This window comes from Parabacteroides sp. PM6-13, assembly GCF_029892605.1.
Taxonomy (GTDB): Bacteria; Bacteroidota; Bacteroidia; order Bacteroidales; family Tannerellaceae; genus QVMG01.
On sequence record NZ_JARXWF010000021.1, the window covers coordinates 1 to 40,580 of the forward strand.

The 40,580-nt window shown below is 45.5% G+C and carries 33 protein-coding genes and 1 pseudogene; 12 read left to right on the forward strand and 22 right to left on the reverse strand.

Going from position 1 to position 40,580, the window contains the following annotated elements:
* Positions 1 to 601: 601 nt before the first annotated feature.
* The 10 genes and pseudogenes from M2134_RS14890 to M2134_RS14935 form a co-directional block, all read right to left on the reverse strand.
* Complete coding sequence (locus M2134_RS14890; RefSeq protein WP_280752378.1) at positions 602 to 1,087, reverse strand: hypothetical protein; 486 nt, start codon at positions 1,085 to 1,087, stop codon at positions 602 to 604.
* Between the two features lie 13 nt (positions 1,088 to 1,100).
* A complete protein-coding gene (locus M2134_RS14895) occupies positions 1,101 to 1,847 on the reverse strand; it encodes a hypothetical protein (RefSeq protein ID WP_280752410.1) in 747 nt (248 codons plus the stop codon).
* Between the two features lie 18 nt (positions 1,848 to 1,865).
* Positions 1,866 to 2,105: pseudogene (locus tag M2134_RS14900) on the reverse strand (RHS repeat-associated core domain-containing protein); the annotation flags it as partial.
* Between the two features lie 124 nt (positions 2,106 to 2,229).
* On the reverse strand, positions 2,230 to 2,592 hold the full coding sequence (gene imm40, locus M2134_RS14905; RefSeq protein ID WP_280752379.1) for an Imm40 family immunity protein: 363 nt from the start codon (positions 2,590 to 2,592) through the stop codon (positions 2,230 to 2,232).
* A gap of 12 nt (positions 2,593 to 2,604) precedes the next feature.
* Complete coding sequence (locus tag M2134_RS14910) at positions 2,605 to 4,053, reverse strand: RHS repeat-associated core domain-containing protein (RefSeq protein ID WP_280752380.1); 1,449 nt, start codon at positions 4,051 to 4,053, stop codon at positions 2,605 to 2,607.
* A gap of 138 nt (positions 4,054 to 4,191) precedes the next feature.
* Positions 4,192 to 4,428: a hypothetical protein gene (locus M2134_RS14915; protein WP_280752381.1), complete on the reverse strand. Its 237-nt coding sequence runs from the start codon at positions 4,426 to 4,428 to the stop codon at positions 4,192 to 4,194.
* Between the two features lie 207 nt (positions 4,429 to 4,635).
* Positions 4,636 to 4,902: a hypothetical protein gene (locus M2134_RS14920; protein WP_280752382.1), complete on the reverse strand. Its 267-nt coding sequence runs from the start codon at positions 4,900 to 4,902 to the stop codon at positions 4,636 to 4,638.
* A complete protein-coding gene (locus tag M2134_RS14925; RefSeq protein ID WP_280752383.1) occupies positions 4,899 to 6,188 on the reverse strand; it encodes an RHS repeat-associated core domain-containing protein in 1,290 nt (429 codons plus the stop codon). Before M2134_RS14925 ends, M2134_RS14920 begins: the two co-directional genes overlap by 4 nt.
* Positions 6,189 to 6,304: 116 nt before the next feature.
* Positions 6,305 to 6,616 (reverse strand): hypothetical protein, encoded by a 312-nt coding sequence (locus M2134_RS14930; protein ID WP_280752384.1) that lies wholly within the window; start codon positions 6,614 to 6,616, stop codon positions 6,305 to 6,307.
* 11 nt (positions 6,617 to 6,627) lie between these two features.
* Entirely contained in the window at positions 6,628 to 7,149 is a 522-nt protein-coding gene (locus M2134_RS14935) for a DUF4258 domain-containing protein (RefSeq protein ID WP_280752385.1), read from the reverse strand.
* Positions 7,150 to 7,638: 489 nt separating this feature from the next.
* Here M2134_RS14935 and lysS point away from each other — a divergent pair, with 489 nt between their 5' ends.
* Genes lysS through M2134_RS14950 form a run of 3 tightly spaced genes read left to right on the forward strand, consistent with a single transcriptional unit; the run spans position 7,639 to position 11,733 of the window.
* Positions 7,639 to 9,369, forward strand: a complete 1,731-nt coding sequence (lysS, locus tag M2134_RS14940) for a lysine--tRNA ligase (protein WP_280752386.1) — start codon at positions 7,639 to 7,641, stop codon at positions 9,367 to 9,369.
* Between the two features lie 12 nt (positions 9,370 to 9,381).
* Entirely contained in the window at positions 9,382 to 10,377 is a 996-nt protein-coding gene (locus tag M2134_RS14945; protein WP_280752387.1) for an NAD(P)H-dependent glycerol-3-phosphate dehydrogenase, read from the forward strand.
* 12 nt (positions 10,378 to 10,389) lie between these two features.
* On the forward strand, positions 10,390 to 11,733 hold the full coding sequence (locus M2134_RS14950) for a glucose-6-phosphate isomerase (protein ID WP_280752388.1): 1,344 nt from the start codon (positions 10,390 to 10,392) through the stop codon (positions 11,731 to 11,733).
* Here M2134_RS14950 and M2134_RS14955 read toward each other — a convergent pair.
* Positions 11,728 to 13,800, reverse strand: coding sequence for an RNA degradosome polyphosphate kinase (locus M2134_RS14955; RefSeq protein WP_280752389.1), 2,073 nt, complete (start codon positions 13,798 to 13,800; stop codon positions 11,728 to 11,730). The genes M2134_RS14950 and M2134_RS14955 overlap by 6 nt on opposite strands.
* A gap of 37 nt (positions 13,801 to 13,837) precedes the next feature.
* Positions 13,838 to 15,058 (reverse strand): acetylxylan esterase, encoded by a 1,221-nt coding sequence (locus M2134_RS14960; RefSeq protein ID WP_280752390.1) that lies wholly within the window; start codon positions 15,056 to 15,058, stop codon positions 13,838 to 13,840.
* 127 nt (positions 15,059 to 15,185) lie between these two features.
* Here M2134_RS14960 and M2134_RS14965 point away from each other — a divergent pair, with 127 nt between their 5' ends.
* On the forward strand, positions 15,186 to 16,562 hold the full coding sequence (locus tag M2134_RS14965) for an MATE family efflux transporter (protein WP_280752391.1): 1,377 nt from the start codon (positions 15,186 to 15,188) through the stop codon (positions 16,560 to 16,562).
* On the forward strand, positions 16,534 to 17,115 hold the full coding sequence (locus M2134_RS14970) for a Crp/Fnr family transcriptional regulator (RefSeq protein ID WP_280752392.1): 582 nt from the start codon (positions 16,534 to 16,536) through the stop codon (positions 17,113 to 17,115). Before M2134_RS14965 ends, M2134_RS14970 begins: the two co-directional genes overlap by 29 nt.
* A gap of 1 nt (position 17,116) precedes the next feature.
* Here M2134_RS14970 and M2134_RS14975 read toward each other — a convergent pair whose 3' ends face one another.
* The 5 genes from M2134_RS14975 to M2134_RS14995 form a co-directional block, all read right to left on the reverse strand.
* Complete coding sequence (locus M2134_RS14975; RefSeq protein ID WP_280752393.1) at positions 17,117 to 18,373, reverse strand: ABC transporter permease; 1,257 nt, start codon at positions 18,371 to 18,373, stop codon at positions 17,117 to 17,119.
* 11 nt (positions 18,374 to 18,384) lie between these two features.
* Positions 18,385 to 19,563: an ABC transporter permease gene (locus M2134_RS14980; RefSeq protein ID WP_280752394.1), complete on the reverse strand. Its 1,179-nt coding sequence runs from the start codon at positions 19,561 to 19,563 to the stop codon at positions 18,385 to 18,387.
* Complete coding sequence (locus M2134_RS14985; RefSeq protein ID WP_280752395.1) at positions 19,560 to 20,573, reverse strand: efflux RND transporter periplasmic adaptor subunit; 1,014 nt, start codon at positions 20,571 to 20,573, stop codon at positions 19,560 to 19,562. The genes M2134_RS14980 and M2134_RS14985 overlap by 4 nt, the downstream gene beginning before the upstream one ends.
* A gap of 69 nt (positions 20,574 to 20,642) precedes the next feature.
* Positions 20,643 to 21,986: a TolC family protein gene (locus M2134_RS14990; protein WP_280752396.1), complete on the reverse strand. Its 1,344-nt coding sequence runs from the start codon at positions 21,984 to 21,986 to the stop codon at positions 20,643 to 20,645.
* A 164-nt stretch (positions 21,987 to 22,150) separates the two neighbouring features.
* Complete coding sequence (locus M2134_RS14995; protein ID WP_280752397.1) at positions 22,151 to 23,056, reverse strand: hypothetical protein; 906 nt, start codon at positions 23,054 to 23,056, stop codon at positions 22,151 to 22,153.
* A 159-nt stretch (positions 23,057 to 23,215) separates the two neighbouring features.
* Here M2134_RS14995 and M2134_RS15000 point away from each other — a divergent pair, with 159 nt between their 5' ends.
* A complete protein-coding gene (locus M2134_RS15000; protein WP_280752398.1) occupies positions 23,216 to 24,073 on the forward strand; it encodes an MBL fold metallo-hydrolase in 858 nt (285 codons plus the stop codon).
* Positions 24,074 to 24,153: 80 nt separating this feature from the next.
* On the opposite strand, the gene M2134_RS15005 is transcribed toward M2134_RS15000, so the two are convergent.
* Both M2134_RS15005 and M2134_RS15010 read right to left on the reverse strand, forming a co-directional pair.
* Positions 24,154 to 26,937, reverse strand: coding sequence for an ATP-binding protein (locus tag M2134_RS15005; protein WP_280752399.1), 2,784 nt, complete (start codon positions 26,935 to 26,937; stop codon positions 24,154 to 24,156).
* Positions 26,938 to 27,880: 943 nt separating this feature from the next.
* The gene (locus tag M2134_RS15010; RefSeq protein WP_280752400.1) at positions 27,881 to 28,831 is read right to left on the reverse strand and encodes an NAD-dependent epimerase/dehydratase family protein; all 951 of its coding nucleotides are present in this window, start codon (positions 28,829 to 28,831) and stop codon (positions 27,881 to 27,883) included.
* 167 nt (positions 28,832 to 28,998) lie between these two features.
* On the opposite strand from M2134_RS15010, the gene kbl reads away from it, so the two are divergent.
* Positions 28,999 to 30,189 (forward strand): glycine C-acetyltransferase, encoded by a 1,191-nt coding sequence (kbl, locus tag M2134_RS15015; RefSeq protein ID WP_280752401.1) that lies wholly within the window; start codon positions 28,999 to 29,001, stop codon positions 30,187 to 30,189.
* 89 nt (positions 30,190 to 30,278) lie between these two features.
* On the forward strand, positions 30,279 to 31,124 hold the full coding sequence (locus M2134_RS15020; protein ID WP_280752402.1) for a histidinol-phosphatase: 846 nt from the start codon (positions 30,279 to 30,281) through the stop codon (positions 31,122 to 31,124).
* 18 nt (positions 31,125 to 31,142) lie between these two features.
* Here the strand turns inward: M2134_RS15020 and M2134_RS15025 are convergent, their stop codons facing one another.
* Positions 31,143 to 32,360: an L-serine ammonia-lyase gene (locus M2134_RS15025; protein WP_280752403.1), complete on the reverse strand. Its 1,218-nt coding sequence runs from the start codon at positions 32,358 to 32,360 to the stop codon at positions 31,143 to 31,145.
* A gap of 358 nt (positions 32,361 to 32,718) precedes the next feature.
* On the opposite strand from M2134_RS15025, the gene M2134_RS15030 reads away from it, so the two are divergent.
* The 4 genes from M2134_RS15030 (at position 32,719) to M2134_RS15045 (ending at position 38,005) form a co-directional block, all read left to right on the forward strand.
* On the forward strand, positions 32,719 to 33,978 hold the full coding sequence (locus M2134_RS15030) for a phosphoglycerate kinase (protein WP_280752404.1): 1,260 nt from the start codon (positions 32,719 to 32,721) through the stop codon (positions 33,976 to 33,978).
* A 246-nt stretch (positions 33,979 to 34,224) separates the two neighbouring features.
* Complete coding sequence (locus M2134_RS15035; protein WP_280752405.1) at positions 34,225 to 36,081, forward strand: SLC13 family permease; 1,857 nt, start codon at positions 34,225 to 34,227, stop codon at positions 36,079 to 36,081.
* Positions 36,082 to 36,141: 60 nt separating this feature from the next.
* Positions 36,142 to 37,113 carry a phosphatidylglycerol lysyltransferase domain-containing protein gene (locus M2134_RS15040; RefSeq protein WP_280752406.1) on the forward strand — a complete coding sequence of 324 codons (972 nt, stop codon included), beginning with the start codon at positions 36,142 to 36,144 and terminating at the stop codon, positions 37,111 to 37,113.
* Entirely contained in the window at positions 37,061 to 38,005 is a 945-nt protein-coding gene (locus tag M2134_RS15045) for a GNAT family N-acetyltransferase (protein WP_280752407.1), read from the forward strand. The genes M2134_RS15040 and M2134_RS15045 overlap by 53 nt, the downstream gene beginning before the upstream one ends.
* Before the next feature lie 58 nt (positions 38,006 to 38,063).
* Here M2134_RS15045 and M2134_RS15050 read toward each other — a convergent pair whose 3' ends face one another.
* Both M2134_RS15050 and M2134_RS15055 read right to left on the reverse strand, forming a co-directional pair.
* Positions 38,064 to 39,215 (reverse strand): 6-bladed beta-propeller, encoded by a 1,152-nt coding sequence (locus M2134_RS15050; protein WP_280752408.1) that lies wholly within the window; start codon positions 39,213 to 39,215, stop codon positions 38,064 to 38,066.
* Positions 39,216 to 39,378: 163 nt separating this feature from the next.
* Positions 39,379 to 40,482 (reverse strand): 6-bladed beta-propeller, encoded by a 1,104-nt coding sequence (locus M2134_RS15055; protein WP_348525050.1) that lies wholly within the window; start codon positions 40,480 to 40,482, stop codon positions 39,379 to 39,381.
* Positions 40,483 to 40,580: the final 98 nt, after the last annotated feature.

Below are 40,580 nucleotides of genomic sequence, written 5' to 3' on the forward strand. Positions count from 1 at the left end.
CCACCGTGTGGAAAATCTTTTCTTGGGTAAAAAGATACTCTTCGGATGATCCATTAATAAGCGGAAGGGAGGGAGGAGGGTTTTTCAGTGGCCTTCCTCGTACCTCGGGGTACTCCTCCTTTGCTAAGGAGGAGAAATTTTGATACTATTCTTATGATACAAGAGCCTTCAAATCTTACAATATCTAAAGACGCCCCTTTCTCCTTTCTCCTTTCTCCTTTCTCCTTCACATCTTCCAAAATTTGAAAATCCCTATGGCCGTAGGCCACAGCAGGCCTGCAAGGCCGAGTCACAGCGGGACGAAGACTTAGCCCACGGGTAAGCAGGCCGAAGGTCTGCGCCACCCTGGGGATCATGATAATACAAGAAATCGAGTTCTGAAAGAACGATAGATAGTATGATAGGATAGCGCCTGTGAATATTCAAAAAAACAATATAAAAATCGCTTTCACCATCTTCTCGGTATTTTATAAATCCATTACATAACCTGTATAACCATGTCCCAAGAACTGGTTTGGCTCCCTATCAAGTGCATATGGTGCTATTTACACAAACAGCAGAAATCAGACATAAAACATAGTGTTACTTCACATCCAACAACTCACGGAGTATATATGTATTTCCAATCACATTTCTTTAAGTCATCCTCGGTCAACATGACCTTTTTTACATACATCTGATCTTTGTAAATCTCCTCCCAATCATGATTCCGCATGGTTGTTTCTGTAATGAAAAAAAGTGTTATCTCTTTTTCATCACATGGTAGTCGTGGGGTTTTAGGAGTTCCCCAAACACGTCCTTCCAATCCTCCTTTCAAAGAGCTTGATGTATAAGCATTTATTCGATAGTCAGGTGAAACAAAATAGGGTTCAATAAGATTTCCATGTGCATCATTCACATCCATAGACAAATAATGGAATAATTCTAATTTAGGGCTCAAAGGTATCGAATCTACATTTCCACATCTGTGGTAAACATAAATTGCTTCATCTGAATTGTTACAAATATACAATATATCTGCAATACCTTCACAAGCTGTACAAACACATAATAAGAATGATAAAATAATGTAAGTTAAATTTTTCATAAGCTATTAAATGTTAAAATACCATGTAAAAATTAACAGCCCACACACGCAATGAATTATACCAATTAATATTTTTCGCAGGCCATCTTATAGGATTATTTACCAGCAGTGAATTGGAACCGAAATAGTTATTAGACAAATAATTCGCCCATGTTTCAGTCCAAAAATTATTATGATTCCAACCTCCCACTCCATCTATAGCTGCACTCGCTAAACTCTCCGGAGCAATAATACGATAATAAGCTTTTAATCCAACTTCTCTTGCTTGAAGAATATGACCAAATTCATGCTGTAACAATTCCTTAACGCTCAAAGAATTTGGATTACTTGTATATAATCCTTTAGAAAGAATTATTCCTCTGCCAGGTAGTGTGGCTGCACTATTATCTACCATCATTGAAGATTCATAAAGATTTATTCCTTCATAATCACCAACATATTTTCCTGTAATTGTTTTGTCTCCAATAGCAGTTCCAGTAGCTCCATAAGCATCTGACAAATCAAATGTAGCATTTCCTGTCCAAAAGTCCGTGCCCTTTGTCAAAGCATCTATGCCACCGACAATTCCGCCTGTAACTCCTCCAGTTAACGCTCCGATCCCTCCTATTTTGAGGCCTTCCAACAATCCTTGTCCAAAATCAGAACCCGCAAGCCAAGAATTCCCAGAACCTGAAACAACTCCTCCTGAAAATCCTGAAGCAGCACCAGTCGCAGCCCAATTTACTACTCCTCCAATAATAGCCCCTATTATCAGGTGCATAAATTCCCCGCTCTCATCCGTATACTTCAACGGATTATTCAATGCATAACTATACCTGTTATAATTCTGCGAAAAGTCCGGCATCTGTACATAGGGATCCGGGGAGAGGAAACGACCGACAGCAGGGTCATACAACCTCGCGTTCATATTGACCAAGCCGAACCACGGAAGGTATTCATGGCCGGTATATCCACGGCCTAAGAACAGGCTTGGCTCCGTATCGGGTGCATACGGTACCAGTGTGTTCGGATTACGCATCCGACCCCAGGCATCAAAACTCAACTCTTCGGTCGTCGTCGAACCGCTATTCGACGTGATCTGGGTAATGCTACCCAGGTAATCAGAAATATTTCATTTCCCTTCAGGATGAAAGATTCTCATTTTACGTCACCAAAACAATATAGCATTTTTCATGTAAATGATTGGCTATATCTAAAGCTTTTACTATAGTTTCTTTTGCAATATTATAACTTCTCAATATATAATTTTTCTTGCTTTCATTCTCCATCTTATCACAACACCAATTCAAATAATGATATTCTATCCCCCAAAGTTGGTATGCATAGATTAACTTTCCAGACTTCTCACTTATTATATCACCTCCTAATATAGGTATTTGTTGTTTTAGTAAAATATCAATTATCTCCAAAGAATCATTCACAGACAAGGCATATTCGCTACTGCCTGGGTTAACCTCAGATAATGCCCTCCCTCTTTTTTCTATTATTTTTTGATAGTCATACATATAAATGGTCATTTACGGTTTTACGTTAAAAAAACGATGATTAATCACCCCATCAGATCCTTTAATGTATTCAAAAACACCTGTTTTCCCTCCATAATTTCCTGGCATTTTTAACCACTGATAGGTTTTACCATCTGCACCAATTTTTGTACTTATTTCTCCAAACGTTGAAGCAAATCCATCTATAGCTTCTGGAAAAGCGTGATATACATCATTGCTATTATTCATCTGATTAAGAACTTTATTTGAATATCTTGCTCCATCAAAAAATAATTCTGGACTATCCAGCTTTACTATTGATCTCCCCGTCCAGGGATCCTTTCCGGCACTTTTCGCATTATTAAACCCGGTTATACCCCCTGATATCAATCCGGCTGTACCACCATAAGCAAGACCATGGAGACCCATACCCATTGCTTTGCCATAATCTCCAGTTAGGATCAATCCTGTTGCATAACCGGAAATATATCCTCCCATCATACCACCAACAGACTGCTTTATAGCCTCTTGGAATACAGGACTGGTTATATTTGTCCCGTTTATAATAACCGGACCTAAATACTGACCGCCAAAATGAGCACCAAGACTACCGCCAAATCCGGAAACACTACCAGCAAAACTATATAAACCTACCTGTTCCCAATCTACCTGGTTAAACCCTGAAAAGTTTTTACCTGTTTGGGCTATAACATTGTTTGTACCAGCTACAGAAGCACCAGTAGCTGCGGCAGCACCAGCTGCAGCCCAAAATGAGGCACCTGCTGTTGCAACCGTCGTAGCACCTGCACCTGCGCCTACACCAAAGGCAGCCAACTTATCCCAAAAACCTTCTGCTTTATTCCAATTAGCAATAAGGTTGGCAACTCCACCTATAAGTCCTCCTATTGCGATATGTACCCACTCCCCATCTTCATCCGTATACTTCAACGGATTATTCAATGCATAACTATACCTGTTATAATTCTGCGAGAAATCCGCCATTTGAACATAGGGATCCGGGGAGAGGAAACGACCGACAGCAGGGTCATACAACCTCGCGTTCATATTGACCAAGCCGAACCACGGAAGGTATTCATGGCCGGTATAACCACGGCCTAAGAACAGGCTTGGCTCCGTATCGGGTGCATACGGTACCAGTGTGTTCGGATTACGCATCCGACCCCAGGCATCAAAACTCAACTCTTCGGTCGTCGTCGAACCGCTATCCGACGTGATCTGGGTAATGCTACCCAGGTAATCACGACAAATATAATACAAAATCCATGAACTTCCTTGATTCACATAAACAGCAGGGGCAGAATATGCATCGCCACCAATATAAAAACGCTGTTTGGTCACGCCCGAAGCCACATCCGCCTCATAGCGATCACCTAAATAATAGCGCTGCAAGATAGTTGTAGCACTTCTTTTTACCTGCATTTTCTTGCGGCTGCCCGAACCATCGTAGGTGAACGTAGCCACATGGCTGTTCTCTGTAATGCTTGCAGGACGCTCGAAAGAGGTATAAATAATCTGTTGATCTCTTGCAGCAATAGCCGTTTCAGATACCGGATCGACAGCAGATACAGCATAAGGTTTATCCGCCGTATCGTAGTAGAATTACAGAGAACTATCCACAACCAAAATTATATCATTTATATCCTGCTGTTTAATCCTGCAAGTCAAATAACTACCAACAGGAAACAGCCATTCCTCATCTAAGTCATCTGGTTTTAATCCGTTTTCAGTTCCTATAATTTTATATATATTATTCCCCATATTAAAAGCCATCACAGGTCTTAAAACCGAAGTACCTTCATTTAACAATGGCATATATACTATTATTTTTTCAACCATGATATATTAGAGTTTGTTAATATTTAAAACCATCTCCTCCAACATGCAATATTCTTCCTGTAAAATTATCTATAACAACACTTCGACCTGTAGTTGGATGGACATATCTTGTTGCTCCATTGTCCGAATGTAGAGTCAAGCTGGCTTGAACTATGCTAAGGTGCATCCTATTTTATACAAAAATTTCACATTCATTTTATATTGCCCTTACCCTACATAAAACTTGTCAATAAAATGTTCCAAAATCCATCCTTCTTCAGTGGGTTCATAGTTTTCATCAAAGCAATCCATGCCTATTCTATCTTCTGTTAGCTCTCTTATTATTTCGCTAATGTCATTAGTTAATAATATTTTAATATAAGCATCTGTTTGACAAACAAGTTGTATATGCAAAAGAATTTCTTGACGATTTTTCAAAAGATCCTCTACTAAATAGTTATATTCTTTTTTTGTTAAAATAATTTCTTTTTTCATTCCACTCTTTTTAAAATACTATTCACTCTTTGCGTACTTGTTCGATAGACTGTAATTATTTTCCCAGTTTCCGGATTAACAACAACAGTCACTTCTCTTCCTATATATTTTACACTTGCCCCATTCTCTTGAATTTTTACGTCTGTAATTTTAAGAGGGTTCTTTAGAGCATCATTTATATCTTTTTGCGCTATGTTGCGTTCATTAGTCCTTTGTGTTGCATGAATAGAAGTTTTAGCTCCAGTCCATGGATTCACCCCACTGGCATAAGAAACCCCAATTGTAGTAGCAACCCCCATCGCCGTACCAATGGCCATACTCTGACCAATTCCATCAAAAGAATTAGCAAAGGCTTCACCCAAAGGTTGATTTTTCAACAAATTGACAGTCGTACCTCCAGCCACATGTCCGGCTCCGGAAGCAAGAGGTGAAACAACAACGGAACGCAACACAGGACTGTCAATCCCATTTATTGTAAAAGAAGCTGTAGAGGCCCAATATCCAACACTGGTACTGGCCGCACCTGCAACACCACCAATCACAGCATGTCTACCAACCAGACCCCAATCCACCTTATTGAATCCTTCGAAATTTTTTCCGGTCTGAGCTACAACACTATTATTAGCACTAACCAACGCTGTCCCGGCAGCACCTGTTCCTATAACAACAGCAGCCCCGGATCCTCCTGTAGCAAGAACCCCTACAGCAGCCCCGGCACCTGTAACAAACGTAGTTGCTCCTTGCCAAAAGCCATCAACATTATCCCAGTTGGCAACCAAATTGGAAATACCTCCGATAAGAGCAGCTCCGGCCCAATAAAACCAAGCAAACTCCCCACTCGGATCCGTATAGATCAGCGGATTATTCAGACAGTAGGCATATCGATTATACCCCTGACTGTAATCCGGCATCTGCACATATGGGTCGGGACTTAGGAAGCGGGCTAAAATAGGGTCATACAAACGACCGTTCATATTGACAAGCCCAAATTCCGGCAAATGCTCATGGCCGGTATATCCACGGTGGTACTTAAACGTGTTTGTGGTTACCGACTGTCTGCCCCATGCATCATACGTTGCCTGGAAGACCGGAGTGCCGGCGCTGTTCACCAACTGCGTTACACTGCCCAGGTGGTCATTGCAAGCGTAATAGATCTGATCCTGCTTGCCTGTCTCCTTCACATAGATAGCAGCCAGGCCGTCGCCACCCTGCAGGTAATACAACTGCTGCGTTACACCGCTTTCTGTTACGCGCTCGTAACCATTAGCAAAGATAGTGAAAGCCAAAACAACGTTCGCTTAGCGCAGCGTAAAGCAATACAGAGCCAAGCTTGCTTGAGCTATGTTGAGACGCATCCTATTTTATACAAAAATAGTTGTTTTTATCAAAGAACCATTCCTTTTTAGCACTGTTTTCCAACGTGCACAGTCGGGGCGTTTTTTGTATAGTCTAGTATTTGTTGGATATTTAATTTTATTAACTCTTCTAAATACTTATCTCCATAATAATTAGGAGATTCTTTTCTCCACTCTTCATTAGGTTCATAAAAGTCCAAGAGATAAGCTATATCACTCAAAATTCCGTTAAGATTCTTGTCATTTATCGACGTATCATTCCAAACAATAGTTTGAAATTTTTTTATCGAAGCTATTCGCTTTTCTCCTGAAAACTCCAACGAGTTTTTTAACAACTCGACTAATACATCTATTATCATATATTAAAAAATTATGGAATAGGAATCATTCTTGGCTTTATAAGATTCTTGCTACTTCTCAACACAGTAGTAACTTCTCCTGTTAGAGGATTAGTTCCAACCAATAAACTTTTGCCACTAGCAAAACTATTAGGCAAAATATAATTTATAGATTTATTAAGAGGATCATAAAACTTTTGGCCTTTACGAATTGCCAACTCTGCCATATCTTGCGTTATATCTCGCTGAGCCATACGTTCTAAAGCATGCTGACTAAATTTGGCCCCCGTTTTAACTAATGGTGCTCCTCCTGTCTTCCCAACATTCACCGCCCCCTTTCCAGCTTGTGCAGCCATGCCGGAAACAGTACTTTCACCGATCTTACCACTGGTGACGGTGATTTCCAAACCACCTATACCGGCTTCCGAGGTAATGGAAGGGCCTAAAGGAGCAAAAGAACCTGTCGCTTTTACTGTTTGATGCCACAATCCATTTGCAACAGCAACCCCTTTACCCAATTGACCTATCGCGGATGCGCCAAAACCATCGATCACCTTTCCGGCAATACAACTGCTACGTTACACCGCTTTCGGTTACGCGCTCGTAACCATTAGCAAAAATAGTTGTTTTTATCAAAGAACCATTCCTTTTCAGTACTGTTTTCCAACGTTCACGGTCAGGGCCATAGGTAAAGGTAAGTTCATATCATAAAAACCTCCCCGTACAAACTCAAAAAATATGTTAAATCGCCCCCATTTTCCGAAAACCCCTAACTTACGATTTAAAACTTTTGCCTGACTTTTTGCGCAAAAACGTAGGGGTATTTTAAATTAGTCCCGCGAGTAACACTTTTTAACGTATGGATTTGTTACAAAAAAGGGCGTTTTGCTTAAAAATCGTTTTTTAACATTTGAAAAAAAGAGGGCGGGTCGCAGAAAAGAGATAGAGATAAACATAAATAGGCGAACAATTAATCCGTAAACACTTATTAGTAACCACTATTTTTTGTAATTTTGCGCCGTATTATACAAAACAAAAACAGAATGAGTGTATTAGAATTGAGTGAACAGGAAATATTCCGTCGTAATAGCATGGAACAGCTGCGTGAAATGGGTATCGAACCTTATCCCGCGGCAGAGTATAAAACCAATGCCTATTCCACCGAAATAAAACAATCTTTCCGTGATGAAGACGAAGTACGCCCCGTGCAGATAGCCGGCCGTATCATGAGCCGCCGTATCATGGGAAAGGCGTCGTTTATGGAATTACAAGATTCGGAAGGACGTATACAGGTTTATATCTCGCGCGATGATCTTTGCCCGAGTGAAGATAAAGAGCTGTATAATGTTGTGTTCAAGAAATTACTCGATATAGGCGATTATGTGGGCGTTAAAGGGTTTGTATTCCGCACACAGATGGGAGAAATATCGGTGCATGCCGAAGAATTGACCGTACTAGCCAAATCACTGCGTCCGCTTCCTATCGTAAAGATGAAAGACGGCGTGGTGTATGACGGATTCAATGACCCCGAGCTTCGCTACCGCCAGCGTTATGTCGACCTGATCGTTAACGAAGGAGTTAAAGAGGTCTTCCTGAAACGCACCAAGGTGTTTAACTCTATGCGTGAGTTCCTGAACGAGCATGGATATATTGAAGTAGACACACCGGTATTGCAAAGCATTCCGGGTGGAGCGTCTGCCCGTCCGTTCATTACTCACCATAACGCACTCGATATTCCTTTATACCTGCGTATTGCCAATGAGCTATACCTGAAGCGCCTGATTGTCGGCGGCTTTGAAGGGGTATATGAGTTCAGCCGTAACTTCCGCAACGAGGGAATGGACCGCACGCATAATCCGGAATTCACCGTGATGGAGTTCTACGCGGCCTATAAGGATTATAACTGGATGATGGATTTCACCGAGCGGATGCTCGAAAAGATATGTATGGATGTGAATGGTACGACCAAGATCATGATGGGCGACAAGGAGATCGACTACAAAGCGCCTTATCCCCGCGTGACCATGATCGACTCCATCAAGCATTTCACCGGCGTAGACATCAGCGGCATGGACGAATCGCAACTGCGTGAGGTCTGCAAACAACTGGGCGTCGAACAGGACGAGACCATGGGTAAAGGAAAAATGATCGATGAAATCTTTGGCGAGAAATGCGAAGGCAATTATATCCAGCCGACCTTTATCATCGACTATCCGGTGGAGATGTCTCCATTGACCAAGAAACACCGGAGCAATCCGGAACTGACCGAACGCTTCGAGTTGATGGTGAACGGAAAGGAATTGGCGAATGCCTATTCGGAATTGAATGACCCGATCGACCAACGCGCGCGTTTTGAAGATCAGTTGCGCCTTTCTGAAAAGGGCGACGACGAAGCGATGTTTATCGATCAGGACTTCCTGCGTGCCTTGGAATATGGTATGCCACCGACGAGTGGTATCGGTATCGGTATGGACCGCCTCACCATGTTTATGACCGGTCAGGAAAGCATCCAGGAGGTATTGCTCTTCCCGCAAATGCGTCCTGAGAAAACAGTCCGCAAAGATTCGGTGGAAAAATATGAAAAGATCGGTGTTGCAACCGACTGGGTGCCGGTGATACAAAAAGCAGGATACATCACAGTTGAATCCTTGAAAGAGCTGAATCCGGACAAATTGCGTCAGGAACTCTGCGGATTGAATAAGAAGCATAAGTTGAATCTGACCAATCCGACACAGGAAGAAGTAACTCTTTGGATATCGAACGCTGCTAACTAATACGACATCATCATGAACCTGCCCGGTAAAATTGCTATTATGGGTGGTGGTAGTTGGGCCACTGCTTTGGCTAAGATTGTTCTTTCCACACAGGATAGTATCAACTGGTATATGCGCCGCCCTGAGCTGATTGAGGAGTTCAAGGAGGTAGGACATAATCCGACCTACCTGACTTCCGTGAAGTTTGACACAAGTAAGATCACCTTTTACTCCAATATCAATCAGGCGATTCGTGATTCCGACACATTGATTTTTGCCACGCCCTCCCCTTTCCTCAAGCAACATCTGAAGAAGGTGAAGGGACCGCTGACAGACAAGTTTGTGATATCGGCCATCAAAGGGATCGTGCCCGATGACAATATGCTTATCACCGACTATTTCGCGGAATACTACGGAGTACCTCATGAACAGATTGCCATCATCGGCGGTCCCTGCCATGCGGAAGAGATTGCCTTCGAACGTTTATCGTATATCACGATAGCCTGCACAAACAAAGAGAATGCCCGGGTCTTGTCGGAGGTATTCAGCAATCATTACTTGAAAAGCTCTTTATCGGAAGATGTGACCGGCATTGAATACGCGGCGGTATTGAAGAATGTCTACTCCATCGTGTCGGGCATTTGCCACGGGATGAAGTATGGCGATAACTTCCAGGCAGTATTCCTGACCAATGCCATCAAAGAGATGCAACGGTTTGTCGATGCGGTTTATCACATTCAACGCGACATAACCGACTCGGTCTATATGGGCGACCTTTTGGTGACTGCCTATTCGCGCTTCAGCCGCAACCGTACGTTCGGCACCATGATTGGGAAGGGCTATTCGGTCAAGACCGCTCAACTGGAGATGGAGATGATAGCCGAAGGCTATTACGGCACCAAATGCATCTACGAAATCAATGAGAAATACAAGGTGGATATGCCAATACTGGATGCCCTCTATCGTATCTTATATGAAAGAAAATCGCCGACTACCGTAATCCGGCAGTTGACAAAAACATTTAATTAATAGGTATTTAAGATGAAAAAGATCAGTTTAGACATTAACAAGGTTTTTGATACCATTACAAAAGAACAGGTATATGCCCAAGAGGCAAAAGCAAACGCATCTAATGCCCTGCTTGAAAGCGGGCAGGGCGCGGGCAGTGACTTCTTAGGTTGGTTGCACCTCCCCTCTTCTATCACAGAGGCCGAATTGAAAGAGATTGAAGACACGGCTGAAGTATTGCGTTCCAAATGCGAGGTGGTTGTCACCGTAGGGATTGGTGGGAGCTATCTGGGTACCAAAGCGGTGGTGGAAGCATTGAACAACAGCTTCGACTTCCTGCAAACCGAACGCCAGAACCCGGTGCTTCTCTATGCCGGTCATAACATTGGCGAAGACTATCTGTATGAATTGACCGAATACCTGAAAGGAAAACAATTCGGTATCATCAATATTTCCAAATCGGGCACGACGACCGAACCGGCTCTTGCCTTCCGTATCCTGAAAAAACAGTTGGAAGATGCTGTTGGCAAAGAGGAGGCGAAACACCGCATCGTAGCCATTACCGACGCGAAGAAAGGCGCTTTGCGTACGCTGGCCAATCAGGAAGGCTACAAAACATTCATTATTCCCGACAATGTAGGCGGACGTTTCTCGGTATTGACTCCGGTAGGTCTGTTGCCAATCACCGTAGCAGGCATCAGCATTCGCGACTTCGTAGCAGGTGCTGTATCGATGGAGAAAGCCACCGGCACGGATGTTCCTTTCGCGGACAATATGGCAGCGGTGTACGCGGCTACGCGTAATGAACTATACAAAGGCGGAAAGAAAATAGAGATCCTCGCCAACTATCACCCGAAACTGCACTACATCGCTGAATGGTGGAAACAGCTTTACGGCGAAAGCGAAGGAAAAGACGGCAAAGGTATCTTCCCGGCATCGGTTGATCTGACCACCGACCTGCACTCTATGGGACAATGGATCCAGGACGGAGAACGCACCATCTTCGAAACGGTTATCTCTGTGGAGAACCCGGATCGTGAGGTATTGGTACCGACCGACGAAGCAGACCTGGACGGATTGAACTTCCTGGCAGGAAAACATGTGGATGAAGTGAACAAAATGGCGGAACTGGGCACACAGTTAGCCCATATCGACGGAGGAGTGCCTAACATCAAAATCACCCTGCCAGCCGTAAATGCTTACTACATCGGCCAGTTGCTCTATTTCTTCGAAAGAGGATGTGGCATCAGCGGGTATATGTTGGAGGTCAACCCATTCGACCAACCGGGGGTAGAGGCCTACAAAAAGAATATGTTCGCCCTGTTGAACAAACCGGGATACGAGAAAGAGTCGGAAGCGATCCGCACCCGCCTATAATCGTTCCTGCAAGTAATTGTAAATAACTATTTGAGCGCGTGTCTTCTTCGGATTATCATCGCGCTTAAAATTATTTTGAAGGAGATCATCGATCAAGCATGCCTTTACATTATCCTGTAACTGGATATGCAGTATGTCGATGATCTCTTTTTTTAGTTTCACGTCGAGAATAGGGAAAGCCGTCTCGATCCGGCGGTTCAGGTTGCGCCGCATCCAGTCGGCCGAAGTCAGGAACAGGTCCTCTTTTCCGTTGTTATAGAAATACCACACGCGGGCATGTTCCAGAAACATATCGACAATACGGGTGATCCGTATATTTTTGCTGTAAAGCTGCCCGGGCACCAAGCAACAGATGCCCCGCACAATCAGATCGATCTCCACCCCTGCCTCGCTGGCACGGTATAGTTCATCGATCATCTGTTTGTCGTGCAGGCCATTCATTTTTAGGACAATTCGACCTCTTCTTCCCTGCTTTACATGTTCTATTTCACGCCCAATCATCTGCTTTAAGGTAGGCACCATATTGAACTGAGCCACCAACAGATGGTTGAATGTCGGTTCTATCTGCTCGCCTTCCAAGGCAGCAAACACTTTGTTTATGTCCTCAATAATCTCTCTGTTGGCTGTCAACAGCGCCATATCGGCATAAACCTTGGCCGTTTTTTCATTGAAGTTGCCGGTGCTCAGGTAGGCAAAATCACGTCGTCGGTTGCCTCCGTCAGTTGGTTTACGCAGGATAACCGCCACCTTCGCATGCACCTTCAATCCGGGAATGCTGTAAATAATCTTGATACCCGCCTGCTTCATCCGTTCGGCTGTCGCCATATTATGCTCCTCATCGAAGCGGGCTTTCAGTTCAACAAAGACAGTTACCTCTTTGCCATTCTGCGCCGCACTGATCAGGGTGTTGATAACTGCCGAATTTTCCGCCACCCGGTACTGGGTGATCTTGATCGCCTGCACCTTCGGATCGAAGGCTGCCTCCATCAAAAAACGAATCAGGTAGTCGAACGACTGATAAGGGAAATGCAATAACACATCCTTTTTCTTCACCACCTTGAAGACAGAGCCTGCTTTGTCGAGCGAGGGAATACGCATCGGCGCGGGTGGCTGTTGTTCCAGTTTCTTCCCACACGGATTGGGCAGTTTAGCCAGATCCTGCAGGTTGAGGTAGCGCCCTCCGACCACCAGGTCATCGGAATGGATACTAAACGCTTCGCAAATAAAGGCAAGAAACTCCTCCGGCATGGCGCGGTCGTACATAAAACGGCTCAACGCCCCCACCTTCCGCTTCTTCACCTTGCGGCGGATGCTCTCCAACAGATTGGAGCCGGATACATCTTCAAGGTATATATCCGCATCCCTTGATATCTTTATGCTATAACAGCTATCGATTATATAGCCCGGGAAAACAGTATGCAGGTTGGCGCGGATCATATCGTCGCTGAACATGATATAATGTTTCCCGTCGTGTTCGGGCAATTCAATGAAACGCGGCACCTTTTCATGCGGAATCTTCATCAGTGCGTAGTGATACTCCGGCACATAGTCGGGCTGTTCCTGCTTCTTGCTCTTCTTGGTCATGCGCACCACCAGGTAAAGCCGTCGGTCGCGGATAAAGGTGCGGATATCCCCCGCCTGAATCATCACCGGGGAGAGAAACGGAAACACCTCTTCATTGAAATAATCGCGCACAAAGGCTTCATGAAAAGACTGTAGCTTCTCATCCTGATAGAGATAGATATTCTGCCGGGTCAATTCGGGCAGGATCATTTCCGAAAAGATACGGTAATACTCGCGTTGCTGGCGGTTGACCTCCCGCGTGATCTCCGCCAGGGTCTCCTCCGCCTCTTCAACACTCTCTTCGGCAAAGCTTTTCTTCATGATGATGCCTCGGTGTTCGGCTACCCGGATCTCATAAAACTCTTCCAGGTTGGAAGAATAGATCGAAAGGAAACGTATCCGTTCATAGATAGGCAGGTTTTCATCCTCCGCTTCTAACAATACCCGGTAGTTAAACGACAACCAGCTAATGTCTCTTCTAAAGTATCTGTGCATTTCATCCATGGCGTTTCAATGTCTGCGGGTAAAGATAGCCTTTTTTTCATTTCAACCACTTATCGGCAAAACGAATATACTGCTCCCAATCATAATCAGTGACGGCATGTTTTCCCGTGCGGATATGATAGCCCACCCGGTTCATCACCGGCTGGTTCACGCCGGGCATTCCCTCCGGCTCCAATCCTTCGAAGCCATACAACCGATAAACCTCACTCGCGTAAGCCGCTCCGAGGTATTCGCCCCGTGGGTCGGCAAAGCGATCATCCTCCCCGCTTGCCACATAAAGAGGGCGGGGAGCTATCAAGGCTAATAGCTCATGCTGATCGAAAGGCAGCGATTGTTCGTTGTTGGCATAGCGCCGGTAATTTTTGGAGAACCAATGAGGAAACTTCTGTGTAATAATCCCGATCGTCTCCCCATATCTACGCTTGGAAAGGGCAGCACCGCCACATCCTGTGTTGTTGGAGATCACAATGGCAAAGCGTTCGTCCTGCGCACCAGCCCAAAGAGCTGCCTTCCCGACGCGGGAATGTCCCATCAGGATCACTTTAGAGGCATCCACTTCAGGCGTCGTCTCCAGGTAGTCCATCACCCGGCTCATGCCCCACGCCCAGGCACTCATCGCCTGCGGACTATCCTCTTTCACATCGTCGGAAGAATTATAACCAAACATACGCAATACACTGGCGCGATGCCCTCCTACGCTATCGGGAAATACATCCTGGTAGTAAGCCGTCACCAGGCCATAACCGGCATCCAGTATACGGTCGACCGACCAGGCGCTCTTATCGGATCCACGCCCCTTGTCTGTCGCCGGTATCACATCCGCTTCATCCGTCACCGTTTGGTTTCCATGGAAATTAAAACCAAAGAAAACAGGCGCCTTCCCTCCTGCCCGGTTGGGTAAAAACAATAATAACTGTATAGATCGTTCGATAAAATCGCGGGTAAACACGATCTTTACCTGACGGCTGGTTGCTTTGCCGCCAAAGGCTTGCGGATTGACTGTTTGTGTTTCATACCGGACAGCGATTTCCTCCGTCGGCGTTACGCCATACATCTGATTCTGCAACAGCGCCAGTATTTCCGGACGACACGATCGTTCCCATTCCTGTGTTGTTGTGACCTTCTCTCCTTGCTCATTCATCAACAAAGGAGACAACACAAAATCGGGCACCTTCGCTTCATCATAATTCGCCTCTTGCCCATGCGACACAGCTACACTGTATAAAAGAAAAACCAGTATAAGACAGACTTGTTTCATAGATCAATTCATTTACATAGGATATGTAACAAATATAGAATAATTGACCGAAGTTACCAAATGGTAATTTTGCCACCCGGTATTCTCCGTACCTTTGCATCCTGAAAAAAACAGAAAATATTGGAGTATGCAAAGAGACAGTATTGATTTTGGAAGTATGAAGGTGGGCACCTTATTTCGCAAGCAACTGGTGCCGACCGTACTGGGGATGGTCTTCTCAGCATTGTTTATCATTACCGACGGAATATTTGTCGGAAGAGGGATCGGTAGCGATGCCCTGGCGGCGGTTAATATCGCAGCGCCCTTGTTTGTATTTGCCGCGGGCGTAGGCCTGATGTTTGGTATGGGAGGAGCGATTGTGGCTTCGATCAACCTGTCGCGCAACAAAGAAAAGGTGGCTAATATCAACGCGACACAGGCTACGCTGGTCTCCCTATTGGTAATGTTATCGGTTTCTCTTCTTGTGATCGCGTTTCCGGCACAAGCGGCGCGCCTATTGGGTGCACCAGATGATCTGATGCTGCTGGCGCGGGAATACCTGATCGCTTATGCCGCCTTTGCTGTGTTTCAAACGTTACTGTCGGTACTGACCTTCTTTGTGCGTATCGACGGACCCAATGTGGCTATGTGGTGTATGACCACCTCTACGATCATCAATATCGTGCTCGACTACCTCTTTATATTCGAATTCAAATGGGGACTGACAGGGGCTGCTGTGGCTACCGGTATCGGCGAAGTGGTCGGGGTGGCCATGATGGTGATCTTCCTATTGCGTTATTCACCGCGCATCAAACTGGGAAAACTGAAACTCAGCCGCAAAAGTCTGATGCTGACTGTCCGCAACAGCGGATACATTGTTCGGTTAGGATTCTCTGCCTTTCTCGGCGAAGCGGCCATAGCCGTGATGATGCTTGCCGGCAACTATGTATTTGTGCGCTATCTGGGCACAAACGGTGTGGCGGCATTCAGTATCGTTTGCTACTTCTTTCCTATTATCTTTATGGTATTCAATGCGGTGATCCAGTCGGCACAACCTATCATCAGCTATAACTATGGTTGCGAAGCCTACGAACGTTCGCGACAGGCGTTGAAACTGGCTATCTGGACAACGGTTGGATTGGCTCTTTTTTTCGATTTTGTCTTCACCCTGTTCCGCGAACCGATTGTTTCGCTCTTTATCAGCGACCATACCAACCTCGCCTGGCAAATTGCCGTCGATGGCATTCCTTTCTTTGCGACCGGTTACCTTTTCTTTGGCATTAATGTCGTCGCGGTCGGTTATCTGATGAGCGTAGAGAAAACAGGAAAGGCTACCTTTTACACGCTGCTGCGGGGTATTGTTTTGCCTGTCGCATGCTTTTTTGCATTACCTTTGTGGCTGGATGTAAAAGGTATCTGGCTGGCGGTTGCCGTAGCTGAAGGCATTACCACCTGCATCATATTGTCAGGCCTTTTCGTCCGTAAAGGACAACCAAGTGCAAACGTTTATAAAGTCAATACATGATATTTATCCGCTTCCTGAAGACGATCTGAACCGGTTGTTTGAAGTAGGCAAAGAGGTCTTTATACCCAAGCGAACGATTCTTATCCGCAAAGGAGAGGTGAATCGTTCGCTTTATCTGTTAAAGAGCGGTATTGTGCGAGGCTATATCCGGGAGGGGAATCGCGAATCGACCATCTGGTATGCCACTTCCGGCGAAGCGGTCTATTCTTCCTGGGGATTCACCAAAGGACTGCGTTCGCAGATCTATATTGCGACCTCTTCCGATTGCGAAGCACTGCATTTTCACAAAGAGGAGATCGAAGAGCTTGCCCTCTCCTCCCAGGCGCTCTCGATATGGGTGCGAAAACTGTTCGAGCACCTATTGCTCACTACCGATCAATGGTTGATTGAATTGATTCAGCCATTGGCTTCCAGGCGATATGAAGCATTAATCAACAAATCGCCCGAACTGCTCCAGGCCATTCCATTAAAAGAGCTGGCCAGCTTCCTGGGCATTACGCCTCAGTCACTCAGCCGCATCCGGGCCGAAAAGGGGAAAGAGAAAGAGGATTGATTTATCCCAAGCTCACTGCTTTCGTCCGGTTCTTCACGTGTTTGTGCAATCGATGGCTTATAACCCTTGAGCGGATGATCTGATAACGATAAATAATACATGCCGTAAGGAAATAGATCCCTGTTTGTAGCCAGAGCACCTGGTATTCATGTGTTACCTCCGACAGCGTAGCCCCGGCAGTATTTATCCGAACGAAACCCTGCACGGCCGGAGTAGACGGGAAGATATAACCGACAGCCTGCCAGAAGGGCGGGATCATTTCTTTCGGCCAGGAAACACCCGAAAGGAAAAGCAGAATGACCGACGTAAAGACAAATATCAGCATCGGCGATTCACGCGATACCATAAAGCCGGATAGCGTCATCGACAGGAATATGCAGGCTAACAGATAAGGTAACAGGAACAGAAGCACCGTCCAGGGATGTCCCACCTGAGGCAAGCCGAACAGGCGCGGAACAATGGCAAAGATCCACACGCAAACAATGCCGTAAAGCACTATATAGGTCAACGCCTTCCCAAGTACAATACGCAATGTCCCTTCATAATGCCTGTTCAAAGGCACCAGGCTACGGAAACGACTCTTCTCACGGGCTGTTCCTCCCAGCATACAAATACCGAGAATCAGGGTTTGTTGAATAACCAGTACCAGAATGGCAGGCACCAGGAAACTGGCGAAGCCGCTTTGGGTGTTGAACATCGTGATCGCTTCGTAAGGAATAGGATCGACAGTGATCCGTTGCAGTTCCTCAGTCGACTGGGGATGGTTGTGCGCCGTCCATTCTCTACCCAGATCGAGCGACACCTCTGTCGCCGAAAGCAAAAAGGCCTTATAGAAAAGCAGCGAACTCATATCGCTATAGAGAGACACCCGTGCTTGTCGGCCGGCATGCATCTCCTGGCTAAATTCAGGCGGGAAAGCAAGTATACCGTAGGCTTTCTTCTCATCCAACATACGCTTTGCCTCCTCCATATCCGCCATTACGCCGACCACTTCCACATCGGCTGTCGCATTGACACGGCGGATAAACTCGCGACTCAGGTAGGTATCACTCTGATCGACCACGACCAGTTTGGCCTCGCGCACGACTTCCGGATTATAAATCAACGCATAAAGAACAGGATAGGCCAGAGGAACCAGAAAGAAAAAGATCATGACTCCCGAATCACGGAAGACATGTTTCAGTTCTTCTATCCAGATATAAAAGGTATCCTGGATTCCCTGTTTGATCTTATCAATTAAGCGATGTTCTCGTTTCATTTCTTTTTTGTTTAGGGCACATACTTGAAATTAAGCAAGGCCTCTTTCAGATTTTTACTGATCAATACCGGCAGTATCAGAAATGCTGCCAGCCATACATAGTGTGACCAACTGAATATCAGATCGCGTCCGTTCAGTGCCTGGTCAATATAAATAAGGAAATAGTGGCGAAGTGGGAAGAGCTTGGCCAATGCCTGTACCGAAGGATACATGGCTTGCACCGGGAATGAAAAGCCGACAACGGAAAATGCCAGCATACCAAACAGACTGGCAAAGCTTAATCCCAGACGCAAAGTGGGCAACACGCCTATCATAAAGACACCGACAGCCTGAGATGCCAGAACCAATAGGAACATGGCTCCTACCATTGGTCCCCAGCCGCTATTCAACGGAAACGCATTAAAGCCATAAAGCACTGCTAACATAGCCATACCAACCACCGTAAAGACCACCGTTTGCGGCAGTAATTTACCCAAAAGGCTTGCGGAGAAGGAATTTCTTCCCGTACGAAGCCATTCGCGTGAGGTGGAAAACTTAATCTCCGTACCGATACTATAGACCGTAATCAGGAAGATCATCAACTGCAATATGCCCGGCAATAGGGAATTATTCAGGTAAACCGAATAGTTCAGCCAGGGATTTCCTATGGCATGCGTATCGACAACGATCGGTTGCAGCTGCCCCATGATCTGTTCGGTCGTCAGTCCCTTGGCCGTTCCCGTCTGCAGACCTACCGAAGCGCCGGCCAATACCGACATGGTCTTCATGTCTCTAAACAATAGGGATGCGGCGATAAGGTATGTGCCGTTGGTATAGAAAGAGAGTGTCGGCTGCTTGCCGGTAGTCGCCTCCACCGAAAAATCGGCCGGTATATGAAAGATACCATAGACATGCCCCTTTTGCATCTCCGTACGGGCTTCCGTAAACGAAGCGGTTGTCATCACCACCTCCGTCTGTTCAAAAGCATTCAACTGACGGATCAGGTTACGGGAGGTCGCCGAATTATCCAGATCGACCACGGCTATAGGCAAATCGGTTGGCAATCCCTCCTGCATCAACGAGAGAAGGAACACCACACTGATAGCCGGAGCCAATAGCATACAGAACAGATAAAGAGGCTTATTCAATAACCGCTTTACTTCCCGCCTGGCCACATCCCCGACAGCCTCTATCCATTGTTTGAACGTCATAATATCTCCGTGCCTTTTTTCTTCATAATAACCGACATACCCGGGCGCAATCCTTCCACGTTTTCCAATGGACGGGCACGCACCTCAAATGTCTTTGAATCGTACTGCCCGGTTGTTTTGGTTGCTTTCCAGGCGGCATACGAACCCAGATCCTTCATATAATAGACCTTTACCCGAACCGGTTTATCGTCTAACGCAGGGATAAACGCATTCATTTCCGAACCGATCTGTATATTTTTCAACAGTTCTTCGCGCACACTGAAGGTGACCCAAAGATCATTCAGATCGACAATATTCATAATCGGTGCTCCCGTACCGACCAGTTCGCCCACCTGCGGAAAGCGCTCGGCCACCTCGCCGTCGATCGGAGAAAGCAACGTGCTTTCGCCTATATAAGACTCCACTTCAGCAATAGCGCCTTCAGCCTGCCGCACCAAGGCTTCCGCAGCCGCTTTATCTTCCTGGCGGGCGCCCTCTTTAGCCATCTCGTATTGGGAACGAGCCGCTTTTTCGGTCGCAACCATCGCATGATAATTAGCGGCAGCCTCATCACGTTTCTGCGCCGACATCACCCCTTTATCGTATAGATTCTGCACACGTTCGTATGATTTCTTTGCAATATCCAAACCCGCAATCGCCTTTTGCCACAACTCGTAAGCACCGGTTATCTCTTGTACACGGGCACCTTTCACCGCTTTATTGCTCTGAGCCAGGGCTGCTGCGCGAGCCGCCTCGGCCTGAAGCAATTTAGCCTGTACCTCCGGGGTATTCAGAAATACCAGCGTATCGCCGGCACGCACCTGATCACCCTCTCCAACCCGATAGGCATCGATCCGTCCGGGCACCTTGCCGGATATACGCACCTGTGTGGCTTCCGCCTGTCCCATAATCACATCATCGGGAGGTGTCAACAGAAAAAAACCGGCTAATGCCACCAAAGCAACCACGACAAGTACGGCGATAAAGGCCAACATCATATTGCTCATTGAAAATTTCTTATTCTTGCTCATATGCTTTTTTAATTGATAATTACTAATTGATAATTGATATTATACTAACCACTGACCACTGACCACTAATCACTCTCCCAATTTCCCCATCATCTTAGCCAGATACACCTCTGTGAGTTTCACATCTATCTGTGCATCTATCAGGCCGGAGCGTGCCTGTACCCAGGCGGTTTGAGCCTCCATCAGATTGAGAGCAGGTATGACACCCTCTTCAAATCCGTCATTGGCATGACGCAGGTTTTCTTCTGCCATCTCCATATTACGGCTGGAAGCGATCAGCTTTTTCTGAGCTTCATTGGTCTGATAAACCGATTGGTTTACCTGCAACTCAATCTTCTCACGCGCCTCTTCGTATTGTAAGCGTTGTATATTGGTCTCTGCCCGAGCCGCATTCCGCTTATGGCTGCCTTCCCACCATCCACTTAAAGGGATCTGAAGAGTCACACCCACATGGAAGCCTCCTGCGAAATCGTTTTTGAATCCGTTGCGCACGTTAGGATTAGTCACCATATAATTGCCCACCAAGGCCATCTGCGGCAACATATCCGCCAGGACTATGTTTTCTTTCTTTTCGTATATCCGGGTAGCCAGGTCCAGGCTTTTCAACTCATTGCGATTCGCAAACGCCTCATTGACATCGATAAGGGCAGTCTTTTGTGTTACCGGATATTGCTCCAACAACTCATCGGCCAGTGCCAACGGTTCTTCGAGAGGCAGTCCGCATATCTGCGCCAGCAGCATACGGGAAAGAGCCAGTCCGTTATCCACCTTGGTCTGTGTCATCTCCGCCTCATTCAATTTCACCCGTACCGACAATCCATCCGATGGAGTGGCTACTCCCTCCGCTATCATCGCCTGCACATCGCTGTCCATCTTCTTCAACAGATCGACATAAGCATCTGACAGTTTCTTCTTATGAACCAGGGAAATCACCTGCCAATAGGTTTCATCCGTCTGATAAATGACCTCCTGCAGTTGCAGGTCGTTCATCGATTCTGCCAATTGACGGGCATACGAGGTGATCTGATTATAGGAGACAATCTTACCACCCATAAAAACCGGTTGCACCAAAGAGATACTTCCTACCCAGACGTCTTGAATATCCAAGCGAAAGATATCAGTTATAGTAGATGGTATAAGCGCTCCGATGGCACCCAGTTTGCCAAAATCAAACAGATTGATGTCGTGTTGATTCCACAAATAGGCTCCGGTAGCCGACACCTGCGGGAAATATTTGGTACGGGCGGCATTCCGTTCCTCGCCGGCCTGCTTTACTTTCTCGCCGGATATCCGCAGTTCTTTATTGTTTTCAATAGCTAATTGGCGACACTCCTCGAGGGTGAATACCTTTTGTGCCGAAACAGTTCCAATCAAACCTAAACATACCGCAACTAATACAATCCTTTTTTTCATTCTATTATATATTAACCATATCCTTTTATAGAAACAAAGAACAAAATGGGTTTGTTTAATTTTTCAGATAAGAGTCAAACCCTGGGACAAAGATACGGTTGGGCGGTATAACAGAATTAGTCTGTTACACGACAATAGTAGACGTTTTGAAGGTAGGATGAGGATTAATTATCCAATGTAAAAGATTTACGGCCTATATGGTTGCCGTCAGCAAATATATCGACATAGTAAGTTCCGGGAGAGAGGAATTCTTCAATATCCCAATACATAGTCACAGAAGCCTCCTCTCCGGCATATTCGATAATCCGCTTCATGGAGTAGTTGATGTGTTTGCCTTCGAACTCAAAAGTATCGCCACGGCTCTTCACCAATACATCGTCGTCGGGTTTCATGATGCGCACATAGATTGTCTTTTCACCGACAGAGGCCGTTATGTTTTTGGTAATAAGGAAAGAGACAACAAACTGTTCCATTTGCTTGATCTTCTTCACCGTCTTTCCTTTCCGGTTGACCGGATTGACCTGAATATTGGTTGCATCCAGTTTGCTGGCAAGCGTCACCCGTTCTGCCAACTGCTCTTTCTCTTTCTGCAGGTTGGCTGCCTGGGTGGTTGCCTGACGATAGCGGGTAGTTACTTTTTTGTTTTCTTCTTTCAGCTTCGTATTCTCCGTGTTCAATGAGTCGATCTGTGCTACATAGGTGCGCATGATGCTGCGAAGCGTTTCCAGTTGTTTCTTCAATTCATTGATGCGGCGGGTATCCGTAGCACGCACTGTGCGCAACTCTTCCTGCAACCGCTTTACCTTTTCCTGCTCCGTAGCAAGCTGGGCAACCAACGAATCGTTATTGAATTCAAACTTTATATTCTCGTAGGTCAGAGAGATCTCATTATATTCATCGGCCAACATCTCCTTGTCCAGTTCATAGCCCTCGACAAGCTCTTTCATTTGAGCCTGCTGACGGAAAATATAATAGGCAGCCCCTCCGACAATTATGATCAGAACAATGATAGCGACGATTAGTAGTGAAAGCTTATTGATCTCTTTTTTTTCTTTCTTTTCTGTACTCATAACGGAATTCATAAATACCATGCAAAAGTACAATTTAATCGATTGGCACGAAAGAATTGGCTCCTTTTATACATTTATTAACCAATAAACACCGTATATTCGTGGCAAGAATGACGTTTCCATTCTTTGTGTGTTTTACTCTTCAAAATTTATACAGTCATGAAAAAAATATTTATTCCCCTTTGCATCAGCCTTCTTTCTTTCAACACAAGAATAATTGCCCAGGAAACCCCTGACGTATATACCTATATTATCGGCGACTTTATGGTCAGCCTATTGTCGGAGTCGCAACGGGAAGCCAATACCGGCATTTTGGTTGGCGCGACCGACGAGATGATCGCAACCTGCGCGCCGCAAGGCACCTTCCCCAATGCGATGAATGCCTTCCTGGTTCAAACGCCGGAACATAACATCCTGTTTGACACCGGTATGGGACAGAAGCTTTTCACCAACCTGGAAAGCCTCGGCATAACGGCGGAAGAGGTGGATGCCGTATGCATCACCCATATGCATGGTGACCACATTGGTGGTATGCTGCAATATGAAAAGGTGATGTTTCCCAACGCGGACATCTACCTGCCCCAGCCGGAATACGATTATTGGATGAGTATAGAGTCCAAGCAAGCGCATCAGGTGATCGAGGCCTATAAAGACCGATTGAAGCTATTCGTTCCACAGGCATTAGACACACCGGCGGAAGAGTTGCTCCCGGGTGTTCAGGGTATAGCCGCCTACGGTCATACACCGGGACATACCCTTTTTCTGCTCGACTCCGAAGGCGAGCAACTGTTGATCTGGGCCGACCTGACCCATGCCATGGCGCTTCAAATGCCCTACCCGGAGGTTGCTGTCACCTATGATGTCAACCCGACAGACGCCATCACCTCCCGCCAGGCTGTTCTCCGCTACGTTACAGAAAAGAAAATTCCCATCGCCGGTATGCATATTGCCTATCCGGGAATGGGAAAAGTAGAAAAACGTTCCGGCGGTGGGTATCGCTTTATTCCTTTTAAATAATTAATGGGTCTTTAAAGACTTTAAGGTCTTTAAGGTCTTTAAGGTCCTTAAAGTCTTTAAGGTCTTTAAGGTCAATCGCTTTATGCCTTTTCGTGCATCGGAATAGAAAACCAGAAACAGGATCCTTTGCCCGGTTTGGAATCAACACCGATATGGCCATTCATCCCTTCCACCAGACTCCGGCAGATAGACAAGCCCAGGCCGGAGCCTTGCGCAAAATTATCCAACTTCACAAACCGGTCGAAGATCTTCTCCGTATTCTCCGGCGAGATGCCGACACCGGTATCTTCTACATAGAACTTGATATACTCGCCATCGACCAGCTGATACCCCAATTTGACATGCCCCTGTTCGGTAAACTTCAGGGAATTGGTGATAAAGTTCATTAATACCTGCTTCACCCGACTCGAGTCGGCATAGATCATACTGTCCGGCTCAGAGTCATCATACTGCAACTCTATACCCTTCGGTATTTCCCGGGTTCGGAAGGATTGCATCACCTCGTCGCATAAAGCGCGCACGGCATATTCTCTTTTAGCAAAATTGAAAGTGCCTGACTCTATCTTCGACAGATCGAGAATATCGGTTACCAGCTTCAATAACAATTCGTTGTTTTTCTGGATAATACGAATAAATTCTTTACGTTCTTCTTCATCGTCTGTTTCGGCCAATAGGTCGGAGAAACCGATGATCGAGTTCAGCGGCGTACGGATCTCATGGCTCATATTCGCCAGGAAGGCCGATTTCAGTTTGTCCAACGCCTCCGCTTTGTTCTTAGCCAGAATCATCTCTTTCAATTCCGTAATATCGTAGCTAACGCCGATCAGCTCGCGCGTCTCATTCAGCGAACTCTCTTTCACGATAAAGGTACAACGCAGCCACCTTACCTTCTCCTCGTCGCTGAGTACACGAATCTCCTTTTCATAGCTATTCGCTTCGCCCGCAACCACCTTTTCATAGAATGCCTGAATATCCTTGAAATCATCCGGATGCAAATGCTGATAGACATCCATCAGGTTGTCATTCAACGCCGAATGGGCAGACATACCCAGGTTGAGGAACCATTGGCTGATACCAAAGCCTGTCCGGCTGTTCAGATCCCATTTGAAATAGCCCACCTTTGCCAGGTTGGCAACCAGCGAGAAATATTCTTCAAACTCCTGGATCTTCAGGTAGGCATTGGTGGTCTCCGTATTGTTGATGATAAGACAGAGATAATATTGTATTTGCCCCTGATCGTCCATAACAGGCGCCATCTTCACCGTCAGGTCCTGCATCGGCATTTCGGTAAAATCAGCATCATAGACACTGCGCAACTGATTCAGGTCATATTTGATACCAAAGTCGACAATCTCTCCCCGCTTCACTTTCTTCTGCTCTTCCAGCGGAATCATCGGATGCATAAAGATATTAAAACCTTCGGTTGGTCCCGATTTATCCAAGCCAAGTATCTCAAGCGCTTTTTCATTGTTCTGGATCAGGTAGCCATCTTTGTCAAACAATTCAAACCCAATGGGCAGACTATCATACACCGAACGCAACAGTTTCTCGTTATCCTCGAGAGCCTTATGCGCTTTGTGTGTATCAGTCATATCAAGCACCAAAGAAATCACTTCATCTTTCTTCAAAGAGAACTTAATCACCCGACAATGTTTATTGATATCGGGCATCGGATAATCCAACTCAATATATTTATCAGTATTGGCCACTTCAATCAAATGCGGAAGATCAGCAAAAGCCCTCGACTGGGAACCTTTCAGCCCGATTATATCCTCCGCCTTGCGACCGGTAATGCGTTCGATCTCGTTATTCGCGTTGGTATAAACAAAATCAATCGGAGTACCCTTTTCGTCATATACCAGTTCGGTCGGCAGGAAGCCTACCGGCATATGTTGGAACAAACGTTGCAAATACTCTTTATCCTCCTGGATCCGCGCTTTCGATTTGGCAAGCTCAAAACTGATATTGATAATATGCATCAAAGAGGAGAACCAACGATAGTCCTCTTCCGCCCAGTTGCGCTGTTTATCCACTATATCGATACCGGCATAGCCCCAGATCGTATTATCCTGATTCACAAAAGGAACGACCATGAGCGATTTGATATTCTGCGCAGCCAGAAACTCTTTGTCGACTACATCCCATTCGGGCAGATCATCCAGCGTACTTAAGATAATGGGGTTCTGAGTCAGAATCTGCTGATTCCACCAGGTATCGGGATCAAAGAACACATTCTGTAGGTTTTGAATCTCTTCCAGTCCCGGGCGACTTACGGCTTCGTAGGTATTGCTCTGGTTCATATCTTTCCAGTTGAACTCGAAGATATAGGCCCGTTCCGCGCTATAGTAGGTAACCAGGGATTGCAGGATATGATTCACCATATCGTCCAGGTCTTCACTCTGTAGGAAAGTAAACAAAGACTTGGAGATACCATTCAACTGATGAATCAGGTTACTGACAGTCTCATTAGCAATACTCCCCTGCTCCTCCTGTCGTCTTTCCTGATGCAACAGACCAGCAACGACATTCCTTTCGGTATCTTTCTTAAAGCGGCTGTTCACCCAGACTATCTGATCGTTCACGTAGAGAGGGAAAGCCAGGTGAACTATTTGAAACTCAGAATCTGACGTAATCTTTTCAACAACACGTGCTCTGTAGTCTTCACGTATCATTTTATAAAACTCCTGCAAATCGATTTCATTCGATGGCAAAGACAACAAATCAACAATAGAATCCGAGCAGATAAATTGTTTTTCATTCAGTTTTATTTCCCACCAGCCAAGATCAAGCATATCGCTTATCGCTTGTATTTTTTGTGACGCCGGAAGGTTTTTCGTGTTTTCGTTCACACCGGATAAAGTCATATCGCTATAAATTAGTTCACATAAGTTGTTTTTCAAGGCACAAAGTTAACATTTCAACATTCTCTCCCTGTATTTTATCTAATAAAAAGACGTAAAAAAAACCTCGTTCTATTCATTTAGAATGAAAAAACACCCCGAAAATCCGATGCACAAAGAAAACAACTACCGATCAAGCCTGAATATGGAGAATATATATGCCGGGGCAGCAAGTCGGTGGGAATGGGAAAATGTTTTGGTGCAGATTGCACAGTGTTTAAATATTCGATTGAGAGAGGGATTGGAAGGAAATAGAAGATAGGAAATAGGATAGGTTGGCACAGATAGCACCGGGTTTATATTCCAATTGGAGAAAAGTTGAATATTGTGGGAAAGCACGCCGCAGGCGTGAGATTATACATAACCGTATGCAAGCGTAGCGCAGCTTACGGTAGTGAATCCTCTATATAAAAAGCCCCGCACGGGGCGGGATTATGGCAGATCTCGCACCTGCGGCGCTTGATTGACAGGGAGTCGCTATACCGTAAGCTGCGCTGCGCTTGCATACGGTTATGCATAATCTCGCGCTGGCAGCGCTCCTTGGGAATCAAATCTTCCAAAATTGGAAGATTCCTAATTTGGGAGGCTTTAAAGTCTTTGAGGGCTTTAAAGACCTCAAAGACCTCAAAGTCCTTAATGACCTTAATGACCCCAAAAACCTTAAAGTCATTTTTGACAATTTGTCAAAATCGCCCGAGTATTTTGCCAAAAACGTAGGGGTATTTAAAATTAGTCAGGCGAGTAACACTTTTTAACGTATCATATTGTAAAGCAAAATCGCTTTTTTGCTTACATTTTGCTATTTCATATTTCTTAAAAATCCAACCCTTAAAAGAGACACAAAAAGACATAAAAAAAGCCATTCCGCAACGGCAGAATGGCTTTTCTATTTTTTCAGAAAAAGGGATTAAATTCCTTTTTCGCGCAATTTAGCAAGCATATCTCTGGTCATACTGTCCAGATCGTACTCCGGTTTCCAGCCCCACTCTTCACGAGCACAGGTGTCATCCAATGAATTTGGCCACGAATCGGCAATCTTTTGACGCAAGGGGTCTACCTTATACTCCATCTTGAAATCCGGAACATACTGGCGGATACTGGCGGCAATAATCTCCGGATCGAAACTCATAGCCGTCACATTAAACGAATTGCGGTGTACGAATTTCGTCGGGTCTGCCTCCATGATTTCGATAGCCGCGCGCAAGCCGTCGGGCATATACATCATATCCATAAAGGTACCGGCGGCAATAGGACATTCGAAGGTTTCACCTCTGACAGCCGAATAATAGATATCCACAGCATAGTCGGTCGTGCCTCCGCCCGGAGGGGTCACATAAGAGATCAGTCCAGGGAAGCGTACCGAGCGGGTATCGACCCCAAAGCGTACATAATAGTAATCGCTCAACAATTCGCCGGAGACTTTCGTCACGCCATACATGGTGTGCGGGTTACGGATCGTATCCTGCGGCGTTTTGTCTTTCGGGGAATTTTCTCCGAACACACCGATAGAGCTGGGAGTAAACACGGCACAGTTCTTTTCGCGCGCTACTTCCAACACATTGAACAGACCGTCCATTCCGATTTTCCAGGCTAATTGAGGTTTGGTTTCAGCGACAGCAGAGAGCAAAGCTGCCAGGTTGTAGATCGTATCGATATTGTATTTCGATACTGTTTCGGCAATAAGCTGTGCGTTGGTGATGTCGACAATGGCAGAGGGACCTGACTCCTTCAATTCCCCTTTAGGCTCTGCTCCGGGAATATATCCTGCCACAATGTTTCCACTATAAAGATGGCGCAACTTCATTGTCAGTTCTGAGCCTATTTGACCCGTTGCACCAATCACTAATACATTCTTCATGCGTTTATGCGTTTAAAATTTAGTTTTAAGTTTTTCCCTCTACAAAGGTAGATAGAATTCTATTCTTTATCTCTTTTTTACCCTCTTTTTTCACCCGAATCTAAGAAAAAAACAGGATCTTTGTTTCTCAAATACATTCTAACTAAACACTAAATAAAAGACAGATTATGTACGGAAAAATGAAAGAATTTCTGACCACGGAACTGGACAATATTCAGTCGGCAGGTCTTTACAAGAAGGAACGTATTATCACTACCCCTCAACGCGCGGATATTGAAGTGAGCGGAGGCGGTCATGTATTGAACTTTTGTGCCAACAACTATTTAGGTTTATCCGACAACCAACGCCTTATTGACGCAGCCAAACGCACAATGGACTCCCATGGATTCGGTATGTCGTCGGTGCGTTTCATCTGCGGCACCCAGGATCTGCACAAAGAATTGGAAGCGGCCATTGCCGATTATTTCCAAACCGAAGACACCATTCTCTATGCGGCCTGCTTCGATGCAAACGGCGGTCTGTTCGAACCTCTGTTCGGCCCGGAGGATGCGATTATCTCTGACGCATTGAATCATGCTTCGATTATCGACGGCGTACGCTTATGTAAGGCAAAACGGTATCGCTACAACAACGCAGACATGGCCGACCTGGAGCGTTGCTTGCAGGAGGCGCAGGAACAACGTTTCCGCGTGATTGCCACCGACGGTGTCTTCTCGATGGATGGCAATGTGGCTCCGATGGATAAGATATGTGACCTGGCAGAAAAGTATGACGCATTGGTGATGGTCGACGAATCGCACTCTGCCGGTGTGGTCGGCAGAACCGGACACGGCGTGGCCGAACAGTATGATTGCTACGGACGCATCGATATCTTCACCGGCACCCTGGGCAAAGCCTTTGGTGGTGCTATGGGTGGCTTTACCACCGGCAAAAAGGAGATCATCGATATGTTGCGCCAACGCTCACGCCCCTATCTCTTCTCTAACTCGGTAGCTCCCGCCATTATCGGAGCCAGCCTGGAGATGTTCCGCATATTGAAAGAAAGCAATGCGTTGCATACCAAACTGATGGAGAATGTGAACTACTTCTGCGACAAGATGATCGCGGCTGGATTTGATATCAAACCGACGCAATCGGCTATTTGTGCCGTTATGCTCTACGATGCCAAACTCTCTCAGGACTTTGCCGCCCGCATGCAGGAAGAGGGTATCTATGTTACCGGATTCTATTACCCGGTGGTTCCGAAAGACCAGGCTCGCATCCGCGTACAGCTCTCCGCCGGCCACGAACGCGAGCATCTGGACAAAGCGATTGAAGCGTTTATTAAGACAGGAAAATCGTTAAATGTTATAAAGTAAACCAAATCAAAGAGAGCAATTCTCAGGAATATATTACTTTTGTAAGGGTAAGCCAATGGCTTACCCTTATTTTTGAATAAAACCCCATTATGGTATTAAGCAATTATCATAGCCATTGTACTTTTTGTGATGGCCGTAGTGTTCCCGAGGACTTTCTGAAAGAAGCCATCCGTCAGGGATTCAGAGCGTATGGTTTTTCCTCGCATGCGCCACTTCCTTTCGAGACCTTTTGGAATATGTCGGCCAAAGATATGCCGGCTTATCTGGCAGAAATCGATCGTTTGAAAAAGGAATACGGAGACCGGATAGAAGTATATACCGGGCTTGAGATTGATTTTCTGGACGACGCCTATAATCCTTCGATCGATTATTTTCGGCAATTGCCACTGGATTATCGCATCGGTTCCGTTCATTTCATTCCACAATCAGAGGTGCAAACGGAGGAGAATATGCTCTGTATCGATGGGCCGTATGAGGAGTTTGCAGCTGCTGTCGATCATTTTTACAACGGAGATATCCGCCGACTGACAGAGGAGTACTACCGATCTGTCTGTCGAATGGTGGAATTAGGGGGATTAGATATCGTAGGGCATGTGGATAAGATATACCAAAATGGTCATCGCTATCCCGGTTTCTCTTTGGAGGCTGATTGGTATAAAGATCTTTTTTACGCCTGTATAGAACTGATTGCTCAAAAAGGATTGATGGTTGAGCTCAACACCAAGAACTACCACCGTAAGCAACAACTGTTTCCACACAGCCAGTTCCTGGCTCTGCTGCGTGAGAAGAAGATACCTATGATGGTCAATTCCGACACGCACTTCCCTCACTTGGTGAATGATGGCCGCGAAGAGGCCCTGGCACTCCTGAAAGAGGCCGGGTTTACTCATACCCGCGAACTTATTCAGGGTAGATGGGAAGATAGGCCTCTCTGACAAGAGAGAGGCTTCCACCTATTTTTTCTTTATCTTTCGTTGATATTTCTTCGCCAATCCGCCTTCCGAGGTTTCTTTGTAAAGACTTGGAAGGTCATTTCCGGTTTGGCGCATCACTTCTACCACTTGGTCGAAGCTGACCCGGTGTTTCCCGTCCGAGAAGGTTGAGAAGGTATTGGCATCCAACGCGCGGGCAGCAGCAAAGGCATTTCGTTCGATACAGGGTATCTGCACCAAGCCACAAACCGGATCGCAGGTCAGTCCCAGGTGATGCTCCAAGCCCATCTCGGCAGCATATTCAATCTGTGCCGGCGTTCCCCCGAACAACTGGTTGGCCGCTCCGGCCGCCATGGCACAAGCCACGCCTACCTCACCCTGACATCCAACCTCAGCGCCCGATACAGAAGCATTCGTACGCACAACATTGCCAAACAAACCGGCCGTAGCCAAGGCACGTAAGATGCGCGAATCGCGGAAGTCCCTCGATTTCTTTAGATGAAACAAAACAGCCGGCAAGACACCGCACGAGCCGCAGGTAGGAGCCGTCACAATCTGACCACCGCAGGCATTTTCTTCGGAAACAGCCAAGGCATAAGCATACACTTTACCCCGACTTTTGATGCTACCACCATAGCCCTTGGCACGAATCAGGTAGTCCGATGCTTTTCGGCGTATGCCCAGACCACCGGGAAGCACGCCTTCGGCTTCGAGGCCGCGACGAACAGCATCCTGCATCACCTCCCAGGCTTCCATCAAGTAGTCCCAGATGGCTTCTCCTTCACACTGTTCCACATACTCCCAGTAAGAAAGGCCCTTTTTCTCACACCATTGCTGAATATCATGAATGGTATTCATCCCGTAGATTTCTTCCGTCTTCTGCTCATTAAACTCTTCGTTGGCCAGGGTGCCACCCCCAATGCTGTAGATGGTCCATTGTTCCTGCAGGTCGCCTTTCCCATTGAATGCTTTGAACAACATCCCGTTCGGATGAAAAGGAAGGAATATCTTCGGTTCCCATACGATTTCCGTAGGAGCCGCCGGCTTAAGCACATCCAATATAGCCTGGTCGGTCATATGCCCTTTGCCCGTAGCTGCCAGGCTACCATATAAAGTCACCTGGAAAGAGGCAGCATCGGTATGCCGGTCTAAGAATATCTGAGCGGCGCGACGCGGTCCCATTGTATGGCTGCTTGAAGGTCCGAAGCCTATACGAAAAATCTGTCTGATTGATTCCATAAATACCTTTGTTTCATTATTTGTGTTTAACGCTGCAAAGATACCATTTTTATGATTCAACGGCCTTTTTCTTTCTTCCGCTCCAGCGCAAATATAGTTTTAGCTTACAGCCGCATCTCCACCCCTACCCGAACGACAGCCTATATCATTCAGTAGAATACAACTATTTCGGAGACAAACGCCCGAATTATTCCGCATACAACAAACAGATTGTAAAGGAAAACCTTCGTTTCGCTATCAAAATGACAATTAACATTTAGAGATTTGCTACTCTTTTTAAACAATGGAAAGAATATTTTTTGTAAATTTGCAGGCGCAAAAAGGTTACTGAGTTCTACATTATCAAAAAAATAAATTTATGGTATCCATTGAAAATTTCAACTTTGCCGGTAAAAAGGCATTTGTGAGAGTTGATTTCAACGTTCCTTTGGACGAAAATTTCAACATTACTGACGACACACGTATCCGTGCCGCCCTTCCTACATTAAAGAAAATCTTAGCCGATGGCGGTAGCCCGATTATCGGTTCACACCTTGGACGTCCGAAAGGGCCGACCGATAAATTCTCCTTGCGTCATATCCTGGGGCATGTCTCGGAACTGCTGGGTGTTGAGGTGCAGTTTGCCAACGATTGCATCGGAGAAGAAGCGGCAGTGAAAGCGGCTGCCTTGCAACCGGGCGAAGCTCTTTTATTGGAGAACCTGCGTTTTTATGCCGAAGAGGAAGGCAAACCGAGAGGTTTGGCTGAAGACGCTACCGAAGAGGAAAAGAAAGCAGCGAAAAAAGCGGTTAAAGAGAGTCAGAAAGAATTCACAAAAACATTGGCTTCGTATGCTGACTGTTATGTAAACGACGCATTTGGCACGGCTCATCGCGCGCATGCTTCAACAGCTCTGATCGCCGACTATTTCGATGCAGACCATAAGATGTTTGGATTCCTGATGGAAAAAGAGGTGAAAGCGGTTGAGAAGGTAATGAAAAACATCGCCCGTCCGTTCACTGCCATCATGGGTGGTTCGAAAGTATCTTCTAAAATCGACATCATTGAAAACCTGTTGGGTAAGGTAGACAACCTGATCATTGCAGGAGGTATGACCTATACATTCACCAAAGCACTGGGTGGCAAAATCGGTAAATCATTGGTGGAAGACGACAAATTGGATCTGGCTCTTGAATTGATCGAAAAGGCCAAAGCCAAAGGTGTCAACCTCGTATTGGCAGTAGATGCCAAGATCGCCGATGATTTTAGCAACGATGCCAACACAAAATTCTGTCCGGTCAATCAAATTCCTGACGAATGGGAAGGTTTGGACATCGGTCCTGAAACAGAAAAGAAGTTTGCCGCTGTGATTGAAAGCTCAAAAACCATCCTTTGGAACGGTCCTACGGGTGTATTTGAATTCGACAACTTCACCAGCGGTTCACGCTCTGTAGGCGAAGCCATTGTGAAAGCAACAGCAAACGGAGCCTTCTCACTCGTGGGTGGTGGCGACTCAGTTGCCTGCGTAAACAAATTCGGCATGGCCGACAAAGTATCATACGTATCAACCGGTGGTGGTGCCCTCCTGGAAGCCATCGAAGGAAAAACCCTTCCCGGCATCGCAGCGATTGAAGCGTAAAACAATTGATAGTTAAATATAAAAAAGGCCCGGAGATATCTTCGGGCTTTTTGTTTGTTTAGGTTATTTATTGAAAAAGTTGGTTCGTTGTGCTTCTTGCGGTTGTTGGAAAACTTTTACTCTTGTTTTTTTGTTATTTTTGCATAAAATAGGATACGCCTTAGCATAGCTCAAGCAAGCTTGGCTTTGCTTTCGGCTTTCACTATTTTTGTACTCTTCCAATTCATTTATTGCAAAAAGATTGATATGATAACAACGTTGATTATTCTGGCGCTGGCGGCCGTTTTCTTTGTACATGGTAAGATTCGTTCTGATATAGTGGCGCTTTGTGCGCTGGTGGCACTGATTCTGTTTGGGATTCTGACGCCGGACGAGGCGCTTTCGGGTTTCTCTAATTCCATTGTGATTATGATGGTAGGGTTGTTTGTCGTCGGTGGGGCAATCTTCAAAACCGGGCTGGCGAAAATGGTGAGCAGTAAAATACTGCAACTGGCTGGCAAGAGCGAATTGAAATTGTTTATCCTGGTAATGCTGGTGACAGCTGCTATCGGTGGTTTTGTGAGTAATACCGGAACGGTGGCTCTGATGCTTCCGATTATTGTCAGTATGGCTGTGAGTGCGGAAATCAGCCCGAGCCGCTTTCTGATGCCAATGGCTTTTGCCAGTAGCATGGGAGGCATGATGACCTTGATCGGTACCCCGCCTAACCTGGTGATCAACGATGCCCTTATATCCGGAGGGTTCGAAGGGCTTAACTTCTTCTCATTTACGCCTGTAGGGGTGGTTTGTATTGCCGTCGGATTATTGGTATTGATTCCACTCAGCAAATGGTTCCTAACAAAGAAAGAGGAGAAAAACAGCGAAGGATCGACCGGACGAACCAGCAAGGAACTGGCACAAAAGTATCAGTTGGCAGATAATCTCTACCGGGTGTATGTCACGCCGGATTCCAGCATACTCAACAAGAAACTTATCGACCTGAACATCACGCAGAACTACAACATTTCTGTCCTTGAGGTGCGCCGTAAATCCTCCGCGCAGGGACGATTCCTGAAAACGGTCGACCAGAAACTGGCTGGGCCAGAAACCATGTTGCACGACGGAGATATACTCTATCTGTTCGGCGAATTCGCAGATGTGGAACGTTTTGCCCAAGAGAACAAACTGGAGATGACCGAAACCAATGTCTCGGAGTTTGCCGGCAACAAAGCACCCGAGAAGCTGAGCGTGCGTGAGATCGGGATTGCCGAGGCCTTATTAACTCCCGAATCCAAACTGATAGGCAGAGCTGTCAAAGAATCCGGTTTTCGCGATAAATACAAAGTAAACATCCTGGGTATCGAGCGGGGCGGTAAATACCTCCTCTCCAACATCAAAGACCGCAAGATGCATGCGGGTGATGTCCTGCTTATCCAAGGCAACTGGGATGATATTGCCGTTATGAGTAAGAAACAAACCAATTGGGTCGTACTGGGACAGCCTATCGAAGAGGCGGCCAAGGTGACGCTCGACTACAAAGCTCCTCTGGCAGCTCTTATCATGCTGGGCATGATTCTGGCGATGGTGTTTCAGGTGATTCCGACTGTTGCCGCTGTGCTTATTGCCGCCATCCTGATGGTATTGACCGGCTGTTTCCGCTCCGTGGAAGATGCCTACAAAACGATTAATTGGGAAAGTATCGTATTGATTGCCGCCATGCTGCCGATGTCCCTGGCATTGGAGAAGACCGGTACCTCCGCGCTTATCTCCGAAAAGCTGGTAGGTGGTTTGGGTGATTACGGACCGATTGTCCTCCTGGCAGGAATCTATTTCACCACCTCCTTGATGACCATGTTTATCAGCAATACCGCCACAGCCGTATTAGTTGCCCCCATTGCCCTGCAATCGGCTCTTGCCATTGGGGTAAGCCCCTATCCGTTCCTATTGGCGGTAGCCGTATCGGCCAGTATGTGTTTTGCCTCTCCCTTCTCGACGCCACCAAACGCCTTGGTGATGTCGGCCGGGAAATACACGTTTATGGATTATGTTAAAGTAGGGCTTCCGCTTCAGATAATCATGGGGATTGTCATGATCTTCGTGTTGCCGCTTCTGTTTCCTTTTTGAACCTTTTCGATAGGTAAAACGTTATTTATATATACTTAAAAATAACACGAAAAGATTATTATGTCCATCCAATTCAAACCGATCACTCTTGATGATAGAGAGGTGATCACATCCTATACTATGCCGGCAAATTACAGTAATTGCGACTTCTCATTCGCGAATATGTGCAGCTGGCGTTTCCTTTACGATAGCGAATTTGCCATTGTAGACCATTTTCTGGTCATACGATTCAAGATAGAAGATAAAACCCGCCCGGCTTATATGATGCCTATTGGCGATGGAGATCTGAAGCAGGTACTCCACAAAATGGAGACCGACTCACAGGAGCTGGGGCATCCGTTATTGCTCCTGGGCATCACTCCGTATGCCCGTCTGAAACTGGAAGAGGTGCTACCCGGAGAATTCCATTATATCCCCGAACGCGACTATTTTGATTATATCTATCTACGCGAAGATCTGGTGAACCTGACGGGTAAGAAATACCAGGCCAAACGCAATCATATCAACCGCTTCAAGAAGGAGTACCGCTATGAGTATATGCCGATCACGCCCGAACTGGTGCCCGAATGCCTGACGTTGGAAAAGAAATGGTATAAAGCCAATCGGACGGAAGAGGATGAAGAAGAGTTGAGCTACGAAAGGCGATCCATCACCTATGCGCTCAATCATTTCAATGAACTGGAGCTCACTGGCGGAGCCATCTGCCACAACCATCAGATCATTGCCTTCTCTTTCGGCAGGCCGATCAATCACAATACGTTCGGCGTGCATATTGAAAAGGCGGATACCCAGTATGAAGGTGTCTATGCGGTGATCAATCAGGAGTTTGCCTCTCATCTTCCGGAACAGTATATGTATATCAACCGGGAGGAAGACTTGGGCATCGAAGGACTGCGTAAAGCGAAACTCTCTTATCAGCCTATCATTCTTTTGGAGAAGAATGCTACCGTAAAGCGAACTCCCTTAAAAGAAACCCAACATGAACAACCGGAAAGAACAAATAAAGGAGTTGTGGCGGAGATGCTTTCATGACCCGGAAGACTTTATCACACTCTATTTCGACCGTGTATTCAAGGAGGAACAGGCCTATACGATCGAACGCGACGGGCGCGTTGTTTCTTTCCTTCAGGTCATTCCCTACACGCTAATCTGGCATGGTAGAGAGATCCGGATGGGCTATATCTCCGGCGCCTGCACCGATCCCCGCGAACGGGGCAAGGGATTAATGCGCGAACTATTGGAAAAAGCGTTCACCGGCATGCGCCGCGAGGGATACGACATCACCGGATTGATTCCGGCAGAGCCTTGGTTGTTTGATTATTATCGCGCTCATGGTTATACGGAAGTGTTCGACTACTCCTGGGAAACCTACCTCTTATCCGACGAAGAGACAGACACCGGCACGATCAAACCGGTTAGTTCCGAATCGGAAGATTGGGAGAAATGGTATCATTATTTCGACAGCCACCTGCGCCGTCGAACCTGCTCCGTTTTGCATACCCCGGAAGATTTCAAAACCAACCTGATGGAATTCGAACGAAGCGAAGACCTTGTGGCCGGTATGGAAGACCGGCAAGGCAACCCGACCGGCCTCCTCTTTGCTGTGGTCGACGAGAAAGAGGTGATAATCAAAGAGCTGATCTATAACAACACATCCGCCAAAAAGGCCTTACTACAACACACCTGCCGTTTTTTCCACCAAGAGAAGGCTTTATGGAAGGCAGCTCCCCTCCTACCCGATACGCATCGTTTGGGCATGGCTATGGTTCTTAACCGAAAGAAAATGATCGCTCAATGGCTCGAAGTCCATCCCGAACAACCATTCACCGCCGAAACATTAGAGCAGATGGACGACAACACCCTAACCACCCTCCTGATGGGATATGCCGAAAGAGAGGCCATCATGAGCCTGATGCTCGATTGAATGTGATTACCCCGGACTTTCGTTTGGATTAATGTCCCAACACCTTCTCCAGTTCCGGTCAGTTGGAACCGGCAGATTTCATCAAACACAAAATCGGATTATCATCCGGAGAGAAACCATTAAGAATCACCTGCAAATCGGCATGGGGAGAAAAAGGCTTTCCCATAAAAGAGGGATTTACGGAGGCAATGATAAGATCTTCTGTAGCTGAATGGAAAAAGACATATAGTCCGGAGCCAAAAAGTCTTACAAATTCTTCACGCGTATATAGATAGCTTTTGTCATTACTTTTATTGTATATCCCGTAATAAAGCTGTCTCATATCTCTGGAAAACATAGTACATATCAACTCTTGAGACTCGTAAATAGAGTAGGATGAAATAAAACCGGATTGAAATAAAGATAAAAAATAATCTTTGTTACCTTGGGATTCTTTTTTTAAGTAGTCGATCGTTGGATACGAAAAAGCGTCAAAGGAAATATCCATGTAAGGCTTTACTCCTCCATCAACAATTTCATAAACAGTAGGGATTTGATTGTGAAAGACAAAGCTTCTTTCGCCCACATGATAGATGTTTCGCCCGCCCAAAGTAAATGAATAATCGCTCTTAAAACCGACGTCGAAACAGGTTGTTTCCGGATTTAATAAAGAATCGCAGATCTGTAGACAATTCATACTCCTGTCGCCCTGGTCTATTGCTGCGGAAGAGTAGAGGGCTATTTTACCATTTTTCAGAATAGACATATCCTGAAAATAACCTGGAAGCTCCTTGGTGTATTTGTGTTTGTAATTGTCCAAGTCATAATACAATAATTGCTTTTTATTATTGTCGTTTATCACGATGCTCCGGGTTCGAAGGTCTATCACAAAGCTTTGAGGATGATTGTATTCGCCTGGGCCATTTCCTTTTGTTCCCACTTTTGTTAAGAAACGACCGTTCTGATCAAACACAAACAAAGCGGAGCTTTTATGAGAATCTAATACAAATATACGGTTCGCATGCATCTGCACATCTGCCATGTGACCAATCAGGCACTCTTCAGAGGTCTCAAGAGAAATAAACCGGTATTCCATCAAATCAGAAACCGAAGAATCTTTCGTAGCAGATATGGTTATTTGCCTCCGATTGTTTTCGCCGTTTTTTGTACCGGAAGAACAGGCACTAAGAAGAGCGAGCAATAGTAATATCTTTAATGGATGCTTTGTCATTTTTTTATGTTTTTAATCTTCTACTTTGTGCGCCTTTGTGTTACTTCGTGGTTAATAATACCACAACGAGTTTTTTACCACGAAGTATCTCTAAGGCGCACTAAGTTTCCAGCTTTAACATTATTCCCAAAAAATCATATAATAGTGTTATCATCCGATAGAATCACTTTAGTTTAAATAAGCAAATAATGGGATTTTCATCAGAAGCTCTATTTTCTATTAGTTCTTTTAACTTCTGGTTTCTTATATTCTCAACCGGCTGACTCATCGCTATGGATGCAATTATATAATCATCGGTCGCTCCTCTTGGAATCATCACCACTTCTAATCCGGATGACATTGCAAAATTTCTCAGGTCAAACAAAAAAGACTCCTTTTCTTTTTTATTATACAATCCAAAATAAGGAGGACCAATACCTTTTGTAAATTGACTAAATATCAGCTCACTGGATTCATATAACGCATAGGCAGATATGTAGTCGGTTTTACTTAATTTTTCTGAGTACTCCTTATCAACTTTGAGTGCATCGGTCGGTGGAAAGCTGAAAGAATCAAAAGAGATCTTATGCACACATCTACCACCTTTCGCATCAACTTCATGTACGTATGGAAAAAGATGGTGATACAAGTATGTTTTTTGATTTGATTTGTATATTCTGTTTTTAGAGATAGAAGAGCTATAATGACTTCTGAAATCCGCGTCATAAAATGAATTAATTATATCAAAAGAGGAGTCGGTGATAACAGCATATTTTCCTTCTCTCCCTCTTTCTGTTGTGTCATATCCTGCCATGTAAAGAAACACAAAACAGTCATTTTCCAGTAAATGGAAATCGGTATAAGAGAAAGGTATTTTTTTGGATGTAACAAACTCATAGTTGTCCAAATTGTAATAGAGAAGTCTCTGTTTATGTCTGTCATCAATTATAATACTCCTGTTTTTTGTGTCTATAATAAAATCAAAAGGGGACACGAACTCTTTTGGCCCTGATCCTTTTTCCCCTATTGTACTTAGAAACTTACCATTCATATCAAACACATAGATGTTATGTCCTATGTATGCATCTAAAATATAGATTTTATCTTCTACAATCTCTACTTTAGTTAGATGCCCCAACAGGGACTCATCACAAGTCTCCAATGGTATGAATTTGTATTCCAAATAATGCTCCAATAAAATATCTTTTTTTGAAAAAATAATTTCTTCCACCTCATTATTTGCATCATCTTTAGGTGAGCACGAAATAAGACAGAAAGAGAATATGATAAAAAAATCACTACTAACCGACTAAAATTTTGAGTAAAGGGGCTTCCTCCTTTCGGATTCGCCCCTAATGTCGTAGATTTGTTGTACCACCAATAAAT

What these genes read in the sequence shown, in the direction of transcription:
- M2134_RS15030 (WP_280752404.1), top strand. Translation starts at nt 32,719, where the DNA reads ATGGTATCCATTGAAAATTTCAACTTTGCCGGTAAAAAGGCATTTGTG.
- M2134_RS15005 (WP_280752399.1), bottom strand. Translation starts at nt 26,937, where the DNA reads ATGACTTTATCCGGTGTGAACGAAAACACGAAAAACCTTCCGGCGTCA.
- M2134_RS14990 (WP_280752396.1), bottom strand. Translation starts at nt 21,986, where the DNA reads ATGAAAAAAAGGATTGTATTAGTTGCGGTATGTTTAGGTTTGATTGGA.
- M2134_RS15020 (WP_280752402.1), top strand. Translation starts at nt 30,279, where the DNA reads ATGGTATTAAGCAATTATCATAGCCATTGTACTTTTTGTGATGGCCGT.
- M2134_RS14975 (WP_280752393.1), bottom strand. Translation starts at nt 18,373, where the DNA reads ATGAAACGAGAACATCGCTTAATTGATAAGATCAAACAGGGAATCCAG.
- kbl (WP_280752401.1), top strand. Translation starts at nt 28,999, where the DNA reads ATGTACGGAAAAATGAAAGAATTTCTGACCACGGAACTGGACAATATT.
- M2134_RS14920 (WP_280752382.1), bottom strand. Translation starts at nt 4,902, where the DNA reads ATGAAAAAAGAAATTATTTTAACAAAAAAAGAATATAACTATTTAGTA.
- lysS (WP_280752386.1), top strand. Translation starts at nt 7,639, where the DNA reads ATGAGTGTATTAGAATTGAGTGAACAGGAAATATTCCGTCGTAATAGC.
- M2134_RS14960 (WP_280752390.1), bottom strand. Translation starts at nt 15,058, where the DNA reads ATGAAACAAGTCTGTCTTATACTGGTTTTTCTTTTATACAGTGTAGCT.
- M2134_RS15040 (WP_280752406.1), top strand. Translation starts at nt 36,142, where the DNA reads ATGTCCATCCAATTCAAACCGATCACTCTTGATGATAGAGAGGTGATC.
- M2134_RS15035 (WP_280752405.1), top strand. Translation starts at nt 34,225, where the DNA reads ATGATAACAACGTTGATTATTCTGGCGCTGGCGGCCGTTTTCTTTGTA.
- M2134_RS14980 (WP_280752394.1), bottom strand. Translation starts at nt 19,563, where the DNA reads ATGACGTTCAAACAATGGATAGAGGCTGTCGGGGATGTGGCCAGGCGG.
- M2134_RS15045 (WP_280752407.1), top strand. Translation starts at nt 37,061, where the DNA reads ATGAACAACCGGAAAGAACAAATAAAGGAGTTGTGGCGGAGATGCTTT.
- M2134_RS15050 (WP_280752408.1), bottom strand. Translation starts at nt 39,215, where the DNA reads ATGACAAAGCATCCATTAAAGATATTACTATTGCTCGCTCTTCTTAGT.
- imm40 (WP_280752379.1), bottom strand. Translation starts at nt 2,592, where the DNA reads ATGTATGACTATCAAAAAATAATAGAAAAAAGAGGGAGGGCATTATCT.
- M2134_RS15025 (WP_280752403.1), bottom strand. Translation starts at nt 32,360, where the DNA reads ATGGAATCAATCAGACAGATTTTTCGTATAGGCTTCGGACCTTCAAGC.
- M2134_RS14945 (WP_280752387.1), top strand. Translation starts at nt 9,382, where the DNA reads ATGAACCTGCCCGGTAAAATTGCTATTATGGGTGGTGGTAGTTGGGCC.
- M2134_RS14915 (WP_280752381.1), bottom strand. Translation starts at nt 4,428, where the DNA reads ATGGTTGAAAAAATAATAGTATATATGCCATTGTTAAATGAAGGTACT.
- M2134_RS14985 (WP_280752395.1), bottom strand. Translation starts at nt 20,573, where the DNA reads ATGAGCAAGAATAAGAAATTTTCAATGAGCAATATGATGTTGGCCTTT.
- M2134_RS14965 (WP_280752391.1), top strand. Translation starts at nt 15,186, where the DNA reads ATGCAAAGAGACAGTATTGATTTTGGAAGTATGAAGGTGGGCACCTTA.
- M2134_RS14930 (WP_280752384.1), bottom strand. Translation starts at nt 6,616, where the DNA reads ATGATAATAGATGTATTAGTCGAGTTGTTAAAAAACTCGTTGGAGTTT.
- M2134_RS14895 (WP_280752410.1), bottom strand. Translation starts at nt 1,847, where the DNA reads ATGCACCTGATAATAGGGGCTATTATTGGAGGAGTAGTAAATTGGGCT.
- M2134_RS14890 (WP_280752378.1), bottom strand. Translation starts at nt 1,087, where the DNA reads ATGAAAAATTTAACTTACATTATTTTATCATTCTTATTATGTGTTTGT.
- M2134_RS14950 (WP_280752388.1), top strand. Translation starts at nt 10,390, where the DNA reads ATGAAAAAGATCAGTTTAGACATTAACAAGGTTTTTGATACCATTACA.
- M2134_RS15010 (WP_280752400.1), bottom strand. Translation starts at nt 28,831, where the DNA reads ATGAAGAATGTATTAGTGATTGGTGCAACGGGTCAAATAGGCTCAGAA.
- M2134_RS14955 (WP_280752389.1), bottom strand. Translation starts at nt 13,800, where the DNA reads ATGGATGAAATGCACAGATACTTTAGAAGAGACATTAGCTGGTTGTCG.
- M2134_RS15000 (WP_280752398.1), top strand. Translation starts at nt 23,216, where the DNA reads ATGAAAAAAATATTTATTCCCCTTTGCATCAGCCTTCTTTCTTTCAAC.
- M2134_RS14995 (WP_280752397.1), bottom strand. Translation starts at nt 23,056, where the DNA reads ATGAGTACAGAAAAGAAAGAAAAAAAAGAGATCAATAAGCTTTCACTA.